This window comes from Roseisalinus antarcticus (genome assembly GCF_900172355.1).
Lineage (GTDB): Bacteria > Pseudomonadota > Alphaproteobacteria > Rhodobacterales > Rhodobacteraceae > Oceanicola > Oceanicola antarcticus_A.
Map to the genome: position 1 here is coordinate 170,183 of NZ_FWFZ01000006.1, position 54,714 is coordinate 224,896.

General features: G+C 67.3%; 58 protein-coding genes and 2 tRNA genes (2 of these 60 only partly in view). 45 read left to right on the plus strand and 15 right to left on the minus strand.

Annotation, left to right across the window (positions count from 1 at the left end; translation table 11 throughout):
* The 3 genes in view from ROA7023_RS07910 to ROA7023_RS07920 are tightly spaced (at most 1 nt apart) and all read left to right on the plus strand, a layout consistent with a single transcriptional unit that may run on beyond the window.
* Window positions 1-33, plus strand: partial view of a GAF domain-containing protein gene (locus ROA7023_RS07910; protein WP_085878475.1) — the 3' end only. 1,839 nt of this gene lie to the left of the window's left edge; 33 of the gene's 1,872 nt are visible here — the last part of the coding sequence; its start codon lies off the left edge, out of view; it ends in the stop codon at window positions 31-33.
* A gap of 1 nt (window position 34) precedes the next feature.
* Window positions 35-2,185 (plus strand): PqqD family peptide modification chaperone, encoded by a 2,151-nt coding sequence (locus ROA7023_RS07915; RefSeq protein WP_085878476.1) that lies wholly within the window; start codon window positions 35-37, stop codon window positions 2,183-2,185.
* Window positions 2,178-4,163: a preprotein translocase subunit SecA gene (locus ROA7023_RS07920; RefSeq protein WP_085878477.1), complete on the plus strand. Its 1,986-nt coding sequence runs from the start codon at window positions 2,178-2,180 to the stop codon at window positions 4,161-4,163. The genes ROA7023_RS07915 and ROA7023_RS07920 overlap by 8 nt, the downstream gene beginning before the upstream one ends.
* A 108-nt stretch (window positions 4,164-4,271) precedes the next feature.
* On the opposite strand, the gene ROA7023_RS24390 is transcribed toward ROA7023_RS07920, so the two are convergent.
* Window positions 4,272-4,355 (minus strand) — tRNA-Tyr (locus ROA7023_RS24390).
* A 193-nt stretch (window positions 4,356-4,548) separates the two neighbouring features.
* On the opposite strand from ROA7023_RS24390, the gene rlmB reads away from it, so the two are divergent.
* From rlmB to ROA7023_RS07940, 5 genes are all read left to right on the plus strand, one after another.
* On the plus strand, window positions 4,549-5,328 hold the full coding sequence (gene rlmB, locus ROA7023_RS07925) for a 23S rRNA (guanosine(2251)-2'-O)-methyltransferase RlmB (protein ID WP_085878478.1): 780 nt from the start codon (window positions 4,549-4,551) through the stop codon (window positions 5,326-5,328).
* A 9-nt stretch (window positions 5,329-5,337) separates the two neighbouring features.
* On the plus strand, window positions 5,338-5,643 hold the full coding sequence (locus ROA7023_RS07930) for a hypothetical protein (RefSeq protein WP_085878479.1): 306 nt from the start codon (window positions 5,338-5,340) through the stop codon (window positions 5,641-5,643).
* 116 nt (window positions 5,644-5,759) lie between these two features.
* Entirely contained in the window at window positions 5,760-5,912 is a 153-nt protein-coding gene (locus tag ROA7023_RS25020) for a hypothetical protein (protein WP_234992092.1), read from the plus strand.
* Window positions 5,909-6,202 (plus strand): YHS domain-containing (seleno)protein, encoded by a 294-nt coding sequence (locus ROA7023_RS07935; protein ID WP_234992093.1) that lies wholly within the window; start codon window positions 5,909-5,911, stop codon window positions 6,200-6,202. Before ROA7023_RS25020 ends, ROA7023_RS07935 begins: the two co-directional genes overlap by 4 nt.
* A gap of 174 nt (window positions 6,203-6,376) precedes the next feature.
* Window positions 6,377-6,802, plus strand: a complete 426-nt coding sequence (locus tag ROA7023_RS07940; protein WP_085878480.1) for a CoA-binding protein — start codon at window positions 6,377-6,379, stop codon at window positions 6,800-6,802.
* Here ROA7023_RS07940 and ROA7023_RS07945 read toward each other — a convergent pair.
* The 3 genes from ROA7023_RS07945 to hisA all read right to left on the minus strand — a co-directional run bounded on the left by ROA7023_RS07945 (window position 6,799) and on the right by hisA (window position 8,714).
* A complete protein-coding gene (locus ROA7023_RS07945; protein ID WP_085878481.1) occupies window positions 6,799-7,128 on the minus strand; it encodes a phosphoribosyl-ATP diphosphatase in 330 nt (109 codons plus the stop codon). The genes ROA7023_RS07940 and ROA7023_RS07945 overlap by 4 nt on opposite strands.
* Window positions 7,125-7,910 (minus strand): imidazole glycerol phosphate synthase subunit HisF, encoded by a 786-nt coding sequence (gene hisF, locus ROA7023_RS07950; RefSeq protein ID WP_085878482.1) that lies wholly within the window; start codon window positions 7,908-7,910, stop codon window positions 7,125-7,127. The genes ROA7023_RS07945 and hisF overlap by 4 nt, the downstream gene beginning before the upstream one ends.
* Before the next feature lie 84 nt (window positions 7,911-7,994).
* The gene (hisA, locus tag ROA7023_RS07955) at window positions 7,995-8,714 is read right to left on the minus strand and encodes a 1-(5-phosphoribosyl)-5-[(5-phosphoribosylamino)methylideneamino]imidazole-4-carboxamide isomerase (RefSeq protein WP_085878483.1); all 720 of its coding nucleotides are present in this window, start codon (window positions 8,712-8,714) and stop codon (window positions 7,995-7,997) included.
* Between the two features lie 172 nt (window positions 8,715-8,886).
* Here hisA and ROA7023_RS07960 point away from each other — a divergent pair, with 172 nt between their 5' ends.
* Window positions 8,887-9,447 carry a TetR/AcrR family transcriptional regulator gene (locus ROA7023_RS07960; protein WP_159458463.1) on the plus strand — a complete coding sequence of 187 codons (561 nt, stop codon included), beginning with the start codon at window positions 8,887-8,889 and terminating at the stop codon, window positions 9,445-9,447.
* Window positions 9,448-9,462: 15 nt separating this feature from the next.
* Here the strand turns inward: ROA7023_RS07960 and hisH are convergent, their stop codons facing one another.
* On the minus strand, window positions 9,463-10,101 hold the full coding sequence (gene hisH, locus ROA7023_RS07965) for an imidazole glycerol phosphate synthase subunit HisH (RefSeq protein ID WP_085878485.1): 639 nt from the start codon (window positions 10,099-10,101) through the stop codon (window positions 9,463-9,465).
* On the minus strand, window positions 10,098-10,685 hold the full coding sequence (hisB, locus tag ROA7023_RS07970; protein WP_085878486.1) for an imidazoleglycerol-phosphate dehydratase HisB: 588 nt from the start codon (window positions 10,683-10,685) through the stop codon (window positions 10,098-10,100). Before hisB ends, hisH begins: the two co-directional genes overlap by 4 nt.
* A gap of 241 nt (window positions 10,686-10,926) precedes the next feature.
* Here hisB and ROA7023_RS07975 point away from each other — a divergent pair, with 241 nt between their 5' ends.
* Complete coding sequence (locus ROA7023_RS07975) at window positions 10,927-12,684, plus strand: Hint domain-containing protein (RefSeq protein WP_085878487.1); 1,758 nt, start codon at window positions 10,927-10,929, stop codon at window positions 12,682-12,684.
* 49 nt (window positions 12,685-12,733) lie between these two features.
* Here the strand turns inward: ROA7023_RS07975 and ROA7023_RS07980 are convergent.
* The 3 genes from ROA7023_RS07980 to pyc all read right to left on the minus strand — a co-directional run bounded on the left by ROA7023_RS07980 (window position 12,734) and on the right by pyc (window position 17,190).
* A tRNA-Gly gene (locus tag ROA7023_RS07980) sits at window positions 12,734-12,808 on the minus strand.
* 80 nt (window positions 12,809-12,888) lie between these two features.
* Window positions 12,889-13,632 carry a TerC family protein gene (locus tag ROA7023_RS07985; RefSeq protein WP_085878488.1) on the minus strand — a complete coding sequence of 248 codons (744 nt, stop codon included), beginning with the start codon at window positions 13,630-13,632 and terminating at the stop codon, window positions 12,889-12,891.
* Window positions 13,633-13,746: 114 nt separating this feature from the next.
* Window positions 13,747-17,190 (minus strand): pyruvate carboxylase, encoded by a 3,444-nt coding sequence (pyc, locus tag ROA7023_RS07990; protein ID WP_085878489.1) that lies wholly within the window; start codon window positions 17,188-17,190, stop codon window positions 13,747-13,749.
* A gap of 162 nt (window positions 17,191-17,352) precedes the next feature.
* On the opposite strand from pyc, the gene ROA7023_RS07995 reads away from it, so the two are divergent.
* Window positions 17,353-17,754 (plus strand): hypothetical protein, encoded by a 402-nt coding sequence (locus ROA7023_RS07995; RefSeq protein WP_085878490.1) that lies wholly within the window; start codon window positions 17,353-17,355, stop codon window positions 17,752-17,754.
* A 12-nt stretch (window positions 17,755-17,766) separates the two neighbouring features.
* Here the strand turns inward: ROA7023_RS07995 and ROA7023_RS08000 are convergent, their stop codons facing one another.
* Window positions 17,767-18,168 carry a hypothetical protein gene (locus tag ROA7023_RS08000; protein ID WP_085878491.1) on the minus strand — a complete coding sequence of 134 codons (402 nt, stop codon included), beginning with the start codon at window positions 18,166-18,168 and terminating at the stop codon, window positions 17,767-17,769.
* A 142-nt stretch (window positions 18,169-18,310) separates the two neighbouring features.
* Between ROA7023_RS08000 and ROA7023_RS08005 the strand changes: the two genes are divergently transcribed.
* Window positions 18,311-20,698 (plus strand): ATP-dependent helicase, encoded by a 2,388-nt coding sequence (locus ROA7023_RS08005; RefSeq protein ID WP_085878492.1) that lies wholly within the window; start codon window positions 18,311-18,313, stop codon window positions 20,696-20,698.
* A 97-nt stretch (window positions 20,699-20,795) separates the two neighbouring features.
* Here ROA7023_RS08005 and moaA read toward each other — a convergent pair whose 3' ends face one another.
* Window positions 20,796-21,800, minus strand: coding sequence for a GTP 3',8-cyclase MoaA (moaA, locus tag ROA7023_RS08010; protein ID WP_085878493.1), 1,005 nt, complete (start codon window positions 21,798-21,800; stop codon window positions 20,796-20,798).
* Between the two features lie 83 nt (window positions 21,801-21,883).
* Here moaA and ROA7023_RS08015 point away from each other — a divergent pair, with 83 nt between their 5' ends.
* Window positions 21,884-22,375: a D-galactarate dehydratase gene (locus tag ROA7023_RS08015; protein WP_234992094.1), complete on the plus strand. Its 492-nt coding sequence runs from the start codon at window positions 21,884-21,886 to the stop codon at window positions 22,373-22,375.
* Window positions 22,376-22,390: 15 nt separating this feature from the next.
* Here the strand turns inward: ROA7023_RS08015 and ROA7023_RS08020 are convergent, their stop codons facing one another.
* From ROA7023_RS08020 to glmU, 3 genes are read right to left on the minus strand one after another with little or no spacing between them, the layout of a single operon-like run.
* The gene (locus tag ROA7023_RS08020) at window positions 22,391-23,077 is read right to left on the minus strand and encodes a DNA alkylation repair protein (RefSeq protein ID WP_085878494.1); all 687 of its coding nucleotides are present in this window, start codon (window positions 23,075-23,077) and stop codon (window positions 22,391-22,393) included.
* A complete protein-coding gene (glmS, locus tag ROA7023_RS08025) occupies window positions 23,074-24,891 on the minus strand; it encodes a glutamine--fructose-6-phosphate transaminase (isomerizing) (RefSeq protein WP_085878495.1) in 1,818 nt (605 codons plus the stop codon). The genes ROA7023_RS08020 and glmS overlap by 4 nt, the downstream gene beginning before the upstream one ends.
* 1 nt (window position 24,892) lies before the next feature.
* On the minus strand, window positions 24,893-26,236 hold the full coding sequence (gene glmU, locus ROA7023_RS08030) for a bifunctional UDP-N-acetylglucosamine diphosphorylase/glucosamine-1-phosphate N-acetyltransferase GlmU (RefSeq protein ID WP_085878496.1): 1,344 nt from the start codon (window positions 26,234-26,236) through the stop codon (window positions 24,893-24,895).
* Window positions 26,237-26,336: 100 nt separating this feature from the next.
* Between glmU and ROA7023_RS08035 the strand changes: the two genes are divergently transcribed.
* Window positions 26,337-26,999 (plus strand): HAD-IA family hydrolase, encoded by a 663-nt coding sequence (locus tag ROA7023_RS08035; RefSeq protein WP_085878497.1) that lies wholly within the window; start codon window positions 26,337-26,339, stop codon window positions 26,997-26,999.
* A 39-nt stretch (window positions 27,000-27,038) separates the two neighbouring features.
* Window positions 27,039-28,271, plus strand: a complete 1,233-nt coding sequence (locus tag ROA7023_RS08040) for a DegT/DnrJ/EryC1/StrS family aminotransferase (protein WP_085878498.1) — start codon at window positions 27,039-27,041, stop codon at window positions 28,269-28,271.
* Here the strand turns inward: ROA7023_RS08040 and ROA7023_RS08045 are convergent.
* Entirely contained in the window at window positions 28,201-28,743 is a 543-nt protein-coding gene (locus tag ROA7023_RS08045) for a globin family protein (RefSeq protein ID WP_143535479.1), read from the minus strand. The genes ROA7023_RS08040 and ROA7023_RS08045 overlap by 71 nt on opposite strands.
* 162 nt (window positions 28,744-28,905) lie before the next feature.
* Between ROA7023_RS08045 and ROA7023_RS08050 the strand changes: the two genes are divergently transcribed.
* From ROA7023_RS08050 to ROA7023_RS08195, 30 genes are all read left to right on the plus strand, one after another.
* Window positions 28,906-29,271: an NADH-quinone oxidoreductase subunit A gene (locus tag ROA7023_RS08050; protein ID WP_085878500.1), complete on the plus strand. Its 366-nt coding sequence runs from the start codon at window positions 28,906-28,908 to the stop codon at window positions 29,269-29,271.
* A gap of 263 nt (window positions 29,272-29,534) precedes the next feature.
* A complete protein-coding gene (locus ROA7023_RS08055) occupies window positions 29,535-30,065 on the plus strand; it encodes a NuoB/complex I 20 kDa subunit family protein (protein ID WP_085878501.1) in 531 nt (176 codons plus the stop codon).
* 38 nt (window positions 30,066-30,103) lie between these two features.
* Window positions 30,104-30,724, plus strand: a complete 621-nt coding sequence (locus tag ROA7023_RS08060; RefSeq protein ID WP_085878502.1) for an NADH-quinone oxidoreductase subunit C — start codon at window positions 30,104-30,106, stop codon at window positions 30,722-30,724.
* Window positions 30,721-31,113 (plus strand): nuclear transport factor 2 family protein, encoded by a 393-nt coding sequence (locus ROA7023_RS08065; RefSeq protein WP_159458464.1) that lies wholly within the window; start codon window positions 30,721-30,723, stop codon window positions 31,111-31,113. The genes ROA7023_RS08060 and ROA7023_RS08065 overlap by 4 nt, the downstream gene beginning before the upstream one ends.
* Before the next feature lie 10 nt (window positions 31,114-31,123).
* Window positions 31,124-32,338 (plus strand): NADH-quinone oxidoreductase subunit D, encoded by a 1,215-nt coding sequence (locus ROA7023_RS08070; RefSeq protein ID WP_085878550.1) that lies wholly within the window; start codon window positions 31,124-31,126, stop codon window positions 32,336-32,338.
* A 291-nt stretch (window positions 32,339-32,629) separates the two neighbouring features.
* The gene (locus tag ROA7023_RS08075; RefSeq protein WP_143535480.1) at window positions 32,630-33,178 is read left to right on the plus strand and encodes a hypothetical protein; all 549 of its coding nucleotides are present in this window, start codon (window positions 32,630-32,632) and stop codon (window positions 33,176-33,178) included.
* Window positions 33,175-33,687, plus strand: coding sequence for a hypothetical protein (locus tag ROA7023_RS24395; RefSeq protein WP_085878505.1), 513 nt, complete (start codon window positions 33,175-33,177; stop codon window positions 33,685-33,687). Before ROA7023_RS08075 ends, ROA7023_RS24395 begins: the two co-directional genes overlap by 4 nt.
* Window positions 33,684-33,983 (plus strand): hypothetical protein, encoded by a 300-nt coding sequence (locus ROA7023_RS08085; RefSeq protein ID WP_085878506.1) that lies wholly within the window; start codon window positions 33,684-33,686, stop codon window positions 33,981-33,983. The genes ROA7023_RS24395 and ROA7023_RS08085 overlap by 4 nt, the downstream gene beginning before the upstream one ends.
* A 187-nt stretch (window positions 33,984-34,170) precedes the next feature.
* Window positions 34,171-35,325, plus strand: a complete 1,155-nt coding sequence (locus ROA7023_RS08090; protein ID WP_085878507.1) for an NADH-quinone oxidoreductase subunit E — start codon at window positions 34,171-34,173, stop codon at window positions 35,323-35,325.
* A 174-nt stretch (window positions 35,326-35,499) separates the two neighbouring features.
* Complete coding sequence (locus ROA7023_RS25650) at window positions 35,500-36,174, plus strand: helix-hairpin-helix domain-containing protein (protein ID WP_085878508.1); 675 nt, start codon at window positions 35,500-35,502, stop codon at window positions 36,172-36,174.
* A 177-nt stretch (window positions 36,175-36,351) separates the two neighbouring features.
* On the plus strand, window positions 36,352-37,299 hold the full coding sequence (locus tag ROA7023_RS08100) for a helix-hairpin-helix domain-containing protein (protein WP_143535481.1): 948 nt from the start codon (window positions 36,352-36,354) through the stop codon (window positions 37,297-37,299).
* Window positions 37,300-37,369: 70 nt separating this feature from the next.
* Entirely contained in the window at window positions 37,370-37,588 is a 219-nt protein-coding gene (locus ROA7023_RS08105; protein ID WP_085878510.1) for a DUF5337 domain-containing protein, read from the plus strand.
* Between the two features lie 23 nt (window positions 37,589-37,611).
* On the plus strand, window positions 37,612-38,910 hold the full coding sequence (gene nuoF / locus ROA7023_RS08110; protein ID WP_085878511.1) for an NADH-quinone oxidoreductase subunit NuoF: 1,299 nt from the start codon (window positions 37,612-37,614) through the stop codon (window positions 38,908-38,910).
* A 112-nt stretch (window positions 38,911-39,022) separates the two neighbouring features.
* Window positions 39,023-39,325 (plus strand): hypothetical protein, encoded by a 303-nt coding sequence (locus ROA7023_RS08115; RefSeq protein ID WP_159458465.1) that lies wholly within the window; start codon window positions 39,023-39,025, stop codon window positions 39,323-39,325.
* Between the two features lie 147 nt (window positions 39,326-39,472).
* Complete coding sequence (locus ROA7023_RS08120; RefSeq protein WP_085878513.1) at window positions 39,473-39,805, plus strand: hypothetical protein; 333 nt, start codon at window positions 39,473-39,475, stop codon at window positions 39,803-39,805.
* Window positions 39,806-39,939: 134 nt separating this feature from the next.
* Window positions 39,940-40,335 (plus strand): DUF5333 domain-containing protein, encoded by a 396-nt coding sequence (locus ROA7023_RS08125; RefSeq protein ID WP_085878514.1) that lies wholly within the window; start codon window positions 39,940-39,942, stop codon window positions 40,333-40,335.
* 304 nt (window positions 40,336-40,639) lie between these two features.
* A complete protein-coding gene (gene nuoG, locus ROA7023_RS08130) occupies window positions 40,640-42,661 on the plus strand; it encodes an NADH-quinone oxidoreductase subunit NuoG (protein ID WP_085878515.1) in 2,022 nt (673 codons plus the stop codon).
* A gap of 26 nt (window positions 42,662-42,687) precedes the next feature.
* Window positions 42,688-43,119, plus strand: a complete 432-nt coding sequence (locus ROA7023_RS08135; RefSeq protein ID WP_503128313.1) for a YNQ4 family lipoprotein — start codon at window positions 42,688-42,690, stop codon at window positions 43,117-43,119.
* A gap of 27 nt (window positions 43,120-43,146) precedes the next feature.
* A complete protein-coding gene (gene nuoH / locus ROA7023_RS08140; RefSeq protein ID WP_085878516.1) occupies window positions 43,147-44,187 on the plus strand; it encodes an NADH-quinone oxidoreductase subunit NuoH in 1,041 nt (346 codons plus the stop codon).
* A gap of 1 nt (window position 44,188) precedes the next feature.
* The gene (gene nuoI / locus ROA7023_RS08145) at window positions 44,189-44,683 is read left to right on the plus strand and encodes an NADH-quinone oxidoreductase subunit NuoI (RefSeq protein WP_085878517.1); all 495 of its coding nucleotides are present in this window, start codon (window positions 44,189-44,191) and stop codon (window positions 44,681-44,683) included.
* A 124-nt stretch (window positions 44,684-44,807) separates the two neighbouring features.
* Window positions 44,808-45,215, plus strand: coding sequence for a carboxymuconolactone decarboxylase family protein (locus ROA7023_RS08150; RefSeq protein ID WP_085878518.1), 408 nt, complete (start codon window positions 44,808-44,810; stop codon window positions 45,213-45,215).
* A complete protein-coding gene (locus ROA7023_RS08155) occupies window positions 45,212-45,820 on the plus strand; it encodes an NADH-quinone oxidoreductase subunit J (RefSeq protein WP_085878519.1) in 609 nt (202 codons plus the stop codon). The genes ROA7023_RS08150 and ROA7023_RS08155 overlap by 4 nt, the downstream gene beginning before the upstream one ends.
* Complete coding sequence (locus tag ROA7023_RS08160) at window positions 45,817-46,278, plus strand: hypothetical protein (protein WP_143535483.1); 462 nt, start codon at window positions 45,817-45,819, stop codon at window positions 46,276-46,278. The genes ROA7023_RS08155 and ROA7023_RS08160 overlap by 4 nt, the downstream gene beginning before the upstream one ends.
* Window positions 46,279-46,371: 93 nt before the next feature.
* Window positions 46,372-46,677: an NADH-quinone oxidoreductase subunit NuoK gene (gene nuoK / locus ROA7023_RS08165; protein ID WP_085878521.1), complete on the plus strand. Its 306-nt coding sequence runs from the start codon at window positions 46,372-46,374 to the stop codon at window positions 46,675-46,677.
* Window positions 46,678-46,681: 4 nt separating this feature from the next.
* On the plus strand, window positions 46,682-48,796 hold the full coding sequence (gene nuoL, locus ROA7023_RS08170) for an NADH-quinone oxidoreductase subunit L (protein ID WP_085878522.1): 2,115 nt from the start codon (window positions 46,682-46,684) through the stop codon (window positions 48,794-48,796).
* Window positions 48,796-50,364: an NADH-quinone oxidoreductase subunit M gene (locus ROA7023_RS08175; RefSeq protein WP_085878523.1), complete on the plus strand. Its 1,569-nt coding sequence runs from the start codon at window positions 48,796-48,798 to the stop codon at window positions 50,362-50,364. The genes nuoL and ROA7023_RS08175 overlap by 1 nt, the downstream gene beginning before the upstream one ends.
* A gap of 6 nt (window positions 50,365-50,370) precedes the next feature.
* A complete protein-coding gene (nuoN, locus tag ROA7023_RS08180; RefSeq protein WP_085878524.1) occupies window positions 50,371-51,807 on the plus strand; it encodes an NADH-quinone oxidoreductase subunit NuoN in 1,437 nt (478 codons plus the stop codon).
* On the plus strand, window positions 51,797-52,558 hold the full coding sequence (locus ROA7023_RS08185) for a biotin--[acetyl-CoA-carboxylase] ligase (RefSeq protein ID WP_085878552.1): 762 nt from the start codon (window positions 51,797-51,799) through the stop codon (window positions 52,556-52,558). The genes nuoN and ROA7023_RS08185 overlap by 11 nt, the downstream gene beginning before the upstream one ends.
* A gap of 11 nt (window positions 52,559-52,569) precedes the next feature.
* Entirely contained in the window at window positions 52,570-53,343 is a 774-nt protein-coding gene (locus tag ROA7023_RS08190; protein ID WP_085878525.1) for a type III pantothenate kinase, read from the plus strand.
* Window positions 53,340-54,714: the 5' portion of a ribonuclease J gene (locus tag ROA7023_RS08195; protein ID WP_085878526.1), read on the plus strand. 290 nt of this gene lie beyond the right edge of the window; only the first 1,375 of its 1,665 coding nucleotides appear in the window; its start codon is at window positions 53,340-53,342; its stop codon lies off the right edge, out of view. The genes ROA7023_RS08190 and ROA7023_RS08195 overlap by 4 nt, the downstream gene beginning before the upstream one ends.

The window sequence follows — 54,714 nt, forward strand, 5'->3', positions numbered from 1 at the left end:
CTGCGGCAGACGATCTGGAACTGGCAGCCCTGACATGGCCGAGGCGTTCCTGTCGCGCATCTGGTATCGCGTATCCGGCCTGACGCCGCGCCTGCGCAGCCATGTCACCGTGCACCGCCACCGCTATCGCGGGCAGCCCTGGTATGTGCTGCAGGACCATTCCTCGGGCCGGGTGCACCGGTTCACGCCGGCGGCCTACATGGTCATGGGCCGGTTCGACGGACAGACCACCATCGACCGGATCTGGAACGATCTGGCCGAGACCTATGACGCCGACGCGCCCAGCCAGGACGAGGTGATCCAGCTGCTGGCGACCCTGCACCAGAACGACCTGATCCAGCATGCGTCCAACCCCGACGTGGCCGACCTGCTGGAGCGCTACCGCAAGAAGGCGACCGAGGTCTGGAAGCAGAACCTGTCGAACCCGGTCTCGGTGCGGGTGCCGCTCTGGGATCCCGACAGGTTCCTGACGCGGACGCTGCCCGTGGTGCGGCTTCTGACCGGCTGGTGGGGCCTGATCCTCTGGGCCGTGGTGGTCGCCTGGGGCGGTCTGGTGGGCCTGCAGAACTACGAGGCGCTGACCACCAATTTCACCGATCAGCTGTTGGGTGCCCAGAACCTGATGATCTCCATCGTCAGCTACCCGCTGCTCAAGGCGCTGCACGAGCTTGCCCACGGCTATCTGACCAAGGTGCGCGGGGGCGATGTGCGCGAGATGGGGATCATGTTCCTGGTGTTCTTCCCGGTGCCCTATGTCGATGCCTCGGCGGCGGCCGCGTTCCGCAACAAGTGGCACCGCGCCGCCGTCAGCGCCGGCGGCATCATGGTCGAGACCTTCGTGGCCGCGCTCGCCGTTCTGGTCTGGGTGGAGTTGGAGCCCGGCTTCCTGCGGGCGGTCTGCTTCAACCTCATTGCCATCGGCGGGCTGTCCACGCTGGTGGTGAACGGCAACCCGCTGCTGAAGTTTGACGGCTATTACGTCATGTCCGACCTGATCGAGAGCCCGAATTTCGGAACCAGGGCAAATCGTTACTGGGGCTATCTCATCCAGAAGCGGCTGTTCCGCGCCCGCCAGCTCAAGGCGCCCTCGGCGACCTGGGGCGAGAAGGTCTGGTTCACCCTCTACGCGCCCGCGGCCCTGGTCTACCGGCTGGTGGTGATGATCGGGATCGCGCTCTTCGTGGCCGGAAAGTATTACTTCATCGGTATCCTGATCGCGGCGTGGAGCGTGTTCAACGCGGTGGTCAAGCCGATGTTCAAGCACATCCGCCACGTGCTGACCTCTCCGTCCCTGCGCAAGGTGCGCAGCCGGGCCAAGGCCTGGACCTTCGGCGGCATGGGCCTTGTCGCGCTGATCCTGCTGGCGCTGCCCCTGCCGCTGCGGACCGATACCGAAGGCGTGGTCTGGCTGCCGGAGGCCGCCCATGTCCGCGCCCGGGCGCCGGGATTCCTGCAGGGCTTCGACGTGGCGCGGGGGGCCGAGGTCGCGGCCGGCGCCCCGCTGGCCGCGCTGGAGGCGCCCACCCAGGACGCCCGGATCGACGCCCTGCGCTGGCGCAACATCGAATACGAGCGCCGGCTGTCGGTGCTGCAGATCCGCGATCGCGGCGGCGCCGAGCTCGCCCGGCTTGAGCTGGAGGAGGCCCGCGGAGAGCTTTCGCGCGAGTTGGCGCGGGTGGCCGACATGACCGTCCGCGCCCCCCTGGCCGGCCGGTTCGAGCCGGTATCGCCCGAGGGCGACATCCTGGGCCGCTTTTTCGCCGAGGGCGACCTGATCGGCTATGTCCTGCCGCCGCGCCCCGAGGTCCTGCGCGTGGCCGTGCCGCAGGCCGACATCGCCCTGGTGCGCGAGCGGCTGCGCGGGGTCGAAGTGCGCCTGGCCGGCCGGCTGGAGCAACGGCTGCAAACGCAGGTGCTGCGCACGGTGCCCCAGGCCTCGACCACCCTGCCGAGCGCGGTGCTGGGATCTGGCGGCGGGGGGCGATTTCTGACCGCGCCCACGGACGAGAAGGGGCTGGAGACGACGGAGCCGGTGTTCCTCTATGACCTCGCGGTGCCCGACGCCCTGGCCGACACCGGCTATGGCACCCGCGTGCATGTGCGCTTCGATCTGGGGATGGAGCCCCTGGGCTTTCAGATCGGGCGGCGGGTGCGGCAGCTGTTCCTGGACCGATTCAATGCCTGACGGCGCGGGCCTCTGGGGGTTCGGGCCGGTCAAGCGGGCGCAATCGCCCTATGCCGAACGGGCCGACCCGATCGACAATGCGGTGGACCGCTGGCTGGATCGCGTGCTCGGCCAGATCGAAAGCCGGCTGCCGTTCCACCGCCGCCGGCTGCGGCGCAAGGCGGCCCGGATCGTGGCGCTGGAGCCGGACTATGCCAGGCTGAAGATGTCGGAGCTCGTGGCCCGCGCGCACGGGCTCGCCCGCGATACGCTGCGGCCCGGCAGGGCGGGCGACCTGCCGTTGATCCACCTGATGGCGGGGCTGCGGGAACTGGTGTTTCGCAAGCTGGGCAAGCGGCCCTATCCGGTGCAGATCATGGGGGCGCTGGCGCTTATGGAAGGCCGGCTGGTCGAGATGGCTACCGGCGAGGGCAAGACCCTGACGGGCATGCCCGCCGCCATCGCCGCCGCCCTGCGCGGAGAGCCGGTGCACGTGGTGACGGTCAACGATTACCTCGCCGCCCGCGATGCCGAGGAGATCCGCCCCCTGGCCAAGGCGCTCGGCCTCAGCGTGGGCGTGATCGAGACCGAGATGGACCCCTCCGCCCGCGCCGCGGCCCATGGCGCCGACCTGACGTATGTCAGCAATGCGAACGTGACCTTCGATTATCTGCGCGACCGGGTGGCGCTTGGCCAGCGACGTGGCCCGGCGCGCAAATCCCTGCGCGACATGCTGGGCGGCGGCGGCAGCGCGGCGCTGACCCTGCGCGGGCTGGGGTTCGCCATCGTGGACGAGGCCGACAGCGTGTTCATCGACGAGGCGCGGACCCCCCTGATCCTGTCGACCACCGGCGACGATGCCGCAGCCGCGGGCCGCTATGCCACCGGCCTGCGGATCGCCCGGGCGCTGGGCGAGGGGCGGCATTACACGCTCGATCAGATGGCGCGCAACGTGACGCTGACAGAGGCCGGCAAGGCCCGGATCGGGCAGGCGGCCGAGGGTCTGACCGGCCAGTGGCGGGTCAGGCTGGCGCGGGAAGAGCTGATCACCCAGGCGCTCTCGGCGCTGCATTTCTTCGAGAAGGGGCGCGATTACATCGTCGACGAGGGCGAAGTGCGCATCGTCGACGAATATTCCGGCCGGGTGATGCCGGACCGGACCTGGCAGGGCGGCCTGCACCAGATGATCGAGGCGAAGGAGGCGCTGGAGGTCACCGGGGTCAAGATCACCCTGGCCAGCATCACCTATCAGCGCTTCTTCCGCCGCTACCTGCGGCTGGCGGGGATGACCGGCACCGGGATGGAGCTCGCCGGCGAGATCCGCCAGACCTACGGGTTGACCACGGTGCGGGTGCCGCGCCACCGCCCGTTGCAACGGCTGCACGTCGGCACGCGCTTTTGTCGCGACGACGTGGCGCGCTGGAAGGCGGTGGTCGCCCGCGTGGCCCAGGTCAACGCGCGGGGGCGGCCGGTGCTGGTCGGGACCCGCTCGGTCGAAGCATCCGAGCGGCTGTCGCAGGTGCTGGACGAGGCCGGGCTGGCGCACAGGGTACTGAACGCGCGGCAAGACAGCGAAGAGGCCGCGATCGTCGCCCAGGCAGGGGCGCGCGGGGCGATCACGGTGGCCACGAACATTGCCGGCCGGGGCACCGATATCGGGCTGGGCCAGGGGGTGCGCGAGCTGGGCGGCCTGCACGTCATCCTGACTGAATTCCACGAAAGCAGCCGCATCGATCGCCAGCTCTACGGCCGGGCCGGGCGGCAGGGAGATCCTGGCACGACCGAGGCGGTGGTGTCGGTGACCGACGAGCTGTTCGTGCGTTTCGCCCCTGGCCTGCAAAAGGTCGCGGCACGGGTGCGGACGCCGTGGCTCTGCCATCTGATGCGGCTTTGGGCCCAGGCGCGGGCGGAGCGGGAACACGCGATCACGCGCCGCGAACAGGTGGAGCTCGACAAGCAGTTGGAGAAGTCCATGGCCTTCGCCGGCGTCCGAGAATGAGCCTGCGCTCGGCGGATGCCGGACCGCCCTCGGCATGCGACGGCACCATGATCCCGCCCCGGAACCTGGTCCATGGGGGGCGGTGCACCTGTATTTTCGGGGGAAAAGTGGTGGGCGACCCTGGAATCGAACCAGGCGTGGGTCTCCCCGGCGGAGTTACAGTCCGCTGCCGCACCTTGCAGCCCGTCGCCCTAAGTAGGGTGCGGGATAACGGGGGTGAAAATTCCCGTCAAGGCGATTTTCGGCGACCGGCGCAACTTGCCGGTCGGTCGGTGCCTGGTGGTGCCGGGGGAAGGCGGTGGCCGGGACCGGGGGCCGCCGGGCCGGCTGTGGCCTTGCGCCTCGGGACCCGTCAGCGCATGAGGAGGATGATGGAGGCGTTGCGATGAAAAAACCGACCTGGGTTGTGGACAAGGAACGGGCCAAGCGGGCCGCCGCGCAAGAGACCCTGTGGCTTTTCGGGCTGCATGCGGTGCGGGACGCGCTGATGAACCCGCGCCGCGAGAAGCGGCGGCTGGTGCTGACCAAGAATGCGCTGGACCGGCTGGAGGACGCGGTGGCGGCCTCGGGGATGGCGCCCGAGATCAGCGATCCGCGCAAGTTCGCAGCGCCGATCGACCCGGCCTCGGTTCACCAGGGGGCGGCGCTGGAAGTGCGGCCGATGGATTGGGGCTCGCTGGACGAGGTCTGCACGACAGGGGGCCGTGGCGCACCTCGGGTGGTGTTGCTGGACCGGGTGACGGATCCGCACAACGTGGGGGCTGTCCTGCGCTCGGCCGAGGTGTTCGGGGCGCGGGCCGTCGTGGCCGTGCAACGCCATTCGGCGCCCGAGACCGGGGCGCTGGCCAAGACCGCGAGCGGCGCGATGGAACGGCAGCCCTATCTGCGGGTCACGAACCTGGCCACGGCGATGGAGAGCCTGCGGGCGATGGGCTATCTGATCGTGGGGCTCGAGGGCGAGGCCGAGGCCGAGATCGGCACGGCGCTCGCGGGGCAGGGCGACCGGGCGATCGCCCTGGTGCTGGGCGCCGAGGGCCCCGGCCTGCGCGAAAAGACCAAGGAGACCTGCGACATACTGGTGCGGATCGGCGATCCGGGCGGATTCGGCTCTCTCAACGTTTCAAATGCGGCGGCAGTGTCCCTATATGCCTCTCGAAGCGTGTGAGAGAGGACCATGGCCGATCAGAAGATTGCGACCTGCTGCTATTGCGGCACCCGGGCGGCGCTGGTCCTGAGGGGGACGGAGCGGCACGAGCTGTCCTGTGCCAGCTGCGGGGCGCCGCTGCACGACATGAAGCGCTTGAAGGCGGTCGACCGGGAGCCCGTGCGGCGGACTGCGCCTGCGGCGACACCCCCCCGCCCGGGCCATCCGGCGCGCGGGCAGGTGTGGCGGGGCAAGAAGAAGAAATCGAAGAAGAAATCCCTCAAGGCGCGGGCCTTCGGCGAATTGTGGGATATCGTCGAGGATATCTTCGACTGAGCCCCGGGCGCTGTAACATCGGTCAGAACCGCGTCAGCCTAGTGAAATCGGCTTATCTCGGGGGCTGGGGCGGGGCATGATGCCGGCATGGACCTTGGCAGCCGGAGACCGCCGCCATGATCGACCGCCGCAGATTGCTTGCCCTCGCCGCCGCCGCTCCGGTCCTTGCGTTCTCAACCGCGGCCCGGGCGGCCGAGCCCGAGATCTTTGCCGTGGACGGGGTGGCGATCCGCGGGATCGACCCGGTCGCCTATTTCGACGGGGCGTGACCGGCGGCGACGCGATGCTGATCTGGCGCGGGGCGGAGTGGCGGTTCGCCAGCGCCCAGGCGCGGACGGCCTTCGAGATGGCGCCGGAGCGGCTGGCGCCGGCCTTCGGCGGCTATTGCGCCTACGCGGCCTCGCGCGGCTATCTCGCACCCACCATTCCCGAGGCCTGGACCGTTCACGACGGGCGGCTCTATCTCAACGCCTCGCTTCGGGCGAGGGAGCTTTGGCTGCAGGATATCCCGGGCAATATCGCGAAAGGCATGGCCAACTGGCCCGCGATCCTGGGCTGATCACGTTGTCATGAGGGGGCTTTCAACATGTCCGCTTCGGTCCCATCTACCGATGAGATGCGTGGGCCGGAACACCCGCGTACTCCAATCACTGTCCCTCGTTCCAGACCTGCGCCCTTGGCTTTCGGCCGAGGGCGCTTTTTTGTGGAGCCGTGAGAGTAGGGGAGGGGCGATATGGAGCGCGACGATCTGATACGGCGGGTCCTGCAGCGGACGAAGACCGTGGCCGTGGTCGGGTTCTCGGCCAATCCGGCGCGGCCCTCGCACGCGGTGGCCGCCTTTCTGCAATCGCTGGGCTGGCGGCTAATCCCGGTCAACCCGGGGCTCGCCGGGCAGGTCCTGCTGGGCGAGACGGTGTGGGGGCAGCTGTCCGAGGTGCCGGAGCAAGTGGACATGGTGGATGTCTTTCGCCGGTCCGAAGCCGTTGCGGAGATCGCGCGGGAGGCCCTGGCGCGATGGCCCGATCTTGCCACGCTCTGGCTGCAACTCGGGGTGCGCGATGACGCCACCGCGGAATGGGCCCGGGAGCGCGGCGTCACGGTCATCCAGGACCGCTGCCCGCGGATCGAACATGCGCGGTTGATGCTGCAGGGGGGCTAGCCGCCGGCCGGTTCCGCGCCGCCCCGGGCGGCTTTCTCGCTCAGTCCCCCGCAGGCCTCTCGCCGGGCGAGCTCCGCCTCGATGTCTTCCAGCGCCACGTCCCTTGCCGCGCACATCACCAGCAGGTGGTAGAGCGCGTCTGCCGCCTCTGAGACCAGCCGCGCCCGGTCGCCCTTGACCGCTTCGATGATCGCCTCGACGGCCTCTTCGCCGAACTTCTCGGCGCATTTCTCGGGGCCCTTCGACAGCAGGCGGGCGGTCCAGCTGCTCTCGGGGTCGGCGGACTTGCGGTCGGCGATGGTCTCGGCCAGGCGGTGCAGGCTCATGTCATCCTCATCGGTATGCCGGCGGCGGCCATGTGCGCCTTTGCCTCGGCCAGGGTGTAGGTGCCGAAGTGAAAGATCGAGGCGGCGAGGACGGCCGACGCGCCGCCGAGGGTCACTCCCTCCACCAGGTGGTCGAGCGTTCCCACCCCGCCGCTTGCGATGACGGGAATGTCGACCGCGTCGGTGATGGCGCGGGTCAGGGCCAGGTTGAACCCGGCCTTGGTGCCGTCGCGGTCCATCGAGGTCAGCAGGATCTCTCCGGCGCCCTTGCTGGCGGCGGTCACGGCGAAGTCCACCGCGTCGATGCCGGTGGGCTTGCGGCCGCCGTGGGTGAAGATCTCCCACCGGGGCGGGGTGCCGGTCGCGGGGTTCCCCGGCTCGACGGTCTTGGCGTCGATGGCGCAGACGATGCACTGGCTGCCGAAATGCAACGCGGCCTCGGTCAGCACGTCCGGATTGGCGACGGCGGCGGAGTTGAAGCTGACCTTGTCGGCGCCGGCGAGCAGCAGGTTGCGCACATCCTGCACGGTGCGGACCCCGCCGCCGATGGTCAGCGGCATGAAGCATTGCTCGGCCGTGCGGGTGGCCAGGTCGTACATCGTGCCACGGTTCTCGTGGGTGGCGTGGATGTCGAGGAAACAGAGCTCGTCCGCGCCGGCGGCGTCATAGATCCGGGCCTGTTCGACCGGGTCGCCGGCATCGCGCAGGTCGAGGAAGATCACGCCCTTGACCACGCGGCCGTCGGCCACGTCGAGGCAGGGGATGATGCGGGTCTTCAGCATGGGGGGGTCTTACGACACGCGCTTGCCCCTTGGCCAGAGGGAAGCGGGCGGGAGTTTCTTGCGGCGCGTGGGTGCGGCGGGCGGTCAGCCCCGCATCAGCGCCAGCGCCTGGGCCAGGTCGACCGCCCCGTCATAGAGCGCACGGCCCGAGATCGCGCCCGCGATCACCCCCGTCGCCTTCAGCCGCGCCAGGTCGTCCAGCGAGGACACGCCGCCCGAGGCGATCACCGGGATCGACACGGCGCGGGCCAGCGCCTCGGTCGCCTGGATGTTGGGGCCGCCCATGGCGCCGTCGCGGTCGATGTCGGTATAGATGATGGCGGCGATGCCCGCGTCCTCGAACGTGCGGGCGAGGTCGGTGACCTTGAGGGTCGTCTCCTCTGCCCAGCCCTTGGTGGCGACCAGCCCGTTGCGCGCATCGAGCCCGACGGCCACCTGTCCGGGAAAGGCCCTCGCCGCCTCGCGGACAAGTGTCGGGTTCTCGACAGCCGTCGTGCCCAGGATGACCCGGGCCAGACCCTTGTCCAGCCAACGTTCGATCGTGGCCATGTCGCGGATGCCGCCGCCCAGCTGGGCGGGCACGTCGATCGCCTTCAGGATGGCCTCGACCGGGGCGGCGTTGACCGGGGTGCCGGCGAAGGCGCCGTTCAGGTCGACGAGGTGGATCCATTCGGCCCCCGAGGCCACGAAGGCCGCGGCCTGGGCGGCGGGGTCGTCGTTGAAGACCGTCGCGGCCTCCATTTCGCCGCGCAGCAGGCGGACGGCCTGACCGTCCTTGAGGTCGATGGCGGGATACAGGATCATCTGGCACTCCGTCTTGATTTGCCGCGTTAAGGCACGGGACGGGGCGGGGGTCAACGCGCGGCGACGCTGCCCGGGCCCGGCGGGATTTCCGCAGGATGACCGGACCCCGTTAACCAAACATCAATATCGTGGCCGCTATGCTGGATCGGTCGTTTGGTTGCAGGAGGGCAGAATGCCACAGGAAGTATTGGACCGTCGTGTCCGCAGAACCCGGGCGCGACTGGCGCAGGCTGCTCAATCGGTGCTCGAGGAAGGGTGCTGGGCCGGGGCCTCGGTCCAGTCACTGTCGGATCGCGCCGATCTTGCCCGGTCGTCGTTCTACGCGCATTTCGCGGGCAAGCCCGCGCTGCTGGACCTGCTGATCGACCAGCGCCTGGCAAATGCAGAGCAGGATATCGCGGCGCTCTCGGCCCGTTCGGGACGGCTGGCGACGGTGACCTGGCTGGCATGGCACATGAAAAGTGCGCGTGCCCTCTATCGCGAAGTCCTGGGCCCCTCCGGCCAGCGGCAGCTGCGGCGCAAAATCTCCGATCGCGTGGCGGAGCTTCTGGGGGCCGAGCTGTGCGGGCGTGGGGCCGCGCCCCGGCAGGACGCCATGCGATTCGCCGCCGACGGGATTCTCGCGGTGCTGGAGGATTGGCTGCACGACCCCTCCGGCCCCCTTGCGTCGGAGCTGGAGGAGCGGCTCAACGTGCTGGTGGCGCCGGTGCTGGAAAACCGCGCCGTGGCCTGACCCGTGGCCTGAAGCTCAGGGCGTCCAGCGCAGGAAGTTGGCGATCAGGCGCAGGCCGGTCGCCTGGCTCTTCTCGGGGTGGAACTGGGTGCCGATCACGGTATCGCGGGCGACAATGGCGGTGATTTCGGCGCCGTAGTCGGCATGGGCCAGCCGGTGCGCCGGGTCGTCCACTTCCATCTGGTAGGAATGGACGAAATAGGCGTGATCGCCCGACGCGAGCCCGTCCAGCACGGGGTGAGGGCGATCCAGGACAAGATCGTTCCAGCCCATGTGCGGCACCTTGAGGCCGGGATCGGCGGGCGCGATGCGCCGGATGGCGCCGGGGATCCAGCCGAAACCGGGCGTTTGCTCGTATTCATGGCCCGTCGTGGCCAGCATCTGCATGCCGACGCAGATCCCCAGAAGCGGCCGGCCGTCGCGCATGACGGCGTCCGTCAGGGCCTCGGCCAGCCCCTCATGGGCCAGCAGCGCGGCCCTGCAGGCGGGAAAGGCCCCGTCGCCCGGCAGCACCAACCTGTCAGCGCCGCGCACCACCTCGGGATCGGCCGTCACGACGATCTCTCCGGCATCGGTCTCGGCGGCCATACGCTCGAACGCCTTCTGGGCGGAGTGCAGGTTGCCGCTGTCGAAGTCGATCAGCGCGGTGGTCACAGCGCCCCCTTGGTCGACGGGATCGCGTCCGCCTTGCGCGGATCGGGCTCCACGGCCGTGCGCAGGGCCCGCGCCACCGCCTTGAAGGCGGCCTCGGCGATGTGGTGGCTGTTGAACCCGTGCACCTGGTCGACGTGCAGGGTGATGCCGCCGTGGGTCGAGAACGCCTGGAAGAACTCGCGCACGAGCTCGGTGTCGAAGCTGCCGATCTTGGCAGAGGGCAGCGCGAGGTTGCAGATCAGGTAGGGCCGTGCGGAGAGGTCGAGGGCGCAGCGCACCTGGGCGTCGTCCATCGCCAGGGTGCAATCGCCGTAGCGGCGGATGCCGCGCTTGTCCCCCAGCGCCTCGCGCAGGGCCTGGCCAAGCGCGATGCCGGTATCCTCGACCGTGTGATGGTCGTCGATATGCAGGTCGCCACTGGCCCGTATCGTCATGTCGATCAGTGAATGGCGCGAGAGCTGGTCCAGCATGTGGTCGAAGAACCCCACGCCGGTCTGGTTGTCGTAGGCACCGGTGCCGTCGAGATCGAGCGTGACCTCGATCGTCGTCTCGGACGTCTGTCTGGAAATGGTCGCGCGTCGCATCGGCGTCTCCGGGGGTTGCGTTGCCGCGCTTATAGGCAGGCGACCCGGTCATGAAAAGCACCCCGCGCGACACGCGCCTGTCGCCGTGACTCGACGGATCGCGTCCGCGCGGTTCGCGAATGGCCACCAATGGCCGCGCTTTGGCCCCATTGTTGACGATTGCTTGGGGCATTCGGGCCTATCAGTAAAGTTTTCCGAAAATGGTGGTGTTCGACGCGCAACGACTCGAGGACTGCAGAGAATGCCGATCTACTATTTCGTAGCCAGAAACGACCCAAGCCCGGCGGCGGACGAATTGCGCGCCGGCCAGACGGTCGAGGTCAGCTCCGGGGACGTCTATTACTTCACCGACGCGGCCGACGACGACGTCACCTTCGAGAACAGGGTCGGCGGGGGCATTGACACCATCGCGATCCATTTCGACGCGGCGCCGCTCTCTGCCTACACGGTGGAGCTGAAGGCCGGCGTGACGGGCACCTTCGAGGTGGCGCCCGGGATCGACGCGAGCGGCATCGAGGTGGCCGCCCGGTATTCCTCGGGGCTCGACCTGACGGTCGGCGATGCCGGCCGGATCGGCCCGGTGAGCGGCTCCTCCGTTGGGGCCGACACGATCCTGCTGGGGCAGGATGCCACCATCGACGGCGACCTCAGTCTGGGAAGCGGGCTCGGGTCCAGCGACGTGGACCTCGGCTCCGGAAGCTCCATTCTCGGGCGCATCACCGGGGGCGGCGGCACCGACGATATCGCCCTGGGCGACAGGGTCACGGTGACCGGCGACATCAGCCTGGACAAGGGCGCCGACACGCTGACCATCGGCGACGGCGGCAGCTACGGCAAGGTCAGCCTGGGCGATGGCGCCGACACGCTGACCATCGGCAGCAACAACGTCTTCGCCAAGGGCATCGACACAGGCAACAGTCCCGATGCGGTCACCATCGGCGACGGCAACACCATCAACGGCGACCTGAGCGCGGGCGCCGGCGCGGACAGCCTGACCATCGGCGACGGGAACACGATCACCGGCGACCTGCTGGCGGGCGCCGGGGCCGATACCGTCACCATCGGCGACAATATCGTCATCGACGGCGGGATCGACGGCGGCGACGGCAACGACACCTTCGAGATCGGAGACTTCGCCAGGTTCACCGATTTCTACGGCGGCAACGGCGCGGATTACCTCAACATCGGCTTTATCGACGGCTCCGTACCGACGATCATCGACGGGGTGAGCCACGATGGCGGCGACGGCGACACGACCAACGACGACACGCTGCGGCTTGCGATCAGCCCGACGGACCGCGCCGGGTTCGAGACGATGCTGGCCAACGAGGGCTATGTCTTCGACGGCGACCAGTGGGTCGCGGACTCGGGCACGAACTATCACCTGACCTGGAACAGCGTCAGCATCCGGGACTGGGAGAACATCCAGGTCGTCTGTTTCGCGCGGGGCACCCTGATCCGCACGCCCCTGGGCGACCGGCCGATCGAGGATCTGGACAAGGGCGACCTGGTCTGCACCCGGGATGGGCGGTCGCAGCCGATCCGCTGGATCGCAAGCACGACCGTCCCGGCCCATGGCCACCTTGCGCCGATCCGATTCGAAACCGGTGCGCTCTGCAATGCCCGGCCGCTGGTGGTCTCGCCTCAGCACCGGATGCTGGTCACCGGCTGGCAGGCGGAGTTGCTTTTCGGGGCGGAGGAACTGCTCTGCCCGGCCAAGGCCCTGGTCAACGACCGCACGATCCGGGCGCGGGAGTGCGGGTTCGTCCAGTATTTCCACATGCTCTTCGACCGCCACGAGATCGTGCTGGCCGAAGGCGCACCGTCCGAAAGCTTTCACCCCGGGCTGACCGGCCTCGACAGCCTCTCCATCGCTTGCCGGGACGAGCTGTTCGAGCTTTTCCCCGAGCTCGAGGGCTCGCCGGCGGCCTATGGCGGCACGGCGCGGACCGTGTTGACCTATCGCGAAGGCCAGGTCCTGAGCGCCGCGCTGGCGTGACCTTGGCCCTGGGTGGGAAATTTGCGGGAAATCTGCGGGAAATCCGAACTGGAGCGGGTGATGAGATTCGAACTCACGACCCTTACCTTGGCAAGGTAATGCTCTACCCCTGAGCTACACCCGCATCCGTTCGGTGAGCGGGGGATATAAAGACTTGGCGCCCGCTGCAAGAGGAAAAATGCACGGTCTTGCCCGCACGCCGCGTCAAGCCTCTCTGGCCTTGGCCGGGCGCCCGCGGCCCTTGCGCTGACGCCAGAGGTTGAGCGCCTCGACCGCGCCGGCAAAGACCATGGCGGCATAGATGAAGCCGCGCTCCACGTGGAAATGGGCCCCGTCGGCGATCAGCGCCATGCCGACCATTACCAGGAAGGCCAGCGCCAGCATCTTGGTTGAGGGATGCGCCTCGACGAAGGCGGCGATCGGGGCGGCGGCGATCATCATCACGCCGATGGCCAGGACGACGGCGGCGATCATCACCTCCACATGGTCGGCGATGCCCACGGCGGTGATCACGCTGTCGAGGGAAAAGACCAGGTCCAGCAGCATGATCTGCAAGATGACGGACACGAATCCGGCAGCGATGACCTTTTCTGGCGTCGTGTGCAGGTCGTCGCCCTCGACCTCCTCGAAGATCTCGGTCGCGGCCTTGTAGATCAGGAACAGCCCGCCCGCGATCAGGATCACGTCGCGCCACGAGGCCGCCCATCCCATGAGCGTCACGAAGGGTTCGGACAGGCCGATGATCCAGGTGATCGAGAACAGCAGTGCGACGCGCAGCACCAACGCCCCGGCGAGGCCGATGACCCGCGCCCGCGCCCGCTGCTCCGGCGGCAACCGGGCGGCGGCGATCGAGATGAAGATGACGTTGTCCACGCCAAGGACGATCTCCAGAACGGTCAGCGTCAGGAAAGAGGCCCAGACGGCGGGGTCGGCGAGCAGGTCGAACATGGGGCGATCCAAAAAGGGTTACCCCGGCACATAAGCCGGGCCCGCCCCGACAAAAGGGGGCAGGGGCCTTTGACCGCAATATCGGCGGGGACGGCGGGCGCCCCCGGGGGCGCGTCAGTCCTCGAACTCGATCAGCAAGTCCTTGGCGTCGATCTGCGAGCCCGCCGAGACATGGACGGCCTTGACCGTCGCGGCGCGTTCGGCATGCAGGCCGGTTTCCATCTTCATCGCCTCGATGGTCAGCAGCAGGTCGCCTTCCTTCACCTTGGCCCCGGCCTTCGCCGCGACGGAGGCCACGACCCCGGGCATCGGCGCCCCCATGTGGGCCGGGTTGCCGAGCTCTGCCTTGGGGCGCTTGACCGTCTCGGCCGCGACCTTGCGGTTGGGCACGCGGATCGTGCGCGGCTGACCGTTGAGCTCGAAGAACACGCGGACCTCGCCCTCTTCATTGGTCTCGCCCACGGCCGAGAGCCGGATCTCCAGCGTCTTGCCGGGGTCGATCTCGGCCGCGATCTCGTCGCCCGGGGACATGCCGTAGAAAAAGGTGGAGGTGGGCAGGGTGCGGACCGGTCCATAGGTCTCGTGCCGCTTGGCATAATCGCTGAAGACCTTGGGATACATGAGATATCCGTTCAGATCCTCGTCGTCGATCTCGATCTCCAGCTCGTCCTTGATCTGGGCGCGGGTCGCTTCCAGATCGGTCGGGGGCAGCTGCTTGCCGGGGCGGGCCGTGCTGGGCTTCTCGCCTTTCAGGATCTTCTTCTGGATCGCCTTGGGCCAGCCGCCGGGGGGCTGGCCGAGGCTGCCCTTCATCATGTCGACGACCGAGTCGGGGAACGACACATCGACATCCGGATCCTCGACCTGGGCGCGGGTCAGGCCCTGCGACACCATCATCAGGGCCATGTCGCCGACCACCTTGGACGACGGCGTGACCTTCACGATATCGCCGAACATCTGGTTCACGTCGGCATAGGTCTGGGCGACCTCGTGCCATTTCTCCTCGAGCCCGAGGCTGCGCGCCTGCGCCTTGAGGTTGGTGAACTGCCCGCCGGGCATCTCGTGCAGATAGACCTCGGACGCCGGCGCCTGCTGGCCGGATTCGAAGGCCGCGTAATGGGCGCGGACGGATTCCCAATAGTTGGAAATCTCGCGGATCGCGGCGATGTCTAGCCCGGTGTCGCGGTCCTGGAACCGCAGTGCCTCGACGATCGAGCCCAGTGTGGGCTGCGAGGTGTTGCCCGACAGCGCGTCCATCGCCGCGTCCACGCAATCGACCCCCGCGGCAGAGGCCGCAACGATGGTCGCGATCGCCGCCCCGGACGTGTCATGGGTGTGGAAGTGGACCGGGATCGAGACCTCGTCCTTCAGCGCCTTCACCAGCGCCGTGGCCTGCGCCGGTTTCAGCAGGCCGGCCATGTCCTTGAGCCCGAGGACATGGGCGCCCGCGGCCTCCAGGTCCTTGGCCATGGTGACGTAGTATTTCAGGTCGTACTTCGCGCGGTCCGGGTCGAAGATGTCCCCGGTATAGCAGATCGTGCCCTCGCAGACCTTGCCGGCGTCCTGCACCGCGTCCATAGCGACGCGCATGTTCTCGACCCAGTTCAGGCTGTCGAAGACGCGGAAGACATCGACGCCCGATGTGGCCGCCTGCTTGACGAAGAACTGCACCACATTGTCGGGGTAGTTGGTGTAGCCCACGCCGTTCGAGGCGCGCAGCAGCATCTGCGTCAGGATGTTGGGCATCTTGGCCCGGATGTCGCGCAGGCGCTGCCAGGGGCATTCCTGCAGGAAGCGGTAGGCCACGTCGAAGGTCGCGCCGCCCCAGCATTCCACCGAGAACAGGCCCGACATGTTCGCCGCATAGGTCGGCGCCACGCGCACCATGTCGATCGACCGCATCCGGGTGGCCAGCAGCGACTGGTGCCCGTCGCGCATGGTGGTGTCGGTGATCAGCAGGCGTTTCTGGTCCAGCATCCACTGGGCCACGGCCTTGGGCCCGTCGGCGTCGAGGATGTCGCGGGTGCCGCGGGCCAGGTCCTTGGTTTGGGGCCTGGGCGCGACCGGCTCCTTGATGTCGTCGGCAGGGCGCACGCGGCCCTCGGTCTCGGGGTGGCCGTTGACGGTGATGTCGGCGACATAGGTCAGGATCTTGGTCGCCCGATCCCGCCGGGCCTTGAAATCGAAAAGCTCCGGCGTGGTGTCGATGAACTTGGTGGAATATTCGTTGTTGAGGAATATCGGGTGCTTCAGCAGGTTGATGACGAAATCGATGTTGGTGCTGACCCCGCGGATCCGGAATTCGCGCAGGGCGCGGTCCATCCGCTTGATCGCGGCCTCGGGCGTGGGTGCCCAGGCGGTGACCTTGGTCAGCAGGGAATCGTAGAACCGGGTGATGACGGCGCCGGAATAGGCGGTGCCGCCATCCAGCCGGATGCCCATGCCGGTGGCCGAGCGATAGGTCTGGATCCGGCCGTAATCGGGGATGAAGTTGTTGGTCGGGTCCTCGGTCGTGACCCGGCATTGCAGGGCATGGCCCGACAGCTCCACATCGTATTGAGAGGCGCAGCCCGTGGCCTCCACCAGGCTCTTGCCCTCGGCGATCAGGATCTGGGCGCGGACGATGTCGATGCCGGTGACCTCTTCGGTCACGGTGTGCTCGACCTGCACGCGGGGGTTCACCTCGATGAAGTAGAATTCGCCCGTCTCCATATCCATCAGGAACTCGACCGTGCCGGCGCATTCGTAATTCACGTGCTGGCAGATCTTCTTGCCGAGGTTGCAGATCTGTTCGCGCTGCACCTCCGACAGGTAGGGGGCCGGGGCGCGTTCCACCACTTTCTGGTTGCGGCGCTGGACCGAGCAATCCCGCTCCCACAGGTGATAGATGTTGCCCTCCTTGTCGCCGAGGATCTGGACCTCGACGTGCCGGGCGCGGATGATCATCTTTTCGAGGTAGCCCTCGCCGTTGCCGAAGGCGGCCTCGGCCTCGCGCCGGCCCTCGCGGACCTTCTCTTCCAGCTCGCCCTCGTTCTCGATCGGGCGCATCCCCCGGCCGCCGCCGCCCCAGGACGCCTTCAGCATCAAGGGATAGCCGATCTCCTTGGCCTCCGCCTTGATCGCCTTCATGTCCTCGCCCAGCACTTCGGTCGCGGGGATCACGGGCACGCCGGCCTCGATCGCCACGCGCCGGGCGCTGGCCTTGTCGCCCAGCTTGCGCATCGTGTCCGCGGTCGGGCCGATGAAGGCGATGCCGTTGTCCCAGCAGGCGTCTACGAATTCGGGGTTCTCGGACAGCAGGCCGTAGCCGGGGTGGATCGCGTCGGCGCCGCATTCCTTGGCGACGCGGATGATCTCCTCGATCGAGAGATAGGCCGCGACCGGCCCCATCCCCTCGCCGATGCGGTAGGCCTCGTCGGCCTTGAACCGGTGCAGGCCCAGCTTGTCCTCTTCGGCATAGACCGCGACGGTGCGCTTGCCCATCTCGTTGGCCGCCCGCATGACGCGGATCGCGATCTCGCCGCGATTGGCGATGAGGATCTTCTGGAACTCGGGCATCTACGGTCTCCATGTCTTCGCAGTTGCAGAATTTTGTAAGGCGGTTCCCGGGCGGGGTAAACGGCTGTTGATGCCGGACGATATCGCTAACGGAGTTTATTTCCGCATCTGCACACTTGCCCGGCGTTAACGAAATGTTAACCTCCGTTAATGGCGACAGAGATGGAACTTGCGGCGATCCTGTGTTCGCTCATCCTCGGGGGTGAGGTCGAGCAGCGCCATTATTTCGACGTCGTGGACCGACGGCATCACATCCGGGTGGATTGCGAGACGGACAGCCACGTGGTCGAGGTCGGGTTCGACGACAAGCGCTCGAGCAACGACAGCCTGCACCAGGCGCTATTTTCCGCAAACCTGACCGGCAAGCTGCCGATGATCGTGATCATCGACACCAACGGCTTTGAAGAAAACGTGCAATACCAGATCGAGACCGTGGCCCGGATGACGGGGGTGTCCTATATGACCGTGACCGAGGATTTCCTGATCCGCTGGCAGATGACAGAGCCGTTCCGGCAGAACCGCTCCACCCTGTTTCGCCAGGTGGAGACGGCCGCGGTCAACTGACTGTCGGGCCGGTCACCATTCCATCTGCGGGGTGCCGTCCGGCGCCCAGACCTGCACAAGGGCGCATTCGATGAGCCAGGGGCGGGCCTCGGCGTCGCAAATCTTGGCGGCCACGTCGATGGCGACCGCCTCTTCGGGCAGGCCGCAGAAGCTTTCGTGCCAATGGTTGCCTTGCTCGTGCTGGGCGAAGATGTCGATTGACCACCCGGCAAAGGCGCAGGCTGTCGTGACCTCGCAATCCTCGGCATAGGCCCCGCCCGCGACGCATTCCTCCATGGCGCCGTCGATCGCCGTCTCGATATCCTCCGCAAAGCGGATGCCGCTTGCTTGTTCGGGGGCCTGGACGAAGGCGACCGACTCGGCGCCGGCAGGGGCGGCAAGGAGGGTGAGGCAGGCGGCGGCAAGACGAATCATGGGGCTTCGGTTCCTTTCAGTTTCGGTGAACCTAGCCGCGAAGCCGCGGTTTGGGCGAGGAAAAACACGATCCGGGCAGGTGTCCGGAACGGATCGTGAACAGACCTTTTCTGCCGCGGCAGTCTGGGCTAGTCTCCCATCCATGAGCAGCTATTCCGAAGAAGACGCCTTCGAAGGCGCCGTTCCACTGTCGCAGCGCGCCATGGCGGCGCGGCCCGCGCCCTATCTCGACGATCTGAACCCGGCGCAGCGCCAGGCGGTCGAGGCGCTGGACGGCCCCGTCCTGATGCTTGCCGGGGCGGGGACGGGCAAGACCAAGGCGCTGACGGCGCGGATCGTCCACCTGATGTCCCAGGGCAGGGCGCGGCCGAACGAGATCCTGGCGGTGACCTTCACCAACAAGGCCGCGCGCGAAATGAAGACACGCATCGGCAGGATGCTGGGAGAGACGGTGGAGGGGATGCCCTGGCTCGGCACGTTCCATTCGATCTGCGTCAAGCTCCTGCGCCGTCATGCGGAACTTGCGGGGTTGAAGTCGAACTTCACCATCCTGGACAGCGACGACCAGGTCCGCCTGATGAAGCAGTTGATTGCGGCCGCGGACATCGACGACAAGCGCTGGCCCGCGCGGATGCTCGCCGGCATCATCGACAACTGGAAGAATCGCGCCTGGACGCCCGAGAATGTGCCCGCCGCCGAGGCGGGCGCCTTCGACCGGCGCGGGGTGGCGCTCTATCAGCAATACCAGACCCGCCTGAAGGAGCTGAACGCCGTCGATTTCGGCGATCTGCTGCTGCATGTGGTGACGATCTTCCAGAAGCACGAAGATGTTCTGGCGCAATACCAGCGGTGGTTCAAATTTGTGCTGGTGGACGAGTATCAGGACACCAACGTCGCGCAATATCTCTGGCTGAGGCTGCTGGCCGGCGGGCACAGGAACATCTGCTGCGTGGGCGACGACGACCAGTCGATCTATGGCTGGCGCGGAGCCGAGGTGGGCAATATCCTGCGGTTCGAAAAGGATTTTCCAGGCGCGACGGTCGTCCGTCTGGAACAGAACTACCGCTCGACGGCGCATATCCTGGCCGCTGCCTCGGGGGTGATCGAGGCCAACAAGGGCCGGCTGGGCAAAACACTCTACACCCAGGGCGCCGACGGCGAGAAGGTCCGCCTGATCGGCCATTGGGACGGCGAGGAGGAGGCCCGCTGGATCGGTGAGGAAATCGAGGCGATGCAGCGCGGCACCCGCGGGCTGGACGCGATGTCGCTCGATGACATGGCGATCCTGGTGCGGGCCTCGCACCAGATGCGGGCGTTCGAGGACAGGTTCCTGACCATCGGCCTGCCATACCGGGTGATCGGTGGCCCACGGTTCTACGAGCGGATGGAGGTCCGCGACGCGATGGCCTATTTCCGGCTCGCGGTGTCGCTGGACGACGACCTGGCGTTCGAGCGGATCGTGAACACGCCCAAGCGCGGGCTTGGCGACAAGGCGGTGCAGACGATCCAGAAGGCCGCCCGGTCGAACGGGCTGGGCCTGGTGGACGGGGCGCGGCTGTGCGTCTCGTCCGGGTTGATAAAGGGCAAGGGCGGCAAGGAGCTGGCGCTGCTGGTCCAGGGGCTCGACCGCTGGCACGCGCAGGTCCGCGACGAGGCCGACACCCATGTCGAACTGGCCGAGATGATCCTCGACGAGAGCGGTTATACCGGCATGTGGCAGGCCGACAAGACACCCGAGGCGCCGGGACGGCTGGAGAACCTCAAGGAACTGGTCAAGGCGCTGGAAAACTTCGACAATCTGCAGGGGTTCCTGGAACACGTCGCCCTGATCATGGACAACGAGACCGAGGAATCCGAAGCCAAGGTCTCTATCATGACGCTGCATGCGGCCAAGGGGCTGGAGTTTCCGGCGGTGTTCCTGCCGGGTTGGGAGGACGGGCTGTTCCCGTCCCAGCGCTCGATGGACGAGAGCGGGCTGAAGGGCCTCGAGGAAGAGCGGCGGCTTGCCTATGTCGGCATCACCCGGGCCGAGCGGCTGTGCACGATTTCGTTCGCCGCGAACCGGCGGGTCTATGGCCAGTGGCAATCGGCGCTGCCCTCGCGGTTCATCGACGAATTGCCCGAGACCCATGTGGACGTTCTGACGCCGCCGGGCCTGTACGGCGGTGGCTACGGGGCTGCGGGCATGGCGGCGGCCTCGCCGGTCCTGCAAGGGATGGCTGGCTCGGATCTGCACCAGAAGGCGGCCGATGCGAATGTCTACAATTCGCCGGGCTGGCGGCGGCTGCAATCACGCTCGCAGCAGCGCGGCATGGCGCAACCGCGCGAACAGCGCAACGTGACCATCGACCTGGAGGCGGTGTCGGCCTTCGCCGAGGGGGACCGGGTGTTCCACAAGAAGTTCGGCTATGGAGCGGTTCAGGGGATCGAGGGCGACAAGCTCGACATCGCCTTCGACAAGGCCGGATCGAAGAAGGTCGTGGCGCGGTTCGTGGTCGCCGCGGCCCAGGCCGACGACATACCGTTCTGAGCTCGTTCGCTGCGTGACCGGCCCGATCTGATTGAGCGCCTTCGGCGCACAGGTCTTGCCCGGCCTCCCCTGCGGGGAGCTCCGGGGCGGCGGGCGCTCAGCCTCCGGTGTGGCTCATGTGGCGGGTGACGCGGCCGTCCACCGCCTGCCGGGAATAGTCGAAATCATGGCCCCTGGGCTTGAGCGCGATTGCCGCGCGGATCGCGTCCTCGAGCGGGCCGTCCGCGTCGGAGCCGCGCAAGGGCCCGCGGAGGTCGGAATGGCCTTCCTGGCCCAGGCAGGTGTAGATCTCGCCGGTGCAGGTGATCCGCACCCGGTTGCAGCTTTCGCAGAAATTGTGGCTGAGCGGGGTGATCAGGCCGATGCGCTGTCCGGTCTCGGCCAGGCGCAGGTAGCGGGCCGGGCCTCCGGTGTCGTCGGGCAGATCCTGAAGGGTGTAGTGCCGGGCCAGTTGTGTGCGCAGGTCGTCGAGGGACCAGTATTGCCCCAGCCGGTCCTCGTTGCCGATGTCGCCCATGGGCATGACCTCGATCCAGGTCAGGTCCATCCCCCGTTCGGCGCAAAAGCGCGTCATGGGCAGCAATTCGTCCTCGTTGAAGCCCTTGAGTGCCACCGCGTTCAGCTTTACCCGCAGCCCGGCCTTCTGGGCGGCGTCGAGGCCCCGCAGCACCTGGGGCAGGCGGCCCCACCGGGTGATCCTGGCGAATTTCGCCTCGTCCAGCGTGTCGAGCGAGACATTGACCCGGCGCACCCCCGCCGCGGCGAGATCGCCCGCGAAACGTTCGAGCTGGGAGCCGTTGGTGGTGAGCGTCAGCTCTTTCAGCGCACCGCTCTCAAGATGTCGTGACATGGCCCGGAAGAAGGTCAGGATATCGCGGCGGACGAGGGGCTCTCCGCCCGTGATGCGCAGCTTTTCGACGCCCAGCCGGATGAAGGCGGAACACAGCCGGTCGAGTTCCTCGAGGGTCAGAAGCTCTTTCTTGGGCAGGAATGTCATGTTTTCGGACATGCAGTAGACGCAGCGGAAATCGCAGCGGTCTGTGACGCTGAGCCGCAGGTAGCGGATCGCGCGTTGGAACGGGTCGACGAGGGGCTTGTCCATGTCATATAGCTAGGGGCGGCCGCGGCCGGGCGCAAGGCGGCAAACCTGTTGCCTCGGCGCGACGGGGCCCCTAGGAGTGGGGCATGAGAGCCGCGATCCTGATCCTTCCGTTCGCCCTGGCCGCCTGCGAAAGCCCGTCTCTGCGCCAGATCCTGCAGCCGCGGGCCGAGCCGGTCGAGACCGGCCAGCCCCTGTCCGCCACCGGGCCGGTGGAGACGCTGGACCCGACGCCGCCACCGCCACCCCCGCCCGAGGCCCGCACCGTGGACGAATTCGACACGGCGACCGAAGAGGATCAGGCCGATGCGCTGGCCGCGCCGGCCGCCACCGGTTCGGCGCTCGGCACCACGCTGGCGACCCTCGGTTCGCCGGCGGATCCAGGGATATGGCTGAAAACGCCGCTGGTCAGCCAGACCGTGATGGGGCGCGTCGAATACCAGGGCAATTCGATCAATATCGAGCTGCGGCCCTCGGGCGCCGAGGCCGGGTCGGGCAGCCAGCTGAGCCTGTCGGCGATGCGGTTGATCGACGCGCCGCTGACCGAAATCGTGGAACTGGCGGTTTTCCGGTCCTGACACCGGAGCGCGGGTCTAGACCTTGTCCATGATCCGCATCGCTTCGCGGCGGGCGAAGGGCTTCATCGCGGCGCCGTGCGTGTCCAGAAATTCGCGCACACGGTCCGGGTCGCGCTTGGACAGCTCACGCAGCCACCAACCGACCGTCTTCTGGATGAACCAATCGGGATCCGTCACGTAGCCCGCGGCCCAGCCGAGGATTCGCTCGCGCTCGGCCAGTTCTCGGGGTTTTGCATCCCGTGTCCTGGTCCAGGGCAGGGTCATGACGAGGGCGGCGCGGCGGGTCCAGATATGCTCGGAGGCGGTCCAGGCCTCCACCGTCTCCAGCCGGGAGGGATCGGCTGCGAGCCGTTTCTGTCCGGCGATGCTGGCATGATCGGCGATGGCCCAGGCGTCGAAGTCGGGCAACCAGCCACGGATCAGGGTCCAGGCGCCGGTGTCGTCCGGGCGAATCCGTGCCTGGGTCAGCAGCTTGGCCGCGGCGATGCGGGCCTCGTGAACATTTGTCCGCCACAGGCCATCGGCCAGGGCGAGGCGGGCGTCGAGGGTGAGGTCCTTGCGCCAAGTCTTTGTCAAGGCGTCTAATTCCGGATTGGCGACGCCCAGGTAGGGACGCGCGGCCTTGTGATAGGCCGCCATCTCGGCCGCTTTCTGCGGATTGCCTCTTGCTTCGAGCGCCGCAAGGGCGTCGGCCCCGGTCATTCGACCGTGACCGATTTCGCGAGGTTGCGCGGCTGGTCGACATCCGTCCCCTTCGCGACAGCCGTATGATAGGCAAGCAATTGTGCAGGCAGCGCATAGAGGATCGGCGCAAGGAACGGGTCCACCTCGGGCAGCACGAGGCTTTCCCAAACGCCGTCGCCGGCGTCGGCCACGCCTCTCTGATCGCTGACCAGAAGGATCCTGCCGCCGCGGGCCATCACCTCGTGCATGTTGCTGACCGTCTTGTCGAAAAGCGCGTCCCGCGGCGCCATGACGATGACGGGAACATGTTCGTCGATCAGCGCAATGGGGCCATGCTTGAGCTCTCCTGACGCGTAAGCTTCGGCGTGTATATAGCTGATTTCCTTCATCTTCAGTGCCCCCTCAAGCGCCAGGGGATACATCGCCCCGCGCCCCAGGAACAGCACGTCGCGGGCCTCGGAGAGCTTGCGCGACAGGGCGCTGGCGGGCTCTTCCGTGGCGAGCGCATGGTTCATCAGACCGGGCAGCGCCCGCAGGGCGACAAGCCGTTCGGCCAGATCGGCGTCGGACAGGTGTCCGCGATCCTGCGCCGCTTTGAGGGCGAGGATCAGAAGGACAACCAGCTGACATGTAAAGGCTTTGGTCGAGGCAACGCCGATTTCCGTTCCGGCGTGGATCGGCAGGACGAGGTCGCTTTCCCGCGCGATGGAACTTTCGGTCACGTTCACCACCGCCGCGACGGAGGCCGCCTTGCCCTTGCAGAAGCGCAGCGCGGCCAGGGTGTCGGCGGTCTCGCCCGATTGCGAGACGAAGAGGGCGACGGTCCGGTCGGGAATGGGCGGTTCGCGGTATCGGAACTCCGAGGCCACGTCGATGTCGACCGGCAAGCGCGCCAGCGACTCGAACCAGTATTTCGCCGTCATGCAGGCATAATAGGCGGTGCCGCAGGCCACGAGGCTCATCCGGTCGAGGGTCCGGAAATCGAGGCCGGGCTCGGGCAGGGCGATGCCGCTTTCAGTGAGATAGGCGTCGAGAGCGTTTGTGATCACAGTCGGCTGCTCGGCGATCTCCTTGGCCATGAAGTGCTTGTAACCGGCCTTGTCGACCATCGCCGCGTCGATCTGGATGATCCGTGTGGGGCGTTCGACCAGGGCGCCCGCCGCGTCGCGGATCTCTATCTTCTGGCGTGTGATCACGGCCCAGTCGCCTTCGTCGAGATAGGTGATCCGATCGGTCATCGGCGCGAGGGCAATCGCGTCGGAACCGACGTAAACCTCGGTCTCGTCGTGCCCGATCGCGAGTGGAGAGCCCTTGCGCGCGACGATCATCAGGTCATCCTCGCCCTCGAACAGGAAGGCCAGCGCGTAGGCCCCTTCGAGCCGCGCCAGCGTCCGCTCGGCGGCGTCGCGCGGCGACAGCCCCTGAGAGAGGTGAAATTCGGTCAGAAGGGCGACGGTCTCGGTGTCGGTGTCGGTCTCGTGGGCCATGCCACTGGCTGAAAGCTCGGCCCTAAGATCACGGAAATTCTCGATTATTCCATTGTGGACGACAGCCACGCGACCGGCCCTGTGGGGATGTGCGTTGCCGATGGTGGGGGCGCCGTGGGTGGCCCAGCGGGTGTGGCCGATGCCGGCCTTGCCCCGCAGCGGGTCGTGGACAAGCGCGTCCGACAGGTTCGCAAGCTTGCCCACGGCCCGGCGCCGGGCGAGCTGACCTTGGTTGACGGTCGCGATGCCCGCGCTGTCGTAGCCGCGGTATTCAAGCCGGCGCAGCGCCTCGACAAGGAAGGGCGCGGCCTCGTGGGCGCCCAGCACTCCGACTATGCCGCACATTTCAGCCTCCTGTCCGTTTTCGGGCGCGCAACGTCTCCATCAAGCGTCGTGCGAGCCCGGGTTTGTTGACCTGCTTGGATCGCGCCAGGGCCAGGTCGCCCGCCGGCACATCGCTTGTGATCACAGATCCGCTGGCCGTCATCGCGTCGGCCCCCACGGTGACCGGCGCGACGAGCATGGTGTTGGACCCGATGAAGGCCCCGGCGCCGATCTTGGTGCGGTGTTTGAAAACGCCGTCGTAATTGCAGGTGATCGTTCCCGCACCGATGTTCGTTTTCGGACCGATGTCCGCGTCGCCGATATAGCTGAGGTGATTGACCTTGGCGCCCTCGGCGATCTGGGCGTTCTTGACCTCGACGAAATTGCCGATCCGCACATTCTCGGCGAGCTCCGCGCCGGGGCGCAGGCGGGCGTAGGGCCCGACCACGCCGCCGCGGCTGACGTGGCAACCCTCGAGATGCGAGAAGGCCCGGATCGTGGCGCCCGATTCCACAGTGACCCCGGGGCCGAAGACCACGTTTGGCTCCACCAGGGTCTCGCGCCCGATGACCGTGTCGAACGCCAGAAAGACCGTCTCGGGGGCGGTCATGGTCACGCCCTCGGCCATCATCCCGGTCCGGGCGCCGGCCTGGAACGCGGCCTCGGCGGCGGCGAGGTCGGCGCGGGTGTTGACGCCCAGCGTCTCGGCCTCGTCGCAGCGCACCACGGTCGCTGTCAGGCCCTGGGCGCGGGCCAGGGCGGGCACGTCGGTGAGGTAGTATTCGCCGGAGACATTGTCGTTGGACAGATCCCCGACGAGGGACAGAAGCGTCTGGGCATCGGCGCAAAGAAGGCCGGAATTGCAAAGGGTTATGTCGCGTTCTTCAGGGCTCGCATCCTTCCATTCGACAATCCGGATCAGGCTGTCGCCCTCGGTCAACAAGCGGCCGTAGCGGGCCGGGTCGGCGGCCTCGAACCCCAGCACGACGATGTCGTGCTCGGCTCGCGCCCGGGTCATGGCCGCGAGCGTTTCGGGCCGCAGCAGGGGCGTGTCGCCGTAGAGGACCACGGCGTCGCCGGCGAAATCCGCCAATGCCTCGCGGGCCTGGGCGACGGCATGGCCGGTGCCGAGCTGCTCGGCCTGGATCACGACCTGCGCGTCCGGCACCCAGTCGGCGGCGGCCGCACCGACCGCCTCGGCGCCGTGGCCCGCGACCACGACCACGCGCTCGGGTTCCAGCGTCATGCCGGACCGAAGCGCATGGGCCAGAAGCGGTGCGCCCGCGATCTCGTGCAGGACCTTCTGCCGGTCGGAGTTCATCCGGCTGCCGAGTCCCGCCGCCAGAAGGATCAATGCCGTTGCCATGCTGCCTCGCGTTGTCTTGTTACCGCCCTTCTAACCGGACGGGGGGGCATCGCAAGCGGGCAGGCTTTCACAAACCGTGTCGTGTCGTTACAGCGGGCCCATGAAAAGCGTCATCTTCGATCTCGACGGCACACTGGCCGATACCAGCGCGGACCTGATCGCCGCCGCCAATCACTGCTTTCGCGGGCTGGGCCTGGGCGATCTGCTCGATCCCGTGGCCGACGCGGCGACGGCGTTTCATGGCGGGCGGGCGATGCTCCAGCTTGGGTTCTCGCGGGTCGAGGGCCCGGACGCGGTGGAGATTGACCGGCAATATCCCGTGCTGCTGAAGGCCTACGGCGCCGACATCTGCGTGCACACGCGGCTCTATCCCGGGGCGATCGCGGCGGTCGAGCGCCTGCGTGGCGCGGGCTACGCGGTGGGCGTCTGCACCAACAAACCCGAGGGGCTGGCCGAGCGATTGTTGCAGGTCCTGGGCATTCGCGACGCCTTCGGAGCCCTCGTCGGCGCCGATACGCTGCCGGTGCGCAAGCCCGACCCGGCCCCGCTGCGCGAGACGGTGCGGCGGCTGGGCGCCGATCCCGCCCGGACCTGCCTGATCGGCGACACCGATACCGACCGCAAGACGGCGGCCGCGGCGGGGGTGCCCTGCGTCCTTGTCACCTTCGGCCCCACCGGCGACGCCGTGCTCGCGTTGAACCCCGAGGCCAGCATCGGCCATTTCGACGATCTGGCGGGCGTTGTTGACGCACTCGCCCTCTGAGGTGTTGACCGGCCCCGGCGCACCGCTCATCAAGGCGCCATGACAAACGGTCCAGAGCGCTTCACCGGCAGCTTTACCCAGCAGGAGCCGATCCCCGAAGAGGGCATCGCGGCGGCCGTAGAGGTCATGCGCAGCGGCCGGCTGCACCGCTACAACACCGCCCCCGGCGAAGTGGGCGAAGTGGCGCTGCTGGAACAGGAATTCGCGGCGATGACGGGGGCGAAATACTGCCTTGCAGTGGCCTCGGGCGGGGCGGCGATGACCACCGCGCTTCGGGCGGCGGGCGTGCGGCCGGGCGATCCGGTGCTGACCAACGCCTTCACCCTGGCGCCGGTGCCGGGCGCGATCGCCGCGGTGGGCGCGGTGCCGCTCTATGTCGAGGTGACCGAGGGGCTGGTGATCGACCTGGGCGATCTGGAAACCCGGCTGGGGCAGGCTTCGGTCCTGCTGCTCAGCCACATGCGGGGCCATATCTGCGACATGGACCGGCTGATGGCGCTATGTACGCGGGCCGGGGTGCTGGTGATCGAGGATTGCGCCCACACCATGGGGGCCAACTGGAACGGCGTGCCCTCTGGACGCCATGGCGTCATGGGCTGTTTTTCGACCCAGACCTACAAGCACATCAACTCGGGCGAGGGCGGGTTCCTCATCTCGGACGACGACGAGATGATGGCGCGGGCGATCATCGGCTCGGGCAGCTACATGCTGTATGGCCGGCACCTGGCCGCCCCGCCCGCCGCGGTTTTCGAGGACCTTCGGTTCGAGGTGCCCAATGTTTCGTCCCGCATGGACAACCTGCGCGCGGCGCTGCTGCGCCCGCAACTGCGCAAGATCGAGACCCAGGCGAAGCGCTGGAACGCCCGTCATGCCGTCGTCGAAGAGGGCTTGCGCGCGACACCGGGCCTGAGCCTTGTCGAGCGGCCCGCGCAGGAGGGCTATGTCGCCTCGTCCTTCCAGTTCCTGCTGACGGGCTGGGCCGAGGAGGACGTCCGTTCGGTGCTGTCGCGCTGTGCCGCGCGGGGGGTGGAGCTGAAATGGTTCGGCAACGCCGATCCGGTGGCTTTCACCTCGCGCTACGATTCGTGGCGCTACGCCCCGGTGCCGGAGCTGCCGCGCACGGACCGGGTGCTGGCCGGGCTGCTGGATCTTCGACTTCCGCTGACCTTCAGCCTTGAGGATTGTGCGATGATCGCGCGGATCATTCGTCAGGAAGTTTCGATTGTCTGGCAGGCCCGGGCGGGGTCGTCGCGGCCCGGCGCGATGGGCTAGGCCCGGGGTCGGTTTCGGGCGCGACCCGATCAAGGATCAGCAGCGGCGCGACGCCGAGCAATCCTTCGTTCCAGGCGCGGGCATGGTCCTTTGTCCAGGTGGGGCCGTGCCAGAGGGACAGCGCATGGACCAGGGTCCTGACGATGGTTCGGCGCATGCGGGGCGGCATTCTTGCGCTTCGATCGGCCAGCCCTGCGTCCTGCGCCATCGGGGCGGCGCCGTCGGGATCGCGCAGGTTGGCCAGCGCGTGGGCCAGCGCATGGCCAAGCATGTTGGTCTGCTCGCTCATCTGGTGCGGCAGGACCCCGTGCAGCTGCGGGCTCGCGTCGAACAGCGCCTCGTAGTAATCCGAAGCGAGCCAGATCACCTTGTCGCCCACACGCGACAGGCTGTCCGCCACAAGCTCGGCCTGCGGTCTGGCGCGCAGGGGGATTTTCGACGTGATCGACCTGGCGGGCATTTCATGCTTCATCCCGAGACGCTACGGGCAATGAGTTAAGCGATGGTGAACCTGTATGCAGGTTCCGAGCTGTTTGCCGCGACGTTAGGTGTCAGCGGCGTCTTGTTGACCGCGCCGGGGCAGGGGGGTAAGCGGGAAAGGACATGTCTTTCGGCCCCCAAGGAGAGTTTACCGATGGAAGAGTTTCTGAGGGAATACCTGCCCATCGTGGTTTTTCTGGGTCTGGCGATCGTGCTGGGCCTTGTCTTCATCCTCGCGGCGGCCCTCGTCGCGGTGCGAAACCCCGACCCCGAGAAAGTCTCGGCCTACGAATGCGGGTTCAACGCCTTCGACGATGCGCGGATGAAATTCGACGTGCGGTTCTACCTGGTCTCGATCCTTTTCATCATCTTCGACCTGGAGGTCGCGTTCCTGTTCCCCTGGGCGGTCGCGTTCCAGGACGTCTCGATGGTGGGATTCTGGTCGATGATGGTGTTCCTGGGCGTGCTGACCATCGGCTTCGCCTATGAATGGAAAAAGGGTGCGCTGGAGTGGGAGTGACGCCCCGAGCGTAGCCTGACCGACAGTCCGGGCTGGCAAATGGCAGGACACTCCTGCGCCAACCCGTGGCCACAAGGCCTCGCCGCGCGCCCCATGCGCCATGTGCGCCCGGTGCGCCCGGTGCACAAAGGATCAGCCGGACCGGTCCGAACCCCCGGATCCGCAGGGACCCATGGCCGCAGTCGGGCCGCTTGCCGTTGACCCCGCGCACCGGTCGGCTTAGATCCGATCCAAGTTCAGAAACCCGAGGAAGGGAGCCCTCGATGGGAGTCGCCACCGGAAATACTGCAGGACCTGATCGCGACGTCGCGACGCAGTCTCTCAACCGGGAACTTCAGGACAAGGGGTTTCTCGTAACCTCCTCCGCCGACATCATCAACTGGGCCCGCACCGGCTCGCTTCACTGGATGACGTTCGGGCTGGCGTGCTGCGCGGTCGAGATGATGCACACCTCGATGCCGCGTTACGACCTTGAACGCTTCGGCACCGCGCCGCGCGCCAGCCCGCGCCAGTCCGACCTGATGATCGTCGCGGGCACGCTGACCAACAAGATGGCGCCGGCCCTGCGGAAGGTCTACGACCAGATGCCTGAACCGCGCTACGTGATCTCGATGGGGTCCTGCGCCAACGGCGGCGGCTATTATCACTACAGCTACTCGGTGGTGCGCGGCTGTGACCGGATCGTGCCGGTGGATGTCTACGTGCCGGGCTGCCCGCCCACGGCCGAGGCGCTGCTCTACGGCATCCTCCAGCTGCAGCGCAAGATGCGCCGGACGGGCACCATTGTCCGATAGACGCCCCCGCCGACAGCGCCCGGAAGAAAGGAAGCGACATGCTTGATGAACAGATCGAAGCGCTGGAGGAACTGGGCGCACATCTGGAGCTGAAGCGCTCCGACTGCGTGGCCGGCTGGTCGGTGGCCCTGGGCGAGCTGACGATGGACGTGGCACTCGCGAACCTGTCGGGCTTCGTCGAATTCCTCAAGACCGACGCGACCTGCAAGTTCTCCAGCCTCGTGGACATCACCGCGGTGGATTACCCCGGCCGGGCCAAGCGGTTCGACGTGGTCTACCACTTCCTGTCGATGTACCAGAACCAGCGCATCCGCCTGCGGGTCGCGGTCCGCGAAGAGGACATGGTGCCCTCGATCGCGACGATCCACCCCAGCGCCAACTGGTTCGAGCGCGAGATCTTCGACATGTTCGGCATCCTGTTCTCGGGCCACCCGGACCTGCGGCGCCTGCTGACCGATTACGGCTTTCGCGGCCACCCGTTGCGCAAGGATTTTCCGACCACCGGCTATACCGAGGTGCGCTACGACGAAGAGCAGAAGCGCGTCGTCTACGAGCCGGTCAACCTGGTGCAGGAATACCGCCAGTTCGACTTCATGTCGCCATGGGAGGGGGCCGAGTACATCCTTCCCGGCGACGAAAAGAAAGAGGGCGCCAAATGATGGATGCCGCAGCCATGACGGCGGCAGAGGCCGTCAGCGCACAGGCCCGGGCCTATTGCGAGGCCGTCCATCAAGCCAACCCCGAGGCGTTCGATCACATGTGTCACCCGTCCTTCATGATGACGGCGGTGGCGGGATCGGGCCATCCGGTGTTCTGGGACAAGGAGGCCTACATGCGCCGCGTGGCCGGCCGCGACCCCCAGATCGGCCCCGCCTCCTTCGAGATCCTGCAGGTCGACGCGGCCGCCGACACGGCCCATGTCAAGCTCTGGGTGGACGTCCCGCCGCAGCGGTTCGAGGATTACCTCGGCTTCTTCCTCATCGAGGGGGAATGGAAACTGATCACGAAACTGTTCCGGACCATCGACGGTCCGGCGCTGGAAGGGTGAATAGACCATGATGGACGGCACCAAAGGTTTCGAAGACGCCCAGACGGGCGAACAGAAGATCCGCAATTTCAACATCAACTTCGGCCCGCAGCACCCGGCCGCCCACGGCGTTCTGCGCCTTGTGCTCGAGCTTGACGGCGAGATCGTGGAACGCTGCGATCCCCACATCGGCCTGCTGCACCGTGGCACGGAAAAGCTGATGGAAAGCCGGACCTACCTGCAGAACCTGCCCTATTTCGATCGGCTCGATTACGTCGCCCCGATGAACCAGGAACACGCCTGGTGCCTGGCGATCGAGCGGCTGACCGGCACCGAGGTCCCGCGCCGCGCCAGCCTGATCCGGGTGCTGTTCTGCGAGATCGGCCGGGTGCTGAACCACCTGCTCAACGTGACGACGCAGGCCATGGACGTGGGTGCGCTGACCCCGCCGCTCTGGGGGTTCGAGGAGCGCGAGAAGCTTATGATCTTCTACGAGCGGGCCTGCGGGGCGCGGCTTCACGCCGCCTATTTCCGGCCCGGCGGCGTGCACCAGGACCTGACGCCCGAGCTGATCGAGGACATCGACGCCTGGGCGGTCGAATTTCCCAAGCTGCTTGACGACATCGACGGGCTGCTGACCGAGAACCGCATCTTCAAGCAGCGCAACGTGGACATCGGCGTGATTTCGGAGCAGGAGATCCTCGATTGGGGCTTCTCGGGCGTGATGGTCCGGGGCTCTGGCCTCGCCTGGGATCTGCGCCGGGCGCAGCCCTACGAATGCTATGACGAGTTCGATTTCCAGATCCCCGTCGGCAAGAACGGCGATTGCTTCGACCGCTACCTCGTCCGCATGGAAGAGATGCGCCAGTCGACCAACATCATCCGCCAGGCCTGCGAGAAATTGCGCAACGAGCCCGGCGAGGTCCTGTCGCGGGGCAAGATCACGCCGCCGTCCCGAACGGACATGAAGACCTCGATGGAGGCTCTGATCCACCACTTCAAGCTTTATACTGAAGGGTTCCACGTTCCTGCGGGCGAGATCTACGTCGCGGTCGAGGCGCCCAAGGGTGAGTTCGGCGTCTACCTGGTGGCCGACGGCACCAATCGGCCCTACCGCGCCAAGCTGCGGGCGCCAGGCTTCCTGCACCTGCAATCCATGGACCACGTCTGCAAGGGCCACCAGCTGGCCGACGTCGCGGCCATCATCGGCACGCTGGATATCGTCTTCGGCGAAGTCGACAGATGATCAGCATCGTCGGGGTCTCGGTCCTGTTCCTTGCGGCCGGTGGGCCATTGCACACGCTTCCGGCCGCGGTGGCCTTCGGGCCGCTGCTGGGGCTCGCCGCTTTCTGAAGGCTTTCCCGCGGGCGTCGTCCCGCTGTCCCGTCCCACCCGGCGCCGCCATGCGCCGGAGGCCCGTCCGCGGGAGGCCTGTGCGCGGGAGGTCCAGGCACCAAGGCAGGCTGGCCTGTTGCGCGGTGGCCCTGCTACACTCGCAACCGTATGAGGCGATTTGCGATTCTGGAAAGGTGCGGACATGCGGACATGGGCTTTGTGCGTGGGCTTCGCGCTGATGTCGGGGGCGGCCTCGGGGCAGGATTTTGGCCCTGACGGCACCCGGATGGATCTTCGGCATATTGCCGGGGACCGCGCCGTGGTGAGCGACCTGCAGGGAACCTCCTACGTGTGCGAATTCCGGATCGACAACGCCGCCGCGGTGATCACCGGTTGTGCGCCGCTGCGCCATGTGTCGCGCGCCGCGCTGGCCGCCGCCGCGGAGGAACGCGAGGCCCTGATCGTCGCGCTGAGCAACCTGCCGCCTATGGTCGCGACGGTGGCCGTCTCCGGGGCGCTGCGCGACATGGGCTGTGCGCTGCGCCTGGGCGACATGGACGACCAGGAGCTTCTGACCCTGCTGACCGTCGCCGCCGCGCCCCATCTCGGCTTCGATCCCGCGATCGTGGACGAGGAGATCGTCGAGGCGGTCCGCCCCGCGATCGACGAGGCGGGCGACATCCTGGTCGACCAGGGGCGCCTGGTGATCAACGAGCGGCTCAAGGTCGCGACGCTGACGGATTGCCCATGAGGCTGGCCGCCGCCCTGGCACTGCTGGCGGCCCCGGTCGCGGCCCAGGCCCTCGACCCGGCCGCCCCGGTCGAGATCACGGGCGTCCTGGACCCGACCCGGGTGGTGGTCCGCAACAGCGGGCGGGATTTCGTCTGTGACCTCGACGTCACCGACGAGGCGGCCGAGCTGGCCCGCTGCCGGGCCGTGACCGTCGCCGCGGCGCCGGCGGATCAGACCGAGGGGCTCGCCCGGTCCGAGGCCGCCAGCCTGCTGGCCGGCATGTCCGATCGCGGGTGGGAGCAGCTTGTGCGCCAGGTGATGGCTGGCAGCGGTTGCCGCCTGGCGATGACCGGCGGGCAGAGCCAGGTCGTCACCCTCCTGTCCGAGGCGATGGGCATCTCGGAGGGCGACCTCGCGCCGGTGCGCGACAGGCTCTTTGTCCGGGCCGACCGGGCGATCGTCACCCTGACCTCGACCGGCGCGATCCGGGTCGAAGGAGGCGCATTGATACTGGAGGAGTGCCAATGAGACGGCCCCTGTTCCCTGTTCTGGCATGCGCCCTGGCGCTGTCGGCCTGTGCCGCGCCCGCGCCGCCCCCCGTGCTGCCCGCCGGGGTGACCGAGGCCGACCTCGGCGTCTTTCGCGCCGCCGTGGTCGAGGCGGGGTGCCGGGTCACCAACGACACCGAGGCGGCCGTCGTGGAGGCCCGCACCGACCTGGACCCGGCCCGCCTGCGCGGCGTGGTCGAATATCTCGGCCGCACCGGAGAGCTGGTGGACGCGGGCCCCGGCGGCTTTGCCCTGCGGACCGGGCCCTGCGGCTGACCCGGGCGGGCTGCAGACCTCAGGGGCCGGCGAGGGGCGGCATCATTGCGAAGTTTCGGCGTTGCCGGCGGCGCCCGGCGCCCGGGCGCGGCGGGTTGACCGGTTGACCCCCCGCGCAGGCGGCGCTACGCCAAGCAAAAGCGGGCCGTTTCGTGCGCCTGCGCCGATCATTCGGAGCCCATAGCCCATGCTGAGACGCCTGCACCAGTCGCAACCAGGAAGCTTTGCCTTCACCCCGGACAACCAGGCCTGGGCCGAAGCGCAGATCACCAAGTATCCCCAGGGCCGCCAGGCCTCGGCGATCATTCCGCTGTTGTGGCGGGCGCAGGAACAGGAAGGCTGGCTGTCGAAACCGGCGATCGAGCATGTGTGCGAGATGCTGGGCATGGCCTATATCCGCGGCCTCGAGGTCGCGACCTTCTATTTCATGTTCCAGTTGCAGCCGGTCGGGTCGGTCGCGAATGTTCAGATCTGCGGGACGACCTCCTGCATGATCTGCGGCGCCGAGGACCTGGTTGCGGTCTGCCGGGACAAGATCGCGGATGCTCCCCACGCGCTGTCGGCGGACGGCAAGTTCTCCTGGGAAGAGGTCGAGTGCCTGGGCGCCTGCGCCAACGCGCCGATGGCCCAGATCGGCAAGGATTATTACGAGGACCTGACGGCCGAAAAACTGGCCTGGATCCTTGACGAGATGGCGGCGGGCCGCGTGCCGACGCCGGGTCCGCAAAATGGCCGCTATGCTGCCGAACCGGCATCGGGGCTGACCTCGCTGACCGCATGGGAGGCGGACCGCCTGCCGCAGAACGCGAGCGTCGCGCTCGCCTCCGAGCTTGGCGACACGATCAAGCGCATCGACGGCAGCGAAGTGCCCCTTCGCGCGCCCTGGGGCGACGCGGGCGGCACGCCGGCAGGCGCCGCCGCCGCCCGGCGCGATGACCTGATGGGCCCGTCGGGCCCGACCGGCGCGCAAGGCGGACGGTCCCCGGCCGAGAGCCCGAGCCCGCGCGACAAGGGCGAGGCCAGCGACAAGGTCTCCGAAGCCTCGGGCGAGGCGCCCGACGTGGATGCCGTCGCCAAGCCCTCGACCGGTGAGGTGGCTGAGGTCGAGCCCGAGACCCTGGACGCGCCGCGCGGCGGGCAGGCCGATGACCTCAAGCGGATCAAGGGGGTCGGCCCACAGCTGGAGGGCCTGCTGAACGAGATGGGTTTCTACCATTTCGCGCAGATCGCCGCCTGGGGTCCGGGCGAGATCGCCTGGGTCGACGCCCGGCTCAAGTTCAAGGGCCGGATCGAGCGCGACGACTGGGTCGCGCAGGCGACGGAATTCGCTGGCGAAAGCTGATCCGGACCGGGGCGGGGCGCCCGTCGCGCCGCTTTCGGAGTGCCGGAAAGGTCGCAGGATTGGGGCCTTGCGACGGAAACGGTGTTCAGACGCTGCAAAATGGCTATGGTTCAGGGGATTCTCGCGTCCGAGAGCGCGGTCTTGCGGGATCTAGGACAATAGGGAGTGCTGCAGATGACAGAGCATAGCGACCAGTTGAAGTGCCAGGCCGGCTGTTGGGGGCTTGGCGCGGTGGCCGGTTTCGCCGCGACGGCGATCATGATCGTGCTTGGCGACGTATCGGCAACCGGGTCGATCTTTGTCGGCATCGTGACGGTTCTGGCCGTCGGCCTTTTCCTCAGCCTTGTGCTGTGCACGGCGTTGAGCGGCCCCGCCGTCGCGCCCACCGTTCCCAAACGTGCGGCCGCCCCGGCCCCGCGGCCGGCGAGCACCGCGCCCGCCGCGAGTGCTGCGCCGGCCGCAAGCCCTGCGCCCGCCGCCCCGGCCCCCACGCCGGAGCCCGCCCCGGCCCCGGCTCCGACTTCGACGCCCGCGCCCGCGGCAGAGGCAGAGGCAGAGGCACCCGCAGCCGGTGACGCGGCAAAGCCCGCGACGCTTTCGGCGGCCCGCGACGGTGGCCCGGACGACCTCAAGCTGATCAAGGGCGTGGGGCCGAAGCTCGAGTCGCTTCTGCATTCCATGGGGTTCTATCACTTCGACCAGGTCGCCGGCTGGACCGCCTCCGAGGTGGCCTGGGTCGACGAGAACCTGGAAGGGTTCAAGGGCCGCGTGACCCGCGACGGCTGGGTCTCCCAGGCCAAGATCCTCGCGGCCGGCGGCGAGACCGAGTTCTCCGCCAAGTCCAAATAGGGCAGGGCCCCTCTGCGGGCCGATGGTCCGAGCGCCTTTGCGCCGTTCGGTGCGGGGACGGATATGCTGCGGTGCAAAATATCTTGCTGCGCTGCGGCATTTGAGGCATGGATTGGGCAAGGGCCGCGCGTCCAGCGTCGGCTCGCCCCATGAGACCCACCCGACTGGAGGTGTGACATGACCATGACCCAATCCCCCGTTTCCATGTATTCCGGCTTTCTGCCCGCCGGTGCCGCCATGAGCGTTGCTGCACCCATGATGCAGGGCATGGCCGCGGCCTTCGCCTTTCAGGGTTACGCCTGGCGCATGGCGATGGCCGGCCCGCTGATGATGATTCGCGGCAGCGGCATGACCGCGACCCCGTTTGCCCCGTTCCTGCCCAAGACCGCCCCGGATGCGAAGGTGCAAGACCCGGCCGCGATCGACGCCTTCGCCGAGCAGGCCGTGGAGGCCGTCGCCGCGATGAAGGCGCGCGTGGCCGAAATCGAGGCGTCGCTGCCCAAGCCGGAGGCTGCCGCGGCCGAAACCGCTCAGGCCTCGGAGGCAGCCCCCAAAGTCGATGCCGCTCCCCCCGCGGTCGAAGCGGAAGCGCCTGCGGCCGAAGCCAAAGCGCCCGAGATGGTTGCCGAGACCAAGTCGGAGACGCTCGCACCGGCCCCCGCGCCCGAGGCCAAGACGCCCGCCGTCGCCCCCGAGGTCGAGACACCCGCACCGGCCGCTGGGCCCGAGGCCCGGAAACCCGCCGCCGCCCCCGCACCGATGGCCGAAGCGCCCAAGGACAATGCCCCCGCACCCGCCGCCGAAACCAGGGCGGAGAGCCCAGTGCCGGCCGCCGCCCGCAAGGACGCATCCGAAGGCACCGCCACCATGGCGCCGGTCCGCCCGCCCGCGCTCGACGCACCCCGCGGGACGTCCGACGACCTGACCATGTTGCCCGGCGTCGGCACGAAGCTGGCCGAAAAGCTCGCCGGCTTCGGCATCTACCATTTCGACCAGATCGCCGCCTGGAGCGACGCCGAAGTGGCCTGGATGGACGAGAACCTCGGCGGTCCCGCGGGCCGGGTGACCCGCGGCCGCTGGGTCGCCGCCGCGGCCGCGCTTTCCGGGCCCGACGGATCGGCTTGAGCCCCGCGCCGAGCCCTGACATGCTCGTCGCCGGCCCCATCACCGGCGCCGAGCGCCCCAGCGAGACGACATGAGCACCGATCCGGATAGACAGATCGCCCGTCAGGGCCGCCAGGCCGCCCTCGCCATCGCGGGCGGCGGCCTGCTCGCGATCCTGGCGCCGGTCATCACCCGGCTCGCCGGTCTCGCCCCCCGGTTCGAAATGCTGTTCTATCTCGCGGCGATGGGTGCGTTCATTTGGGCACTGGTTGTCACCTACGGTATCTGGCAAAAGACCCGAAACCGATAGGCCAAAGCTGCGGGAGACCCGACATGCTCAAGGACGAAGATCGCATCTTCACGAATATCTACGGGATGCACGACCGCACCCTCGCCGGCGCCAAGGCGCGTGGCCATTGGGACGGCACCGCCGATCTGATCAAGAAGGGCAAGGACTGGATCGTCGACGAGATGAAAGCCTCCGGTCTGCGCGGCCGCGGCGGCGCGGGCTTTCCCACCGGCCTGAAATGGTCGTTCATGCCCAAGGAATCCGACGGCCGCCCCGCCTATCTGGTGGTCAACGCCGACGAATCCGAACCCGGCACCTGCAAGGACCGCGAGATCATGCGCCACGATCCGCACACGCTGGTCGAGGGCTGCCTGATCGCCTCCTTCGCGATGCAGGCCCATGCCTGCTACATCTACATCCGGGGCGAATACATCCGCGAGAAAGAGGCGCTTCAGGCCGCCATCGACGAGGCCTATGACGCGGGGCTGATCGGCAAGAACGCCGCCGGGTCGGGCTGGGATTTCGACCTCTACCTGCACCACGGCGCCGGCGCCTATATCTGCGGCGAGGAAACCGCGCTTCTGGAAAGCCTCGAAGGCAAGAAGGGCATGCCGCGGATGAAGCCGCCGTTCCCGGCAGGTGCGGGCCTTTACGGCTGCCCCACCACCGTGAACAACGTCGAATCCATCGCCGTCGTGCCCACCATCCTGCGCCGCGGCGCCTCGTGGTTCGCGGGCTTCGGCCGCGAGCGGAACGCGGGCACCAAGCTTTTCGCGGTCTCGGGCCATGTGAACACCCCCTGCGTGGTCGAAGAGGCCATGTCGATCTCGTTCGAAGAGCTGATCGAGACCCATTGCGGCGGCATTCGCGGCGGCTGGTCGAACCTCAAGGCGGTGATTCCCGGCGGCTCTTCGGTTCCCTGCGTGCGCGGCGAGAACATGAAGGACGCGATCATGGATTTCGACTACCTGCGCGGTGAGCTGGGCTCCGGCCTCGGCACCGCGGCGGTGATCGTGATGGATCAGTCCACCGATATCATCAAGGCGATCTGGCGGCTGTCGAAATTCTACAAGCACGAAAGCTGCGGTCAGTGCACGCCCTGCCGCGAAGGCACGGGCTGGATGATGCGCGTCATGGACCGGCTGGTGAAGGGCGAGGCGGAGGTCGAGGAGATCGACATGCTGTTCGAGGTCACCAAGCAGGTCGAGGGCCACACGATCTGTGCGCTCGGCGACGCGGCGGCCTGGCCGATCCAGGGCCTGATCAAGAACTTCCGCGACGAGATCGAGGACCGTATCAAGGCCCAGAAATCCGGCCGCAGCGGGGCCATTGCGGCGGAGTGACGGGGCGCATCTCGGGGGCTGTCTGGACGGTTCTGCTTGCCCCGGGGCACCGAGGCTGCAGGTCTGACCCACGCAATATGCCACGTAATATGCAATGTCCGGGGAGATCTCGATGCGCCAGGCTATGTCCGCCGCCTTGACCTGCGTGGTCTTGCTGGCCGTCGCCCTGCCTGTTGTGGCGCAGGGCCGGCCGCTCGAAGCCTTCATCCGGGTGCTGCCTGACACCGGTGGCCGGGGGTTCGAGTTCCGGTTGCGCAACGTCACCGAGCAGAACCCGGCCCAGGCCCTGGCGGATCAGAATGCCGCGACATGGTGCGCTGATTATTTCGGACCGGACACCTACGAATGGACCGGCGAGCCCCTGATCAGAAGCGACGGCAAGTGGTGGGACCGCAGCGGGCTCTGCCTGGAGTGACGGCACCTCGGCCGTCGCGCGGTTCGCGCCGTGCGGCAGATGCGGAACCTTGTGAGACGGGGCCGCAAGTGAGACACTCGATCTCGACGTCTGCGCTGCGCGACGGGCCCACACCGGCGCCAAGCCGACAACCGGAGACCAGAGATCATGCGCCTGCTACCCATATTTCTCATCGGCCTCGCACTGCCGGCACTGGCGCAGGACGCCGTGGTCCGCCTCGAACGCAGTGAAGGCCCGGCAGAGATCGGCGAAATGCGGATCTACCTCACCGACGGCACCCACCTGACCAAGACCATCGAAACCCGCACTGTCACCGTGATCGTGCGCCCGCTGAACGGGACAGAGGTCACGGCCACCGCCGCCGAGAAAGTGCGCGCCGAGGCGCTGACCTGCCCCTGGGGCACCGCCAGCGACGTGCGCGAGGCGCATGAAGGGTCGGCCTGGTCGTTTGTCTTCGAGTGCAGCCGCCCCCTCGACTGACCCTGCGCCCGCCCGGCACCGCCGCTCCCCGAAAACCGGCAAGAATCAGCCCTGATAGCCGCCTGCACCCGCCCGCTATTGAATAGCGGCCGGCGCTGGCCGATGTCTGCCGCAGCCTCATACCGGAGACCGACATGCGCCCCCTACCGATCTTCTTCGCCGCCCTCACGCTCTGCGCCGGCAAGGGCCTGGCCAACCCGCCCCTCTCCGAGGTCCCCGTCGTCCGCGAGGGGCTGATCGCCGTCGCCCTGGCCTATGAGATCGGCGACAAGTGCCGCGACCTCGACGCCCGGTTGTTCCGCGGCATCGCCTTTCTCGAACGGCTCCGCGGCGAGGCGCGCCGGCTGGGCTATTCCAACGACGAGATCGATGCCTTCATCGACGACGACGCCGCCTCCGACCGGCTGGAGGCCGAAGCCCGCGCCCGGCTTCGTGCCATGGGTGCCGTCGAAGGCCGGGGAGAGACCTATTGCGCGGTCGGCCGGGCCGAGATCCAGCGCGGCTCGCAGGTGGGCCAGCTCCTGCGCTGATCCTTCATTGCCTGCCATATCCTCGGGGGGGCGCACATCGTGCGCGGGGGGCAGACAGCCCCCCTCCGCCGCGCGGATCCGGGCGGCGCCGCTGCCGTTCGGGCGCTGCCGCAAATCAGGGCACAGGGCCGCCGGACCGGTCGTCCGGGCCCCCCCGCGTCGATTTTTCGCCCGTCCCCGTGGCCAGAGCCCACTGGCATCGCAGCGCGACCCGTTATAAGACGCGGTAAATGCCGCTCCCTTGGCCCGAGGCACGGGCCAGCGACCGGGCGCGGTGCGAGACTGAAGCGAAGGGCCCACCCTCATGTCCGACTTGCGCAAGATCGTCATCGACGGAAAAGAAGTGGAAGTGCCGGGGGCCATGACCCTCATCCAGGCCTGCGAAGAGGCCGGCATCGAGATCCCCCGGTTCTGCTACCACGAACGCCTCACCATCGCCGGCAATTGCCGGATGTGCCTGGTGGAGGTCGTGGGCGGCCCGCCGAAACCCGCCGCCTCCTGCGCGATGCAGGTCAAGGACCTGCGCCCCGGCCCCGAAGGCCAGCCGCCGGTGGTCAAGACCAACAGCCCCATGGTCAAGAAGGCCCGCGAGGGGGTGATGGAGTTCCTGCTCATCAACCATCCGCTGGACTGCCCGATCTGCGATCAGGGCGGCGAATGCGACCTGCAGGACCAGGCCATGGCCTACGGCGTCGACTTCAGCCGCTACCGCGAGCCCAAGCGCGCGACCGAGGACCTGGATCTCGGCCCGCTGGTCGAGACGCACATGACGCGGTGCATCTCCTGCACCCGCTGCGTGCGCTTCACCACCGAGGTCGCGGGCATCACCCAGATGGGCCAGACCGGCCGCGGCGAGGATGCCGAGATCACCTCGTATCTCAACGAGACGCTGCATTCGAACATGCAGGGCAACATCATCGACCTCTGCCCGGTCGGCGCCCTCGTCTCGCGCCCCTATGCCTTCACCGCGCGCCCCTGGGAGCTGACCAAGACCGAGACGGTCGACGTGATGGATGCGCTCGGCTCCTCGATCCGGGTCGACACCAAGGGCCGCGAAGTCATGCGGATCCTGCCGCGCAACCACGACGGCGTGAACGAGGAGTGGATCAGCGACAAGACCCGCTTCGTCTGGGACGGCCTGCGCCGCCAGCGCCTCGACCGGCCCTATGTGCGCGAGAAGGGCAAGCTGCGCCCGGCCACCTGGCCCGAGGCGCTGACGGCCGCCGCCGACGCCCTGAAGGGCGCGAAGAAGGTCGCGGGCCTCGTCGGGGACCTGGTGCCGGTCGAAGCCGCCTATGCGCTGAAAACCCTGGTCCAGTCCTTCGGCGGCGCCGTCGAGTGCCGCACCGACGGGGCCAAGCTGCCCGCCGGCAATCGCTTCGGCTATGTCGGCGACGCGACGATCGAGGATGTCGATTCGGCAAAGATGATCTTGTTGATCGGGACCAACCCGCGCCACGAGGCGCCGGTCCTCAATTCCCGCATCCGCAAGGCCTGGCTGCGCGGCGCCCATGTGGCGCGGATCGGCCAGCCTGACGACCTGACCTTCGACGTGTCCGACATTGGCACCGGGCGCGACGCGCTCAAGTGGCTGTCCGAGCAGGACCATTCCGACAAGGCCGACGTGCCCGGCGTGATGGTGATCGGGCAGGGGGCACTGACCGGCGACGACGGCGCGGCCGTTCTGGCGCTGGCGCTCAAGACCGCCCGCGCCGCGGGCTCCAAGGTCATGATCCTGCATTCCGCCATCGCCCGGGTCGGTGCCATGGACGTGGGCGCGGTCACCGAGGGCGGCGTCACGGCCGCGCTCGACGGGGCCGACGTGGTCTACAACCTCGGCGCCGACGAGATCGAGATCGCCGACGGCCCCTTCGTGATCTACCAGGGCAGCCACGGGGACCGGGGTGCGCACCGCGCCGACGTGATCCTGCCCGCCGCCGCCTATACCGAGGAAAACGGCCTTTTCGTGAACACCGAAGGTCGGCCGCAACTGGCGCTGCGGGCCTCCTTCGCGCCGGGCGAGGCCAAGGAGAACTGGGCGATCCTGCGGGCCCTCTCGGCCGAGGCGGGCCACCAGCTTCCCTTCGATTCGCTGGCGCAGCTGCGCCAGGCCATGGTCGCGGAGGTGCCGCACCTGGCCGAGGTCGACGCGGTGCCCGAGAACGCGCCCTCCGAGGGCGAGGCCGGTGCGGTGGGCGACGGGCCGTTCACCTCCGCCGTTGCGGATTTCTACCTGACAAACCCGATTGCGCGGGCCTCGGCGCTGATGGCAGAGCTTTCGGCCAACGCAAAGGCCCGGGGCGAGGCCAAGATCGCGGCGGAGTGAGCCGGGTGCGGCTCGGCCCCTTCCCCCTGTCGGGTCTGCGGCGGCTTGCCGCAGCCGTGATCGCCGGGGCGGCCGGGGCCGCGCTGGCCGGCTGCGCAGCCGCGCCCGACGACCGGGAAACCGGCGTTTCCATCACCCGCGACAGGTCGGACCTGGCCTATGACGGCGTTCATACGCGGCTTCTGGACGATGACCTGGTGAACTTTCGCGTGGCGATGCGCGGGGCCTCCGGTCCGGTGGACGTCTCGCTCTATGCCGAATGCGCCGCCGCGCAATATACGCTGATCCGAGGCTATTCATACGCGCGGCATGTCCGCACGAACGTTGCCGAAGAGGGTGGAATCTGGCAGGCGGATGCTGTTTACACCATCTCGGCGGCCCTGCCGCAGGGCCTGCAAACAATCGATGCCGAGTTTACGGTTGATACCTGCAACCGCGCTGGCGTGCCGACGGTCTGAGTGACCGGACGCTGAGGGAAGGGACGTATGGTCGAGTTCTTCACAACCACCAACCTCGGGATCGTGCTTCTGGTCCTTGGTCAATGCCTGCTTGTGCTGGTGCCCATCCTCGTGAGCCTCGCGTTCCTGATGTACGGCGACCGCAAGGTCTGGGCCGCCGTGCAGATGCGCCGCGGTCCCAACGTGGTCGGCCCCTGGGGGCTGCTGCAATCCTTCGCGGATTTCCTGAAATACATCGTCAAGGAAATCGTCGTGCCGGCGGGCGCGGACAAGACGGTGTTCTTCCTCGCCCCGATGATCGCCTTCATCGTGCCGATCATCGCCTGGGCGGTGATCCCGTTCAACGACGGCTGGGTGCTGGCCGATGTCAACGTGGCCGTGCTCTACATCTTCGCGATCTCGTCGCTGGAGGTTTACGGCGTGATCATGGGTGGCTGGGCGTCGAACTCCAAATACCCGTTCCTCGGCTCGCTCCGGTCTGCCGCGCAGATGATCTCCTACGAGGTCTCCATCGGCCTGATCATCATCGGCGTCATCATCTCCACCGGCTCGCTGAACCTCAGCGACATCGTGCGCGCCCAGGACGGCAGCTACGGCTTCCTGAACTGGTACTGGCTGCCGCATTTCCCGATGATGTTCCTGTTCTTCATCTCGGCGCTGGCCGAGACCAACCGCCCGCCCTTCGACCTTCCGGAGGCCGAATCGGAGCTGGTGGCGGGCTACCAGGTGGAATATTCCTCGACCCCCTTCCTGCTCTTCATGATCGGAGAGCTGATGGCCGTGGTGCTGATGTGCGCTCTGGTGTCGCTGTTCTTCCTGGGCGGCTGGCTGTCGCCGATCCCGGGCCTGCCCGACGGCGTGCTGTGGATGGCCGGCAAGATGCTGTTCGTGTTCTTCATCTTTGCGATGGTGAAGGCGATTACCCCGCGCTACCGCTACGACCAGCTGATGCGACTGGGCTGGAAGGTCTTCCTGCCGATGTCGCTCGCCTGGGTCGTGCTGGTGTCGTTTCTCGCGAAATTCGAAGTGTTCGGCGGCTTCTGGGCCCGCTGGGCGATTGGAGGCTGACGTGACGCAGATCGACTACACCCGCGCCGCGAAATATTTCCTGCTGCAGGATTTCTTTCAGGGCTTCAAACTGGGGATGAAATATTTCTTCCGTCCCAAGCCGACGCTCAACTACCCCCACGAGAAAGGGCCGCTGAGTCCGCGGTTCCGGGGCGAACACGCCCTGCGCCGCTATCCCAACGGCGAGGAACGCTGCATCGCCTGCAAGCTCTGCGAGGCGATCTGCCCGGCGCAGGCGATTACGATCGATGCCGAGCCGCGCGACGACGGCAGCCGCCGCACGACGCGCTACGACATCGACATGACGAAATGCATCTACTGCGGCTTCTGCGAGGAGGCCTGCCCGGTGGATGCCATCGTCGAGGGGCCGAACTTCGAGTTTTCGACCGAGACCCGCGAAGAGCTCTATTACGACAAGGCCAAGCTGCTGGAGAACGGCGACCGCTGGGAAGCCGAGATCGCCCGCAACCTCGAGATGGACGCGCCCTACAGATGACACCTGCCGCCCCCGACACCAGGGCCGACGCCGGCCCCGACGCCGCCCCGCCGGGGGCGGCGGGCGGTGTGTCGCGCCCGGCCGTGCCGTCGGAGGCAGGTCGACAACGCAACGGAGGCCGCCGGTGACCGATCCCAAGAACCCGTTCGAGGCGATGATGAAAGCCGGCCAGGACTGGGCCAAGGCGCTCAACCCGGCGCTGGAATCCTTCACGCCCAAGGGGTTCGAGCAGATGTGGCCGACCATGCCCGCCGAGGTGATGGAGACGTTCCTAGGCAAGACCTTCAACCCCGAGGGGCTGGACGCCAAGACACGGCTTCTGTTGACGCTGATGGGGTTGACGATCATGGGCGCACAGGCTGAAAGCCAGCTGCGCCTGACCGTGCGCCACGCCATCCAGGCGGGGGCCACGAAACAGGAGATTGCCGAGACAATCGCGTCGGCCGCGATGTTCGGCGGTGTGCCGGCCATGACCAAGGCGATGGAACTCGCCAACGAGGCCATGGGACAGGATAAGGACGAGGAACAATGACCCCAGCCGTCATCGCCTTCTACATCTTCGCGGTGTCCACCGTGACCGGGGGCCTCTTCACCGTGATCAGCCGGAACCCTGTGCATTCGGTGCTGTGGCTGATTCTCGCGTTCCTGTCCTCGGCGGGGCTGTTCATCCTGCTGGGCGCGGAATTCGTCGCGATGCTGCTGATCATCGTCTACGTGGGCGCGGTCGCGGTGCTGTTCCTGTTCGTCGTGATGATGCTCGATGTCGACTTCGCCGAGCTGAAGGCGGAGATGGCCCGCTACATGCCGCTCGCGCTGCTGATGGGGGTGATCATCCTGATGCAACTGGCGCTGGCCTTCGGCGTCTGGACCTACGGCGAGGGCTCGGCCGAGCGCCTCGTCGCGCCGGTCGAGGGCGGCATCCAGAACACCCAGGGGTTGGGCCTGCTGCTTTATGATCGCTACATCCTGCTGTTCCAGCTGGCGGGTCTGATCCTGCTGGTGGCGATGATCGGCGCGATCGTCCTGACCCTGCGCCACCGGGTCGGGGTCAAGCGGCAGGACATCCTCGCCCAGATCTACCGCGATCCGGCCAAGGCGATGGAGCTTCACGACGTGAAGCCGGGCCAGGGCCTGTGAGAACGATCCGCGCCATAGCATTGCTTGCCGCGGCCGCCGGCCCGGTGCTGGCCGACACCGCGCCCGCCGATTGCGTGCCGCTGGTCGATGCCGCCGAGATGAGCGAGGCGCCGCTCGATCTCGGCCAGGGCTTCGTGGCGCAGCATTACTTCGAAGGGGCGGCCCCGCAGGTGCCCGACGCCTTCGTGCTGTTCACCGAATGCGAGAGCGGCGTCCGCCTGATCGCGGCGATGCCGCGGCTGCCGGACGGCTCGCGGCGCACGGCCGCCGACATCATCGGCGTCATGCAGGACGCCCTCGCCGCCGAACGGATGGTCGGCGGACAGGAGCTGGCCTCGGTGCTGACAAGCTACGGCGCGCCCGCGCAGCTGCGCGCCTCGACGACCGAGACCTGCAGCTGCGACGCATTCTACCCCGGTCTTCAGGGCGACAAGACGCCCTGGGAGCCCGCGGAATGACCGAGACGACACAAGCGACCCGCAGCCCGGCCCGCGCCGGACGAGGGCCGACCGGAACAATCGGCAAACCATAAGGCCGAGGGGACGAGGGACATGATCGGAATTGAACACTACCTGACGGTGGCCGCCGCGCTGTTCGTCATCGGGATCTTCGGGCTCTTTCTGAACCGCAAGAACGTCATCATCCTGTTGATGTCGATCGAGCTGATGCTGCTCGCGGTGAACATCAACCTGGTGGCCTTCTCGTCCTTTCTGGGCGATCTGGTGGGGCAGGTCTTCACCCTCTTCGTGCTGACGGTCGCCGCGGCCGAGGCCGCCATCGGCCTTGCGATCCTGGTGTGTTTCTTCCGCAACCGCGGGACCATCGACGTCGAAGACGTCAACGTGATGAAAGGCTGAAGGCATGGAGCAGATCATCCTCTTTGCACCACTGGTCGGCAGCCTTCTCGCGGGGTTCGGCTGGCGTTTCCTGACGGTGCGCGGCGCGCAGTGGATCTCTACCGGCCTGCTGTTCATCGCCTGCTTCTTCTCGTGGATCGTGTTCCTGACCTTCGACGGGGTGACCGAGAACATCCAGATCATGCGCTGGATCGAGAGCGGCTCGCTCGCGACCGACTGGGCGATCCGGATGGACCGGCTGACCGCGACGATGCTGATCGTGATCACGACGGTCTCGGCGCTCGTGCACCTCTATTCCTTCGGCTACATGGCCCATGACGACAACTTCCGCGAGGGCGAGCAATACCGCGCCCGGTTCTTCGCCTACCTGTCGTTCTTCACCTTCGCGATGCTGATGCTGGTGACCGCCGACAACCTGGTGCAGATGTTCTTCGGCTGGGAGGGCGTGGGCCTCGCCTCCTACCTGCTGATCGGCTTCTACTACCGCAAGCCCTCGGCCAATGCCGCGGCGATCAAGGCCTTCGTGGTCAACCGGGTGGGCGATTTCGGCTTTGCCCTGGGCATCTTCGCGCTGTTCTTCCTGACGGATTCGATCCGGTTCGACGACATCTTCGCCGCCGCCCCCGAGATCGCCGAGACCCAGCTGACCTTCCTCTGGACTTCCTGGAACGCGGCCGAACTGGTGGCCTTCCTGCTGTTCGTGGGGGCCATGGGCAAATCGGCCCAGCTGTTCCTGCACACCTGGCTGCCGGACGCGATGGAGGGCCCGACGCCGGTGTCGGCGCTGATCCACGCGGCGACCATGGTCACGGCCGGCGTGTTCCTGGTCTGCCGGATGTCGCCGATCATGGAATTCGCGCCCTCCGCCACGGCCTTCATCACCTTCATCGGCGCCTCGACGGCCTTTTTCGCCGCGACCGTCGGCCTGGTGCAGACCGACATCAAGCGCGTCATCGCCTATTCGACCTGTTCGCAGCTGGGCTACATGTTCGTGGCTGCGGGCGTGGGCGTCTACTCGGTCGCGATGTTCCACCTGCTGACCCACGCCTTCTTCAAGGCGATGCTGTTCCTCGGCGCGGGCTCGGTCATCCACGGGATGCACCACGAGCAGGACATGCGGAATTACGGCGGGCTGCGCAAGAAACTGCCCTACACGTTCTGGGCGATGCTGATCGGCACGCTCGCGATCACCGGCGTGGGCATCCCGCTGACCCATATCGGCTTCGCCGGCTTCCTGTCGAAGGACGCCGTGATCGAGAGCGCCTGGGCCGGGGGCACCAGCTACAGCTTCTGGATGCTGGTGATCGCCGCGGCGATGACGAGCTTCTATTCCTGGCGGCTGATGTTCCTGACCTTCTGGGGCACGCCGCGCGGGGACAAGCACACCCATGACCACGCCCATGAGAGCCCGACCGTCATGCTGATCCCGCTTGGCGTGCTCAGCCTCGGCGCGGTCTTCGCCGGGATGGTCTGGTACGGCGCGTTCTTTGGCGAGCACGAGCGGGTGAACCAGTTCTTCGGGATCCCGTCGGCCCATGCCGAGGCCGCCGCCGACCACGGCGACGCTGCGCCGGCCGAGGATCACGGCGCCGCCGCCGAAGGCGAAGCCGCCGCCGAGGGCGACGCTGCCGGCGATCACGCCGAGGCGGCGATGGTCGCCCTGCCGGGGCAGGGGGCGATCTACATCTCGCCGGACAACCACGTGATGGATGAGGCGCACCACGCGCCGACCTGGGTCAAGATCTCGCCCTTCATCGCGATGCTTCTGGGCCTGGGCCTTGCCTACCAGATGTATATCCGCCGTCCCGACTGGCCCGAGAAACTGGCCGAAAACCAGCGCCCGCTCTACGAATTCCTGCTGAACAAGTGGTATTTCGACGAGATCTACAACGCGGTCTTCATCAAGCCCGCGATGGGCCTGGGCCGGTTGCTGTGGAAACGCGGCGACGGCAACGTCATCGACGGCGGCATCAACGGGCTGGCGATGGGGATCATCCCGTTCTTCACCCGGACCCTGGGCCGCGCCCAGTCCGGCTATCTGTTCACCTACGCCTTCGCCATGGTCCTCGGGATCGCGATCCTGCTGACCTGGATGACGCTGTTCGGGGGGGCCGAGTAATGGGCAACCTGCTCTCACTCACCACGTTCTTTCCGCTGCTGGGCGCGATCATCCTGGCGCTGTTCCTGCGCGGCAATGACGAGGCCGCGCAATCCAACGCCAAATGGGTGGCGCTGGCGACCACGGCGGCGACCTTCATCATCTCGCTGTTCATCCTGTTCGGCTTCGACGCGTCCGACACCGGCTTTCAGTTCGTCGAGGATCGCGAGTGGCTTCTGGGCATGAACTACCGGATGGGGGTGGACGGCATCTCGGTCCTGTTCATCATGCTCACGACGTTCCTCATGCCGCTGGTCATCGCGTCGTGCTGGCATGTCAGCCACCGGGTCAAGGAATACATGATCGCGTTCCTGCTGCTGGAAACGCTGATGCTGGGCGTGTTCATGGCGCTGGACCTGATCCTGTTCTACCTGTTCTTCGAGGCCGGGCTGATCCCGATGTTCCTGATCATCGGGATCTGGGGCGGCAAGAACCGGATCTACGCCTCGTTCAAGTTCTTCCTCTATACCTTCCTCGGGTCGGTGCTGATGCTGGTCGCCATGGTGGGCATGTTCACCGAGGCCGGCACGACCTGCATCGCGGCCTGCGGCCCCGACATCGTCGGGCTGATGGATTTCACCTTCGCGTCCGAGACCTTCCCGCTGCTGGGCTTCCAGGTCGTGGGCGGGATGCAGACGCTGTTGTGGCTGGCGTTCTTCGCCTCCTTCGCGGTGAAGATGCCGATGTGGCCGGTGCACACCTGGCTGCCCGACGCGCACGTCCAGGCGCCCACCGCGGGCTCGGTCGTGCTGGCGGCGATCCTGCTCAAGATGGGCGGCTACGGCTTTCTGCGCTTCAGCCTGCCGATGTTCCCGGTCGCCTCCGACATCCTGGCGCCGCTGGTGCTGTGGATGTCGGCCATCGCCATCGTCTACACCTCGCTTGTGGCGCTGGTGCAGGAGGACATGAAGAAGCTCATCGCCTACTCGTCGGTTGCCCACATGGGCTATGTCACCATGGGCATCTTCGCGATGAACCAGCAGGGCATCGACGGGGCGATCTTCCAGATGATCAGCCACGGCTTCGTCTCTGGTGCGCTGTTCCTCTGCGTGGGCGTGATCTACGACCGGATGCACACCCGCGACATCGACGCCTACGGCGGCCTGGTGAACCGGATGCCGGCCTACGCGCTGATCTTCATGCTGTTCACCATGGCCAACGTGGGCCTGCCGGGCACCTCCGGCTTCGTGGGCGAGTTCCTGACGCTCATGGGCATCTTCCAGGTCAACACCTGGGTCGCGCTGGTCGCCACCTCGGGGGTGATCCTGTCGGCCGCCTATGCGCTGTGGCTCTATCGCCGGGTCGTCATGGGCGACCTGATCAAGGAAAGCCTCAAATCCATCACCGACATGACCGGCCGCGAGCGCGCGATCTTTGCGCCGCTGGTCGTCATGACGATCCTGCTGGGCGTCTACCCCAGCCTTGCCACCGACATCATCGGCCCCAGCGTCGAGAACCTCATAACCGGGGTCGAGACCGCGCAGGCCGCCTATGAGCCTGCCACGCTCATCGCCGAAGCCACGGAGTAACCCGAGATGATTTCTGCGGATATTCAGGTTGTCCTGCCAGAGCTGCTGCTCTCGGTCTTTGCGATGATCGCCCTGATCGGGGCCGTCTACACCGGCAAGGACGGCGTCGCGGGCCTTCTCGTCTGGATCACGGCGGCGGTCTTCGTCGCGCTGGCCCTCTGGATCGGCTACGCCCCCGCCGAGACGCGGGTGGCCTTCGACGGCTCTTTCGTCGACGACGGCTTCGCGCGGTTCTCCAAGGTGGTGATCCTGCTGTCGGCCGCCGCGGTTCTGGTCATGAGCAAGGAATACATGGAGCGCCGCGACCTTTTGCGCTTCGAATACCCGGTGCTGGTCAGCCTCTCGGTGGTGGGCATGATGGTGATGGTCTCGGCAGGCGATCTGATCGTGCTCTACATGGGGCTGGAGCTGCAGTCGCTCGCGCTCTATGTCATGGCCTCGCTGCGCCGCGACAGCATCAAGTCGACCGAGGCCGGCCTGAAATACTTCGTCCTCGGGGCGCTGTCCTCGGGCCTGCTGCTTTATGGCGCCTCGCTGACCTATGGCTTTGCCGGAACGACGCTGTTCTCGGGGATCATCGACGCCGCCTCCGACGATGTGCCTCTGGGTCTGCTCTTCGGCCTGGTGTTCATGTCCGCGGGTTTCGCCTTCAAGGTCTCGGCCGCGCCCTTCCACATGTGGACCCCGGACGTCTACGAGGGCTCGCCCACGCCGATCACCGCTTTCTTCGCCACGGCCCCCAAGATGGCGGCCATGGGCCTCTTCGCCCGGGTGATGCACGATGCCTTCGGCGGCGTCGTCGGCGACTGGCAGCAGATCGTGGCCTTCCTCGCCGTCGTGTCGATGTTTCTCGGCGCGATCGCGGCGATCGGGCAGCGCAACATCAAGCGCCTGATGGCCTATTCCTCGATCACCCACATGGGCTTCGCGCTGATGGGGCTGGCCGCGGGCACGGCCTTCGGGGTGCAGGCCATGCTGGTCTACATGACGATCTACGTCGCGATGAACATCGGTACCTTCGCCTTCATCCTGTCGATGGAAAAGGACGGCCGTCCGGTCACGGACATCGACGCCCTGCAGATGTATTCCGCGAAAGAGCCGCTGAAGGCGGTGGCCCTGCTGGTGCTGATGTTCAGCCTTGCCGGGGTGCCGCCGCTGGTGGGCTTCTTCGGCAAGTTCTACGTCCTGCGCGCGGCCTATGACGCCGGGCTCGGGTGGCTCGCCGTGGCGGGGGTGATCGCCTCGGTGATCGCGGCGTTCTATTATCTGCGGATCGTGTACTACATGTATTTCGGAGAGGAGCGCGAGGCGCTGGACGGGGCAACAAACCCCGTGCTCTGGGGCTTTCTCGTGGCCTCGGCCTTCGTCATGACCTTCGGGGTCATCAACCTCTTCGGTATTGAACCGCTGGCGGCCGCCGCGGCTCAGACGCTTGTCAACTGACGCGCAGGATCGGGGCCTCTGGCCCCAGGGGTATGACCGGCTGATCCTCGCGGAGACGGCCAGCACCATGGCGGAGGCCGCGGAGCGGTCCCGCACGCTTGACCGGCCCACCTGGATCATGGCCCGCCGCCAGACCGCGGCGCACGGGCGCAGGGGGCGGCGATGGTCGGGCGGGACGGGCAATTTCGCCGCCACGCTTGTGTTCAAGCCCGAGTGCACCCCGGCCGAGGCCGCCCGCCGGTCCTTTCTCGCCGCCAATGCCCTGTTCGAGACCCTGGCGATCTACATCGACCGCGACGCGCTGGCGTTGAAATGGCCCAACGACGTGCTGCTGAACGGGGGCAAGGTCGCCGGCATCCTGCTCGAGACCACGGGGAGGGGGCCTTATGTCGACTGGCTCTCCATCGGCCTTGGCGTGAACCTTGCCGAGGCGCCGCCCGACCGGCCCGAGATGGATTTCCGCCCGGTCAGCCTCAAGGAGCAGGGGGGCGAGGCCGTCGATCCGGAAGCGTTTCTCGACGTGCTCGCCTCGAACTACGCGACGCAGGAGGCGATCCTGTCGCGGATCGGCTTCGCCCGCGTGCGCTCCGAATGGCTGGGCAACGCGGCGCGGCTGGGCGAGGTCATCACCGCGCGCACCATGCGCGAAGAGATCACCGGCACGTTCGAGACCATCGACGACGAGGGCAACCTGGTGCTCGGCACCGCGGACGGGCAGCGCGTGATCCCCGCCGCCGACGTTTATTTCTGAAGGGGCCGTCCATGCTGCTTTGTATCGACTGCGGGAACACGAACACGGTCTTCTCGATCTGGGACGGCACCGATTTCGTCTGCACCCTGCGCACCTCGACCGAACACCAACGCACGGCGGACCAGTATTTCGTCTGGTATTCGACCCTTCTGGCCCACCACGGGATCAAGCCCCGGATCACCGATGTCATCATCTCGTCCACCGTGCCGCGCGTGGTGTTCAACCTGCGCGTCCTGTCGGATCGCTACTTCGGGACCCGGCCCCTCGTCGTCGGCAAGCCGGAGTGCAGGCTGCCGGTCGCGCCGCGGGTGGACCAGGGCACTGCCGTCGGGCCTGACCGCATCGTCAATTCCGCCGGTGCCTACGACCGGCACGGCGGCGACCTGATCGTGGTCGATTTCGGGACCGCGACGACCTTCGACGTGGTGGCCGGGGACGGGGCCTATATCGGCGGGGTGATCGCGCCCGGCGTGAACCTCAGCCTCGAGGCGCTGCACACCGCCGCCGCCGCGTTGCCCCATGTTGACGTGACCAAACCGCAGGCCGTCATCGGCACGAATACCGTGGCCTGCATGCAATCGGGCATCTTCTGGGGCTATGTCGGCCTGGTCCGGGGCCTGTGCGACCGCATCAAGGGCGAATACGACCGGCCCATGCGGATCATCGGCACAGGGGGGCTTGCGCCGTTGTTCTCAACAGGCGATGTGCTATTTGACACCGTGGAGGATGACCTGACCATGCATGGGCTCACGGTCATTCACCGGTACAACAAGGAAAATCCATGAGCGAGCGACTGATCTACCTTCCCCTCGGAGGCGCGGGGGAGATCGGGATGAACTGTTACGTCTACGGCTACGGAGAGCCGGACAAGGAACGGCTGATCGTCGTCGACCTGGGCGTGACCTTCCCGGATATGGACACGACCCCCGGCGTCGACCTGATCATGGCCGACATGGCCTGGCTGGAGAAGCGGCGCAAACGGATCGAGGGCGTGTTCATCACCCACGCCCACGAGGACCATGTCGGGGCCGTCGGCCATCTGTATGAGCGCCTGGGCGTGCCGATCTATGCCCGCGCCTTCACCGCCAACATCGCGCGCCGCAAGCTCGATGAATACGGCATCGGGGCCGACGCCGTGATCACCGCGCCGATCTGGCCGGAAAAGATCGAGCTGGGGCCGTTCTCGGTCGCCTTCGTTCCGGTCTCGCACTCGATCCCGGAAAGCGCGGGCCTCGCGATCGACACGCCCGCCGGCCGCGTCGTGCACACCGGCGATTTCAAGATCGATGAGACCCCGGTGGTCGGCGACCCCTTCGACGCAGAGCTCTGGGCCGACGTCGCAAGGGGCGGCGTCAAGGCGCTGGTCTGCGATTCGACAAACGTCTTTTCGCGCCATCCGGGCCGGTCCGAGAATACCCTCGGCCCCGATATCGAGGCGCTGATGGCCGAAAAGACCGGGATGGTCGTGGCCACGACGTTCGCCTCGAACATCGCGCGGCTCAAGACACTGGCCACGGCGGCCGAGCGCGCCGGTCGGTCGGTCTGTCTCTTGGGCCGGGCGATGCGGCGGATGACCGAGGCTGCGGTCGAAACCGGGCTGCTGTCGGACTTTCCCAAGACGATCGCGCCCGAGGATGTGGGCAGCATGCCGCGCGAGAATGTCATGCTGCTGGTCACCGGCAGCCAGGGCGAGCGGCGCGCCGCCTCGGCCCAGCTGGCCAACGGAAAATACCTCGGCATCGAGCTGAAGGAAGGGGACACGTTCCTGTTCTCCTCCAAGACGATCCCCGGCAACGAGCGCGGCGTCATCCGCATCATGAACCAGCTCTCCGAAAAGGGCGTCGAGGTCGTGGACGATCATGACGGGCTCTACCATGTCTCGGGCCACGCGAACCGGCCCGACCTCGAGGCGATGCACGCGATGATGATGCCGTCGGCGCTGATCCCGATGCACGGCGAGCACCGCCACCTGAGCGAGCATGTGAAGCTGGGCGAGGCGCGGGGAATCCCCAGCGTTCTGGCCGTGAACGGCACGATGGTGGAGCTGACGGGCAACCGTCCGCGGGTGGTCGACTACGTGGAAACCGGGCGCAGCTACCTCGACGGATCCGTGCAGATCGGCGCCCTCGACGGCGTCGTGCGCGACCGGATCCGCA

Excerpts from the sequence above, each read along its gene's own strand:
- glmS (WP_085878495.1), bottom strand. The coding sequence starts at position 24,891 with ATGTGCGGCATAGTCGGAGTGCTGGGCGCCCACGAGGCCGCGCCCTTC.
- ROA7023_RS08040 (WP_085878498.1), top strand. The coding sequence starts at position 27,039 with ATGACAAACGGTCCAGAGCGCTTCACCGGCAGCTTTACCCAGCAGGAG.
- nuoN (WP_085878524.1), top strand. The coding sequence starts at position 50,371 with ATGATTTCTGCGGATATTCAGGTTGTCCTGCCAGAGCTGCTGCTCTCG.
- ROA7023_RS08045 (WP_143535479.1), bottom strand. The coding sequence starts at position 28,743 with ATGAAGCATGAAATGCCCGCCAGGTCGATCACGTCGAAAATCCCCCTG.
- nuoH (WP_085878516.1), top strand. The coding sequence starts at position 43,147 with ATGGTCGAGTTCTTCACAACCACCAACCTCGGGATCGTGCTTCTGGTC.
- hisB (WP_085878486.1), bottom strand. The coding sequence starts at position 10,685 with ATGCGACGCGCGACCATTTCCAGACAGACGTCCGAGACGACGATCGAG.
- ROA7023_RS07915 (WP_085878476.1), top strand. The coding sequence starts at position 35 with ATGGCCGAGGCGTTCCTGTCGCGCATCTGGTATCGCGTATCCGGCCTG.
- ROA7023_RS08035 (WP_085878497.1), top strand. The coding sequence starts at position 26,337 with ATGAAAAGCGTCATCTTCGATCTCGACGGCACACTGGCCGATACCAGC.
- nuoF (WP_085878511.1), top strand. The coding sequence starts at position 37,612 with ATGCTCAAGGACGAAGATCGCATCTTCACGAATATCTACGGGATGCAC.
- ROA7023_RS08155 (WP_085878519.1), top strand. The coding sequence starts at position 45,212 with ATGACCCCAGCCGTCATCGCCTTCTACATCTTCGCGGTGTCCACCGTG.
- ROA7023_RS07975 (WP_085878487.1), top strand. The coding sequence starts at position 10,927 with ATGCCGATCTACTATTTCGTAGCCAGAAACGACCCAAGCCCGGCGGCG.
- ROA7023_RS07985 (WP_085878488.1), bottom strand. The coding sequence starts at position 13,632 with ATGTTCGACCTGCTCGCCGACCCCGCCGTCTGGGCCTCTTTCCTGACG.
- ROA7023_RS07945 (WP_085878481.1), bottom strand. The coding sequence starts at position 7,128 with ATGAGCCTGCACCGCCTGGCCGAGACCATCGCCGACCGCAAGTCCGCC.
- ROA7023_RS24395 (WP_085878505.1), top strand. The coding sequence starts at position 33,175 with ATGAGGCTGGCCGCCGCCCTGGCACTGCTGGCGGCCCCGGTCGCGGCC.
- ROA7023_RS08015 (WP_234992094.1), top strand. The coding sequence starts at position 21,884 with ATGAGAGCCGCGATCCTGATCCTTCCGTTCGCCCTGGCCGCCTGCGAA.
- ROA7023_RS08175 (WP_085878523.1), top strand. The coding sequence starts at position 48,796 with ATGGGCAACCTGCTCTCACTCACCACGTTCTTTCCGCTGCTGGGCGCG.
- moaA (WP_085878493.1), bottom strand. The coding sequence starts at position 21,800 with ATGGACAAGCCCCTCGTCGACCCGTTCCAACGCGCGATCCGCTACCTG.
- ROA7023_RS08070 (WP_085878550.1), top strand. The coding sequence starts at position 31,124 with ATGGACGGCACCAAAGGTTTCGAAGACGCCCAGACGGGCGAACAGAAG.
- ROA7023_RS08050 (WP_085878500.1), top strand. The coding sequence starts at position 28,906 with ATGGAAGAGTTTCTGAGGGAATACCTGCCCATCGTGGTTTTTCTGGGT.
- ROA7023_RS08060 (WP_085878502.1), top strand. The coding sequence starts at position 30,104 with ATGCTTGATGAACAGATCGAAGCGCTGGAGGAACTGGGCGCACATCTG.
- rlmB (WP_085878478.1), top strand. The coding sequence starts at position 4,549 with ATGAAAAAACCGACCTGGGTTGTGGACAAGGAACGGGCCAAGCGGGCC.
- ROA7023_RS25650 (WP_085878508.1), top strand. The coding sequence starts at position 35,500 with ATGACAGAGCATAGCGACCAGTTGAAGTGCCAGGCCGGCTGTTGGGGG.
- ROA7023_RS07940 (WP_085878480.1), top strand. The coding sequence starts at position 6,377 with ATGGAGCGCGACGATCTGATACGGCGGGTCCTGCAGCGGACGAAGACC.
- hisF (WP_085878482.1), bottom strand. The coding sequence starts at position 7,910 with ATGCTGAAGACCCGCATCATCCCCTGCCTCGACGTGGCCGACGGCCGC.
- nuoG (WP_085878515.1), top strand. The coding sequence starts at position 40,640 with ATGTCCGACTTGCGCAAGATCGTCATCGACGGAAAAGAAGTGGAAGTG.
- ROA7023_RS07995 (WP_085878490.1), top strand. The coding sequence starts at position 17,353 with ATGGAACTTGCGGCGATCCTGTGTTCGCTCATCCTCGGGGGTGAGGTC.
- nuoK (WP_085878521.1), top strand. The coding sequence starts at position 46,372 with ATGATCGGAATTGAACACTACCTGACGGTGGCCGCCGCGCTGTTCGTC.
- ROA7023_RS08115 (WP_159458465.1), top strand. The coding sequence starts at position 39,023 with ATGCGCCAGGCTATGTCCGCCGCCTTGACCTGCGTGGTCTTGCTGGCC.
- ROA7023_RS08085 (WP_085878506.1), top strand. The coding sequence starts at position 33,684 with ATGAGACGGCCCCTGTTCCCTGTTCTGGCATGCGCCCTGGCGCTGTCG.
- ROA7023_RS08065 (WP_159458464.1), top strand. The coding sequence starts at position 30,721 with ATGATGGATGCCGCAGCCATGACGGCGGCAGAGGCCGTCAGCGCACAG.
- pyc (WP_085878489.1), bottom strand. The coding sequence starts at position 17,190 with ATGCCCGAGTTCCAGAAGATCCTCATCGCCAATCGCGGCGAGATCGCG.
- ROA7023_RS08125 (WP_085878514.1), top strand. The coding sequence starts at position 39,940 with ATGCGCCCCCTACCGATCTTCTTCGCCGCCCTCACGCTCTGCGCCGGC.
- ROA7023_RS08120 (WP_085878513.1), top strand. The coding sequence starts at position 39,473 with ATGCGCCTGCTACCCATATTTCTCATCGGCCTCGCACTGCCGGCACTG.
- ROA7023_RS07960 (WP_159458463.1), top strand. The coding sequence starts at position 8,887 with ATGCCACAGGAAGTATTGGACCGTCGTGTCCGCAGAACCCGGGCGCGA.
- ROA7023_RS08090 (WP_085878507.1), top strand. The coding sequence starts at position 34,171 with ATGCTGAGACGCCTGCACCAGTCGCAACCAGGAAGCTTTGCCTTCACC.
- ROA7023_RS08005 (WP_085878492.1), top strand. The coding sequence starts at position 18,311 with ATGAGCAGCTATTCCGAAGAAGACGCCTTCGAAGGCGCCGTTCCACTG.
- hisA (WP_085878483.1), bottom strand. The coding sequence starts at position 8,714 with ATGATCCTGTATCCCGCCATCGACCTCAAGGACGGTCAGGCCGTCCGC.
- ROA7023_RS07920 (WP_085878477.1), top strand. The coding sequence starts at position 2,178 with ATGCCTGACGGCGCGGGCCTCTGGGGGTTCGGGCCGGTCAAGCGGGCG.
- ROA7023_RS08000 (WP_085878491.1), bottom strand. The coding sequence starts at position 18,168 with ATGATTCGTCTTGCCGCCGCCTGCCTCACCCTCCTTGCCGCCCCTGCC.
- ROA7023_RS08075 (WP_143535480.1), top strand. The coding sequence starts at position 32,630 with ATGCGGACATGGGCTTTGTGCGTGGGCTTCGCGCTGATGTCGGGGGCG.
- nuoL (WP_085878522.1), top strand. The coding sequence starts at position 46,682 with ATGGAGCAGATCATCCTCTTTGCACCACTGGTCGGCAGCCTTCTCGCG.
- ROA7023_RS08100 (WP_143535481.1), top strand. The coding sequence starts at position 36,352 with ATGACCATGACCCAATCCCCCGTTTCCATGTATTCCGGCTTTCTGCCC.
- ROA7023_RS08055 (WP_085878501.1), top strand. The coding sequence starts at position 29,535 with ATGGGAGTCGCCACCGGAAATACTGCAGGACCTGATCGCGACGTCGCG.
- ROA7023_RS07930 (WP_085878479.1), top strand. The coding sequence starts at position 5,338 with ATGGCCGATCAGAAGATTGCGACCTGCTGCTATTGCGGCACCCGGGCG.
- ROA7023_RS08105 (WP_085878510.1), top strand. The coding sequence starts at position 37,370 with ATGAGCACCGATCCGGATAGACAGATCGCCCGTCAGGGCCGCCAGGCC.
- ROA7023_RS08190 (WP_085878525.1), top strand. The coding sequence starts at position 52,570 with ATGCTGCTTTGTATCGACTGCGGGAACACGAACACGGTCTTCTCGATC.
- glmU (WP_085878496.1), bottom strand. The coding sequence starts at position 26,236 with ATGGCAACGGCATTGATCCTTCTGGCGGCGGGACTCGGCAGCCGGATG.
- ROA7023_RS08020 (WP_085878494.1), bottom strand. The coding sequence starts at position 23,077 with ATGACCGGGGCCGACGCCCTTGCGGCGCTCGAAGCAAGAGGCAATCCG.
- ROA7023_RS25020 (WP_234992092.1), top strand. The coding sequence starts at position 5,760 with ATGATCGACCGCCGCAGATTGCTTGCCCTCGCCGCCGCCGCTCCGGTC.